Annotated in this window: 38 protein-coding genes, 4 tRNA genes and 1 CRISPR repeat array (1 of these 43 running past the window's edge); of the genes, 15 read left to right on the top strand and 27 right to left on the bottom strand. The window is 36.7% G+C overall.

Going from position 1 to position 57,671, the window contains the following annotated elements; genetic code table 11:
* A protein-coding gene (locus D0T53_RS10350) for a S41 family peptidase (protein ID WP_163267588.1) crosses the window boundary here: on the bottom strand, nucleotides 1-1,512 show its 5' portion. The gene continues 234 nt to the left of window position 1, outside the view; 1,512 of the gene's 1,746 nt are visible here — the first part of the coding sequence; its start codon is at nucleotides 1,510-1,512; the stop codon falls past the left edge of the window.
* Between the two features lie 340 nt (nucleotides 1,513-1,852).
* On the opposite strand from D0T53_RS10350, the gene D0T53_RS10345 reads away from it, so the two are divergent.
* The 5 genes from D0T53_RS10345 to D0T53_RS10325 all read left to right on the top strand — a co-directional run bounded on the left by D0T53_RS10345 (nucleotide 1,853) and on the right by D0T53_RS10325 (nucleotide 7,233).
* The gene (locus D0T53_RS10345) at nucleotides 1,853-3,700 is read left to right on the top strand and encodes a 2-oxoacid:acceptor oxidoreductase subunit alpha (RefSeq protein ID WP_163267586.1); all 1,848 of its coding nucleotides are present in this window, start codon (nucleotides 1,853-1,855) and stop codon (nucleotides 3,698-3,700) included.
* A gap of 23 nt (nucleotides 3,701-3,723) precedes the next feature.
* The gene (locus D0T53_RS10340; RefSeq protein WP_185152994.1) at nucleotides 3,724-4,743 is read left to right on the top strand and encodes a 2-oxoacid:ferredoxin oxidoreductase subunit beta; all 1,020 of its coding nucleotides are present in this window, start codon (nucleotides 3,724-3,726) and stop codon (nucleotides 4,741-4,743) included.
* A 58-nt stretch (nucleotides 4,744-4,801) separates the two neighbouring features.
* A tRNA-Gly gene (locus D0T53_RS10335) sits at nucleotides 4,802-4,874 on the top strand.
* A gap of 39 nt (nucleotides 4,875-4,913) precedes the next feature.
* A tRNA-Leu gene (locus D0T53_RS10330) sits at nucleotides 4,914-4,997 on the top strand.
* Between the two features lie 292 nt (nucleotides 4,998-5,289).
* Nucleotides 5,290-7,233 carry a glycoside hydrolase family 97 protein gene (locus D0T53_RS10325; RefSeq protein ID WP_163267582.1) on the top strand — a complete coding sequence of 648 codons (1,944 nt, stop codon included), beginning with the start codon at nucleotides 5,290-5,292 and terminating at the stop codon, nucleotides 7,231-7,233.
* Between the two features lie 76 nt (nucleotides 7,234-7,309).
* Here the strand turns inward: D0T53_RS10325 and D0T53_RS10320 are convergent, their stop codons facing one another.
* From D0T53_RS10320 to rbr, 4 genes are all read right to left on the bottom strand, one after another.
* A complete protein-coding gene (locus tag D0T53_RS10320) occupies nucleotides 7,310-8,131 on the bottom strand; it encodes a methylated-DNA--[protein]-cysteine S-methyltransferase (protein ID WP_163267580.1) in 822 nt (273 codons plus the stop codon).
* 36 nt (nucleotides 8,132-8,167) lie between these two features.
* Nucleotides 8,168-8,815 carry a methylated-DNA--[protein]-cysteine S-methyltransferase gene (locus D0T53_RS10315; RefSeq protein ID WP_163267578.1) on the bottom strand — a complete coding sequence of 216 codons (648 nt, stop codon included), beginning with the start codon at nucleotides 8,813-8,815 and terminating at the stop codon, nucleotides 8,168-8,170.
* Nucleotides 8,816-8,878: 63 nt separating this feature from the next.
* Complete coding sequence (locus tag D0T53_RS10310) at nucleotides 8,879-9,535, bottom strand: methylated-DNA--[protein]-cysteine S-methyltransferase (RefSeq protein ID WP_163267576.1); 657 nt, start codon at nucleotides 9,533-9,535, stop codon at nucleotides 8,879-8,881.
* Between the two features lie 119 nt (nucleotides 9,536-9,654).
* A complete protein-coding gene (gene rbr / locus D0T53_RS10305) occupies nucleotides 9,655-10,233 on the bottom strand; it encodes a rubrerythrin (protein WP_163267574.1) in 579 nt (192 codons plus the stop codon).
* A gap of 244 nt (nucleotides 10,234-10,477) precedes the next feature.
* Here rbr and D0T53_RS10300 point away from each other — a divergent pair, with 244 nt between their 5' ends.
* Nucleotides 10,478-12,172 (top strand): SulP family inorganic anion transporter, encoded by a 1,695-nt coding sequence (locus tag D0T53_RS10300; RefSeq protein ID WP_163267572.1) that lies wholly within the window; start codon nucleotides 10,478-10,480, stop codon nucleotides 12,170-12,172.
* 1,084 nt (nucleotides 12,173-13,256) lie between these two features.
* Complete coding sequence (locus D0T53_RS10295) at nucleotides 13,257-14,696, top strand: choice-of-anchor Q domain-containing protein (protein WP_163267570.1); 1,440 nt, start codon at nucleotides 13,257-13,259, stop codon at nucleotides 14,694-14,696.
* On the opposite strand, the gene menA is transcribed toward D0T53_RS10295, so the two are convergent.
* Both menA and D0T53_RS10285 read right to left on the bottom strand, forming a co-directional pair.
* Nucleotides 14,697-15,602 (bottom strand): 1,4-dihydroxy-2-naphthoate octaprenyltransferase, encoded by a 906-nt coding sequence (menA, locus tag D0T53_RS10290; protein WP_163267568.1) that lies wholly within the window; start codon nucleotides 15,600-15,602, stop codon nucleotides 14,697-14,699.
* 24 nt (nucleotides 15,603-15,626) lie between these two features.
* Nucleotides 15,627-16,505: a DUF3078 domain-containing protein gene (locus tag D0T53_RS10285; protein WP_163267566.1), complete on the bottom strand. Its 879-nt coding sequence runs from the start codon at nucleotides 16,503-16,505 to the stop codon at nucleotides 15,627-15,629.
* A 212-nt stretch (nucleotides 16,506-16,717) separates the two neighbouring features.
* On the opposite strand from D0T53_RS10285, the gene D0T53_RS10280 reads away from it, so the two are divergent.
* Nucleotides 16,718-16,791, top strand: a tRNA-Asn gene (locus D0T53_RS10280).
* 212 nt (nucleotides 16,792-17,003) lie between these two features.
* Here D0T53_RS10280 and D0T53_RS10275 read toward each other — a convergent pair.
* The 12 genes from D0T53_RS10275 to cas9 all read right to left on the bottom strand — a co-directional run bounded on the left by D0T53_RS10275 (nucleotide 17,004) and on the right by cas9 (nucleotide 40,220).
* Nucleotides 17,004-19,310 carry a ParB/RepB/Spo0J family partition protein gene (locus D0T53_RS10275; protein ID WP_221411527.1) on the bottom strand — a complete coding sequence of 769 codons (2,307 nt, stop codon included), beginning with the start codon at nucleotides 19,308-19,310 and terminating at the stop codon, nucleotides 17,004-17,006.
* Nucleotides 19,311-19,528: 218 nt separating this feature from the next.
* Nucleotides 19,529-20,149 carry a hypothetical protein gene (locus D0T53_RS10270; RefSeq protein ID WP_163267562.1) on the bottom strand — a complete coding sequence of 207 codons (621 nt, stop codon included), beginning with the start codon at nucleotides 20,147-20,149 and terminating at the stop codon, nucleotides 19,529-19,531.
* Nucleotides 20,150-20,175: 26 nt separating this feature from the next.
* Nucleotides 20,176-20,763 (bottom strand): hypothetical protein, encoded by a 588-nt coding sequence (locus tag D0T53_RS10265; protein WP_163267560.1) that lies wholly within the window; start codon nucleotides 20,761-20,763, stop codon nucleotides 20,176-20,178.
* 2 nt (nucleotides 20,764-20,765) lie between these two features.
* The gene (locus tag D0T53_RS10260) at nucleotides 20,766-21,743 is read right to left on the bottom strand and encodes a polymorphic toxin type 23 domain-containing protein (protein WP_163267558.1); all 978 of its coding nucleotides are present in this window, start codon (nucleotides 21,741-21,743) and stop codon (nucleotides 20,766-20,768) included.
* A gap of 198 nt (nucleotides 21,744-21,941) precedes the next feature.
* The gene (locus tag D0T53_RS10255) at nucleotides 21,942-22,592 is read right to left on the bottom strand and encodes a hypothetical protein (RefSeq protein ID WP_163267556.1); all 651 of its coding nucleotides are present in this window, start codon (nucleotides 22,590-22,592) and stop codon (nucleotides 21,942-21,944) included.
* A gap of 8 nt (nucleotides 22,593-22,600) precedes the next feature.
* Nucleotides 22,601-23,470 (bottom strand): hypothetical protein, encoded by an 870-nt coding sequence (locus tag D0T53_RS10250; protein ID WP_163267554.1) that lies wholly within the window; start codon nucleotides 23,468-23,470, stop codon nucleotides 22,601-22,603.
* Between the two features lie 12 nt (nucleotides 23,471-23,482).
* Entirely contained in the window at nucleotides 23,483-29,563 is a 6,081-nt protein-coding gene (locus D0T53_RS10245) for an FG-GAP-like repeat-containing protein (RefSeq protein WP_163267552.1), read from the bottom strand.
* A 60-nt stretch (nucleotides 29,564-29,623) separates the two neighbouring features.
* Complete coding sequence (locus D0T53_RS10240; protein ID WP_163267550.1) at nucleotides 29,624-30,412, bottom strand: T9SS type A sorting domain-containing protein; 789 nt, start codon at nucleotides 30,410-30,412, stop codon at nucleotides 29,624-29,626.
* A gap of 88 nt (nucleotides 30,413-30,500) precedes the next feature.
* Nucleotides 30,501-30,923, bottom strand: a complete 423-nt coding sequence (locus D0T53_RS10235) for a hypothetical protein (RefSeq protein ID WP_163267548.1) — start codon at nucleotides 30,921-30,923, stop codon at nucleotides 30,501-30,503.
* Nucleotides 30,924-31,485: 562 nt separating this feature from the next.
* A CRISPR array of direct repeats spans nucleotides 31,486-33,887; the repeat unit is 46 nt; unit sequence GTTGTGATTAGCTTTCAAATTAGTATATTAGCTGAGGATATACAGT.
* 260 nt (nucleotides 33,888-34,147) lie between these two features.
* On the bottom strand, nucleotides 34,148-34,486 hold the full coding sequence (cas2, locus tag D0T53_RS10230) for a CRISPR-associated endonuclease Cas2 (protein WP_163267546.1): 339 nt from the start codon (nucleotides 34,484-34,486) through the stop codon (nucleotides 34,148-34,150).
* Between the two features lie 6 nt (nucleotides 34,487-34,492).
* A complete protein-coding gene (cas1, locus tag D0T53_RS10225; protein WP_163267544.1) occupies nucleotides 34,493-35,428 on the bottom strand; it encodes a type II CRISPR-associated endonuclease Cas1 in 936 nt (311 codons plus the stop codon).
* A gap of 367 nt (nucleotides 35,429-35,795) precedes the next feature.
* Nucleotides 35,796-40,220 (bottom strand): type II CRISPR RNA-guided endonuclease Cas9, encoded by a 4,425-nt coding sequence (cas9, locus tag D0T53_RS10220; protein WP_163267542.1) that lies wholly within the window; start codon nucleotides 40,218-40,220, stop codon nucleotides 35,796-35,798.
* 343 nt (nucleotides 40,221-40,563) lie between these two features.
* Here cas9 and D0T53_RS10215 point away from each other — a divergent pair, with 343 nt between their 5' ends.
* The gene (locus D0T53_RS10215) at nucleotides 40,564-43,503 is read left to right on the top strand and encodes a beta-L-arabinofuranosidase domain-containing protein (RefSeq protein WP_185152993.1); all 2,940 of its coding nucleotides are present in this window, start codon (nucleotides 40,564-40,566) and stop codon (nucleotides 43,501-43,503) included.
* A gap of 15 nt (nucleotides 43,504-43,518) precedes the next feature.
* Nucleotides 43,519-44,418, top strand: coding sequence for a hypothetical protein (locus D0T53_RS10210; protein WP_163267540.1), 900 nt, complete (start codon nucleotides 43,519-43,521; stop codon nucleotides 44,416-44,418).
* Nucleotides 44,419-44,467: 49 nt separating this feature from the next.
* Here the strand turns inward: D0T53_RS10210 and D0T53_RS10205 are convergent, their stop codons facing one another.
* Complete coding sequence (locus D0T53_RS10205) at nucleotides 44,468-47,041, bottom strand: two-component regulator propeller domain-containing protein (protein ID WP_255489432.1); 2,574 nt, start codon at nucleotides 47,039-47,041, stop codon at nucleotides 44,468-44,470.
* A gap of 289 nt (nucleotides 47,042-47,330) precedes the next feature.
* Between D0T53_RS10205 and D0T53_RS10200 the strand changes: the two genes are divergently transcribed.
* The 4 genes from D0T53_RS10200 to D0T53_RS10185 all read left to right on the top strand — a co-directional run bounded on the left by D0T53_RS10200 (nucleotide 47,331) and on the right by D0T53_RS10185 (nucleotide 51,887).
* Nucleotides 47,331-47,417: transfer RNA gene (locus tag D0T53_RS10200), tRNA-Ser, on the top strand.
* A gap of 218 nt (nucleotides 47,418-47,635) precedes the next feature.
* Nucleotides 47,636-48,808 carry a site-specific integrase gene (locus tag D0T53_RS10195; protein WP_163267536.1) on the top strand — a complete coding sequence of 391 codons (1,173 nt, stop codon included), beginning with the start codon at nucleotides 47,636-47,638 and terminating at the stop codon, nucleotides 48,806-48,808.
* 131 nt (nucleotides 48,809-48,939) lie between these two features.
* The gene (locus tag D0T53_RS10190; RefSeq protein ID WP_163267534.1) at nucleotides 48,940-49,230 is read left to right on the top strand and encodes a hypothetical protein; all 291 of its coding nucleotides are present in this window, start codon (nucleotides 48,940-48,942) and stop codon (nucleotides 49,228-49,230) included.
* An 8-nt stretch (nucleotides 49,231-49,238) separates the two neighbouring features.
* Nucleotides 49,239-51,887, top strand: a complete 2,649-nt coding sequence (locus D0T53_RS10185; RefSeq protein WP_163267532.1) for a hypothetical protein — start codon at nucleotides 49,239-49,241, stop codon at nucleotides 51,885-51,887.
* 54 nt (nucleotides 51,888-51,941) lie between these two features.
* Here D0T53_RS10185 and D0T53_RS10180 read toward each other — a convergent pair whose 3' ends face one another.
* The gene (locus tag D0T53_RS10180; RefSeq protein ID WP_163267530.1) at nucleotides 51,942-52,457 is read right to left on the bottom strand and encodes a hypothetical protein; all 516 of its coding nucleotides are present in this window, start codon (nucleotides 52,455-52,457) and stop codon (nucleotides 51,942-51,944) included.
* 86 nt (nucleotides 52,458-52,543) lie between these two features.
* On the opposite strand from D0T53_RS10180, the gene D0T53_RS10175 reads away from it, so the two are divergent.
* A complete protein-coding gene (locus D0T53_RS10175; RefSeq protein WP_163267528.1) occupies nucleotides 52,544-52,939 on the top strand; it encodes a hypothetical protein in 396 nt (131 codons plus the stop codon).
* Between the two features lie 73 nt (nucleotides 52,940-53,012).
* On the opposite strand, the gene D0T53_RS10170 is transcribed toward D0T53_RS10175, so the two are convergent.
* The 6 genes from D0T53_RS10170 to D0T53_RS10145 all read right to left on the bottom strand — a co-directional run bounded on the left by D0T53_RS10170 (nucleotide 53,013) and on the right by D0T53_RS10145 (nucleotide 57,574).
* Entirely contained in the window at nucleotides 53,013-53,399 is a 387-nt protein-coding gene (locus D0T53_RS10170) for a hypothetical protein (RefSeq protein WP_163267526.1), read from the bottom strand.
* A gap of 86 nt (nucleotides 53,400-53,485) precedes the next feature.
* Nucleotides 53,486-55,591: a hypothetical protein gene (locus D0T53_RS10165; protein WP_221411526.1), complete on the bottom strand. Its 2,106-nt coding sequence runs from the start codon at nucleotides 55,589-55,591 to the stop codon at nucleotides 53,486-53,488.
* Nucleotides 55,592-55,594: 3 nt separating this feature from the next.
* Nucleotides 55,595-56,242 (bottom strand): hypothetical protein, encoded by a 648-nt coding sequence (locus D0T53_RS10160; protein WP_163267524.1) that lies wholly within the window; start codon nucleotides 56,240-56,242, stop codon nucleotides 55,595-55,597.
* Nucleotides 56,239-56,784 (bottom strand): glycoside hydrolase family 73 protein, encoded by a 546-nt coding sequence (locus tag D0T53_RS10155; protein WP_163267522.1) that lies wholly within the window; start codon nucleotides 56,782-56,784, stop codon nucleotides 56,239-56,241. The genes D0T53_RS10160 and D0T53_RS10155 overlap by 4 nt, the downstream gene beginning before the upstream one ends.
* Nucleotides 56,774-57,217 (bottom strand): phage holin family protein, encoded by a 444-nt coding sequence (locus D0T53_RS10150; protein ID WP_255489431.1) that lies wholly within the window; start codon nucleotides 57,215-57,217, stop codon nucleotides 56,774-56,776. The genes D0T53_RS10155 and D0T53_RS10150 overlap by 11 nt, the downstream gene beginning before the upstream one ends.
* 81 nt (nucleotides 57,218-57,298) lie before the next feature.
* Complete coding sequence (locus D0T53_RS10145; protein ID WP_163267520.1) at nucleotides 57,299-57,574, bottom strand: hypothetical protein; 276 nt, start codon at nucleotides 57,572-57,574, stop codon at nucleotides 57,299-57,301.
* Between the last annotated feature and the right edge of the window lie 97 nt (nucleotides 57,575-57,671).

Below are 57,671 nucleotides of genomic sequence, written 5' to 3'. Positions count from 1 at the left end.
ATCTGCCAATGCTTTATATTCTTCACTCGCAGAATCCATATAACCCTCAAACTCCAAAACTTCCTTCAACGATTTCAACGATTTTTCGCTCAGCATATCATATTTGAAATCTTTTTTAGCTTTCACATATTCCTTAAAGCTTTCATAGTCCTGATCGCTTATATTAAAAGTGCCTATTTGCCCTATTTCCTTATGCTTGCTAGCCCAATCGGTTGCATAATCGAATATGATATATTGGGTAGCCAAATAGAAAGCAAGGCTTGGTGTTTTCTCTTGTTTTATAACAATATCAGGATTTATACCTCCACCATCTCTCACCTCACGTCCATTTACTGTTTTATATACATGGGTCAAACTATCGGGAATACGTTGTACGCTGCCATCTTCGTTATGATGCGCATAATCAATAGCCTGTATACATCTGCCACTCGGAACATAGTATTTCGAACTGGTTATCTTCATGCTACCACCAAAAGGCAACTCACGGGGCATTTGTACCAAGCCTTTGCCAAAAGTACGCTCCCCAATTATCACAGCACGGTCTTTATCCTGTAAAGCCCCGGCTACAATTTCGGCTGCCGAAGCCGATCCTCTATCCACCAATACAGCCAATGGTATTTCTGCATCTATTGGCTCTACAGTTGTACGATATACCCGTTCGGTTTGCTTTAGCTTGCCTTTTGTCGACAAAACAACTTCACCTTTTGGCACAAAAAAGTTTACAACCTGTACAGCTTCTTCCAAAATTCCACCACCATTACCTCTTAAATCGAGAACTATTGACGCCACACCCTGCTTTTTCAGATCGAGCAAAGCCTTCTTTACATCCAATGCACTTTTATCGGTAAAACCTGTATACGAAATGTAACCAATATTATTTTCGAGTACCCCATAATAGGGCACCGAACTTACTTGTATTTTCTCGCGGGTTATTTTAAACTCACGAGACTTCTTCTCGCCCGGACGCAATGCCACAACCTTCAAACTTGTTCCCGGCTGACCTTTCAAAGTATTGCTAACCTGAGAACTTAACTTTTGCCCATAGTCGGACGATGAAGCATCCCCTCCCCCTTCGAGCTTTGTCATATCTTTTCCATCAATCGAAAGGATAATATCACCGTCTTTTAATCCCGCTTTAGCAGCAGGCATATTTTCGTATGGCCCACTAATAATAACACGGTATTCTCCATCTATTTTTCGAGCCGATATATACGAGCCTACACCGCCGTATTCGCCGGTTGTCATTATTTTAAAGTCGCCCATTTCCTCTTCGGTTATATAATTGGTATAAGGATCGAGCCCTGCCAACATACTAACGATACCCGTCTGAACAACTTTCTCTACATCAACGGTATCTACGTAAAACATATCCAACTCTTTTATCACAGAATTGAATATTTCGACATTTTTATTGATATTGAAATACTTGTCTTCACCTTTCTTTTCTTGCGAATAGCCAGCCTGAACCGCTATTGCCAATAATATTAGTAAAGTATAAAATTTGCGTTTCATTGTTATAATCCAGATTTAAATTCTTAAAACCTTTATATTGTTGTGTAGAAAACATTAAACTAAAGAACAAAGAAACGATTTTTTTTACACATACTAAAACACTGTTTTGTTATATCTTTATAAAAGACTTCGCCAAAACCTTGAATCAAAAAATAAAAAAGCAAAAAAAACAATATTCTTTTTTCTTTAAACAAAGCCAATTCCGTCACCTTTTGTCGGTTTGTTAAAAACAAACAGTTACAAAATGACACAAAAAAGCGCATACTCAGACTAAATTACTTGCGTATTCAGGCTTATTTTTGTTTCTTTGTAAATCAGAACAACCAACATCTATATAAATATGCTAGAAAATGTACGTGTAAAAGAGGTTAAGAATGTTGTGATAAGATTCTCGGGAGATTCGGGAGACGGAATGCAGCTTTCGGGCACAATCTTTTCTACTCTGTCTGCTGTTTTTGGAAACCAAATAGCAACCTTTCCCGATTTTCCTGCCGAAATTCGCGCACCACAAGGAACATTGAGCGGGGTATCGGGCTTTCAAGTACACCTTGGGTCCGAAGTTTATACTTCAGGAGATAAAGCCGACGTGTTAGTCGCCATGAATCCTGCCGCATTAAAAGTTAATGCAGCTAACTTAAAACACGATTCGGTTGTAATTATCGACATCGACTCATTCCAGAAAAAGGACTTGGAAAAAGCCCTTTACAAAACCGACGATGCCATTCAGGAATTAGGGCTTACGGGTATTCAGTTAGTGGCTGTGCCCATTACTACGCTCACCAGAGCCAGCCTTGAAGGTATGGATTTGGATATGAAGTCGAAAACCAGATGCAAAAATATGTTTGCACTAGGCTTAACATGTTGGTTACTGAACAGGCCTTTAGATGTAGCAAACCAATTACTGTCATCCAAGTTTGCTAAAAAACCAATGTTGGCCGAAGCCAACTTAAAAGTGATGGCCGATGGTTATAACTACGGACAAAACCGTGACATGACGGCTAATATATACCGTGTTGAGACTGTTAACTCGGAAAAAGGATTCTATCTCGATCTGAATGGTAATACCGCTACTGCATACGGATTGATGGCTGCCGCAGAAAAAGCAAACAAACAGCTGTTTTTAGGCTCATACCCTATAACCCCTGCAACCGAAATAATGCAGGAACTGGTTAAACGCAAAGATTTAGGCGTAAAAGCAATTCAGGCAGAAGACGAAATTGCTGGAATATGTATGGCTATAGGAGCCAGCTTTGCCGGAAAATTAGCTACAACAACTACATCGGGTCCCGGACTTGCACTAAAAAGCGAAGCCATGGGATTAGCTGTGATGGCCGAATTACCTTTAGTTATTGTTGACGTACAACGTGGCGGACCTTCAACAGGATTGCCTACAAAAAGCGAACAAACCGACCTTCGTCAGGCATTGTATGGACGTAACGGGGAAAGTCCCATTGTGGTAATGGCTGCATCGAGCCCTACAAACTGCTTCGATTCGGCTTATTGGGCTTCAAAAATAGCTTTGGAACATATAACACCCGTAGTTTTATTGACAGACGGTTACATAGCAAACGGGTCGTCGGCATGGCGAATTCCGGAACTCGACAAATATCCTTCAATTGTGCCACACGACCAGTCTCAGCTTAAATCGGGAGAATGGACTCCTGCTTTAAGAGACGATGAAACATACGCCCGATATTGGGCTGCTGCCGGAATAGAAGGCTATACGCACCGTATTGGCGGACTCGAAAAAGATTACAACACAGGAGCTATATCCACACACCCTGAAAATCACCAAAAGATGGTGAATACACGTCAGGCAAAAATAGAAAAGATAGCCGACTATATACCCCAACTTGAAGTATTGGGTGACAGCAACGCCGAATTATTGGTTGTAGGCTGGGGCGGAACTTACGGACACTTGCGTGAAGCTGTAAGAAAAATGAATAACGACGGAAAGAAAGTAGCTCTAGCACATTTCAACTTCATAAATCCGTTACCAAAGAATACCGAAGAAATTCTTCGCAGCTACAAAAAAATAATTGTAGCTGAACAAAACATGGGACAATTCGCAGGCTTTTTAACCGAAAAAATTCCGGGATTGGCTATTTCTCGCTACAATAAAGTTGATGGACAGCCATTAAATGTTGAGATTTTGATTAACGAATTTACTAAAAAACTGGAGGAATAACAGCCATGAGTATAGATACAAATATGAAACAAGCAACGCCATGCAATGCTAAAGATTATAAAAGCGACCAATACGTGCGCTGGTGTCCCGGATGTGGCGACCATGCTATATTGAACAGCCTTCATAAAGCAATGGCCGAACTAAGCCTTCAACCTCATCAGGTAGCAGTTGTTTCGGGTATCGGTTGTTCGTCGCGCCTGCCTTATTACATGAACACATACGGATTCCACACCATTCACGGACGTGGAGCAGCTATTGCAACAGGCGTAAAAACAGCCAACCCCGACCTGTCGGTATGGCTAGCCACAGGCGATGGCGACTGTCTTGCTATTGGCGGTAACCATTTTATACACTGCGTTAGGCGTAATGTAAACATAAACATACTTTTACTGAACAATAAAATATACGGACTTACAAAAGGTCAGTACTCGCCAACATCGGAACGCGGATTTGTTTCCAAATCGTCGCCATACGGCACTGTCGAAGATCCATTCAATCCGGCAGAACTGACAATGGGGGCACGTGGCACATTTTTCGCACGTTGTATCGACGTAGACCTAAAGGGTTCGGTAAATATGTTTGTTGAGGCTGCACGCCACGAAGGAACATCGGTTGTAGAAATACTTCAGAATTGTGTGATATTTAACGACGACGTACATAAATGCGTTATCGACAAATCGTGCCGTGCCGAACGCACAATCACTTTGAAGCATGGCGAAAAAATGCTTTTTGGCGAAAACAACCAATTTGGAATTGTAGCCGAAGGCTGGGCACTGAAAGCCGTAGAAATAGGAAAAGACGGATACTCGATAGATGACATATTGATACATGATGCTAAAACACAAGACAACGCCTTGCATATAAAACTTGCTGCTATGGATCCCAAAAGCGGAATGCCATTAGCGTTAGGTGTTATTCGCTCGGTAGAAGCTCCTGTTTACGATATAGAAGTAGAAAAGAGTATAGAAGATGTACAAAAGAAGATAGGAAAGAAAACCTTTACCGAATTTCTGATGAGTGGAGAAGTTTGGGAGATAAAATAAAAACTTTAACCGAAAATTTTGAAGAAATAAAAAATGGCTGTATATTTGCAGCCGTATTGCGAAAGTAGCTCAGTTGGTAGAGCACGACCTTGCCAAGGTCGGGGTCGCGGGTTCGAATCCCGTCTTTCGCTCAAATGTGACAACGGTCACATTTTTTTTTCTAAATGTTTGCGCACGTGGTGGAATTGGTAGACACGCTACTTTGAGGGGGTAGTGTCCGTAAGGACGTGTGAGTTCAAGTCTCGTCGTGCGCACTTCCGTATATTTAAACCCGTTGATTTTCAATAGAATCTCAACGGGTTTTTATTTATTCTAGCACAATAACCGTTAAGCAGATAAAGATTTTCGACAGACGCTTTTCGGATAGATTCAGTCAAATATTGAATTATTAATCTTAAATTTCACAAAACAACTGTTTAAAAGCACAATAGTATTTTAATTGAATACTACATAAATTTTGTGCCTAAACAATTTAATTGTATTTTTAACGCTTAATACATCAAGGAAAACTAAGTAGTTAATTATATATCAATCTGAACTAAAATCATGAAAAAGATTCTTATTGCACTATTATTGATTGGATTTTTGCCCTATACCCAAGCGCAAAATTCGGTAATAAAAAGTCCTGACCAAAATTTAAGTGTCGAACTTTCGTTAAAAAACGGAATACCTAATTATGCCGTAACATATAAAGGAAAACAAATATTGGAAGATTCTCCACTGGGATTAAAAACCAATGTTGGGGATTTCAGTAAAGATTTATCATTTGTTGATATTAAATTGTCGGATATTGAGAAATCGTACACTCAAAACAGAATAAAGAAATCAGACATTCATTATGTCGCAAAAGAAGCTGTTTGCACTTACGAAAACACTCAAAAACAGAAAATATTTATTACAATAAGAGTCAGTAATAACAATATAGCATTAAAATACGCTTTACCCCAGTTTGGCGAAACAGCTTGTTGCATTATCGAAAAAGAAGCCACCGGTTTTAAATTTCCTCAGTTCACAACAACTTTTCTTACACCACAAGCCACCCCTATGATTGGCTGGAAACGTACCAAACCTAGTTACGAAGAAGAATATGTAGCCGATGAACCTATCGGAACACCTTCGAAATACGGAGTGGGTTATACATTTCCCGGATTGTTCCATGTTGGAGATAACGGATGGGCATTGGTTTCGGAAACAGGCGTAAGCAGTTTATATTGCGGATCGAAACTTAGCGAAGGAACAAAAGACGGATTATATACAGTAGCCTTTCCCGAAGAAGGAGAAAATAACGGGATAGGAAATGCACAGCCGGCTATTGCGTTGCCCGGAGAAACACCTTGGAGAACAATTACAGTAGGCGACAACTTAAAACCAATTGTAGAAACAACAATCCCGTTCGATGTAGTTGAACCTTTATACGAACCTTCGACAGATTATAAATTCGGGCGTTCGACATGGAGTTGGATCATGTGGCAAGACAACAGCGTGAATTACGACGATCAGATAAAATACATAGACTTAGCTGCTGCAATGGGTTACGAATATGTTCTTATAGATGGCCTATGGGACAAGCAAATAGGCTACGACAGAATGCCATCGCTCTTTAAATACGCTCAGTCGAAAGGCGTAGACGTATTTTTATGGTATAACTCTAATGGCTATTGGAACGACGCTCCTCAAGGTGCAAAACAAAAAATGAGTAACTCGGTAGCCCGAAAAAAAGAAATGAAGTGGCTACAAAGCCTTGGTGTAAAAGGCTTGAAAGTTGATTTCTTTGGAGGAGACAAACAGGAAACCATGAAATTGTACGAAGACATTCTTTCCGATGCAAACGAATACGGATTAATGATTATATTCCACGGCTGTACTTTACCCAGAGGTTGGGAGCGTATGTATCCTAATTATGTGGGAAGCGAAGCCGTACTTGCATCCGAGAATCTTATATTCACGCAACATGCCAACGATACAGAAGCTTACAACGCATCGTTACACCCATTTATAAGGAATGCTGTGGGCGCAATGGAATTTGGGCCTGTATTGCTGAATAAGCGTCACAACAAAACAAACGATGGCGGACAAACACGTAAAACCACCGATATATTCCAGATTGCAACAGCCGTTCTGTTCCAAAGCCCCGTTCAGATGTTTGCCATTGCACCCAATAATTTAACGGATTGTGCCGACTTTGTCATTGATTTTATGAAGAAGGTGCCTACAACATGGGACGAAACAGTATTCATCGACGGTTATCCCGGTAAATATTGTGTACTGGCACGCCGACACAATAACGAATGGTATGTAGTAGGTATAAATGCCCAGAAAGAGCCTTTAAAATTAAAAGTGAATCTGCCCATGTTAACATCTTCTAAAGTGGCTATATATTCCGACACGAAAGACCGTAAACCACAACTGGAAGAAAAGTCTATAAAAAATAATAAAGAAGTTAGCCTGCTGATACAGCCCGAAGGTGGAATTATTCTGACAAACAAATAAAACACTCTATTAATACATAAAAAAATGCCCGACAGAAACCGGGCATTTTTTATCTATCTGAAAGTTCGTTTCAATATCAATCCGTAATAAGTTCCTGCTTTGCTGCCTCCCATCCAATTATAGCATTTTTTCTATCTTCGCCATAACGATAATTCCCGATAATTCCGGAAGCCTGTATAACACGGTGGCATGGTATCAGGAGAACAACAGGATTATTACCCAAGGCCGTACCCACAGCCCTTTGAGCACGTTCATGTCCTGCTTTTAAAGCCAAATCGGAATAGGTTGTAAGTCCGCCCGAAGGCACTTTCAAAAGAGTTTCCCATATTTTCAATTGAAACTCTGTTCCCTTCAGGTGCAATTTTACCTCTTGTAATTTACCCCAATCCTGAGTAAATACAAACAAGGCATTCTGCTGTTTTTCATCTAAAAAATGCTTGTATTCAGCTTTAGGATAGGTACTTTTCAAACGATCCAACGCTTCTTCCTGTCCTTTATCGGCAAAAGTCATATAACAAATACCTTTATTGGTAGATGCAATAATGATATTGCCAAAAGGAGTATCGGCAAAAGAATAATTAATTGACAAGTTTTCGCCTCCGTTTTTATATTCGCCCGGCGTCATCCCCTCTATGCTGACAAAGAGATCGTGCAAGCGGCTTGTTCCCGAAAAACCTAATTCGTGCGTTGTGTCGAATAGTGTCGCACGGGTTTCTTTCAGCATTTTTTTAGCATGTTCCACACTTAAATACCGGACAAACTGCTTGGGTGTAACTCCAACCCATTCCTGAAACATCCGCTGAAAGTGGAAAGAACTCATATTTACATGTTCTGCAATATCGCTTAGCTTGGGCTGGGTTGTGTAATTATTTACCAAGAATAAAATAGCCGATTTCATTCTCTCATCATCTATCTGGCGTTGTGTTTCATACTTTCAAGTATTTTGCATTTCATATGCCAAAAGTTGTCTTTTAAGCTCTGTACCCCAATGATAACCCTGATAACTACCATCGCTTTTAACAATGCGATGACAGGGAATTATATAACTTACAGGATTTGCACCCACTGCCGAACCAATAGCCTGCGCACCTCCTGCATTAGGCGCCAAAGAACCATAAGTAGAAAAACAACCTCTTGGAATACGACCCAGACTTTTCCAAATATTTATTTGAAACTCTGTTCCCTTCAGATGCAACGGTATTGTTAAATGGTAGTTTCCGTTACAAAATTCGACCGCCAGCTTTTGAATATCGCTAATTTGCTCTTTAAATAACGCCTTAGGAAACCGACGAATAAAATCGGCTTTAATATCTTCATCTGCGCAACAGGTAAAACCTAAAAAACATAATCCCTTCGAAGTATTTGCAATTAACAACCTCCCTATCTCTGTTTCGAAGAATGAATATTCCACAACCTCCTTTTCATCTTCTTTAGTCCAATCTGCAAATTGAAAATTGCTTGGAGCTTCGCCAAATTTTTCCACAGGAAAAGTGCGCATTTTAACCGCATCTTTTCCGAGATACCTGACTTCGAAAAACGGATCTTCCAAGAGTTCTGCTATATTTTTAAAAGCTATCTTCATTTTTATTGTTCCCTACGTATTCAAAGTTCGTATAATTTTGAGATTAAGCAAACCCGATTCTTGCTAAATTTTGCTGTTGGCAAATTCCCAGCCAAGCAATCGCTTCTTTACATCTTTACCCCAAAAGTAGCGATCGAAGCCTCCATCGGTTTTCACTACCCGATGGCAAGGAATAATCCAAAAGATAGGATTTCTGCCGTTTGCTGCTCCGGCAGCACGGGCAAACTGCGCACTTCCCTCCAATGTTGCATACGAGATTACTTTACCGTAAGGAATCCTGATAAGTTTTCGCCATATTCCGATTTGATATGGCGTCCCTCTTAAATGAAATAATAAAAGTTTGTCGGTTTTTCCATTCAAAAAATCAACTGCTTGCTTTTGTTGCAACGTTTGCGTTTCTACCCGATTGGTGTAACTAAACCGTTTTTCGAAATCGGATAAAACATCTTCCAAGTTTCCCTCTATCAATCCGAGATAGCAAATTCCTTTAGACGTATTAGCTACTAACACATTACCAAAAGGTGTGTTATAAAATGAATATTCTATTAATAACTCTTCATCTTTGGGTAGCCAATCGTTTATTTCGATATTAGCCCAAGGCTCCGATGGCAGATTATCTATCATTCTGCTGAGGACTACTTGTTTATTCAAGCACGAGTACTCTACTTCGGGGTTTAAAATATCTTCCGCGATATTTTCGTATGAACGAGCTATTTTCATTTCTATTTTTATGCAAAAATAATTTCTTCTTCAAACATGAAGGTATAAAAAATAACCCTGACTTAATAAAAAGCCAGGGTATATATCAGTTTTATTATATAGTGAGGTGTAGTGTAGGATTAGAAGTTCCACTTCATTGGTTCGAAAAATGCTTGTGGATGCAAACACGCCGGACATGTTTTCGGCGCTTTTTTACCGGTTAATACATAACCGCAATTACGGCACTGCCAGTCGATAGCCTCTTCACGAGAGAACACACTGTCTTTTTGTATTCTGTCGAGCAAAGCTTTGTAACGGTTTTCGTGCATTTCTTCAACTTTCGCAATCATGCGATACATTGTTGCAATTTCTTTAAAACCTTCTTCTTCGGCAATATCGGCAAACATAGGGTAGTCCACAGCCCACTCTTCGTGCTCGCCTGCAGCGGCAGCAATAAGGTTTTCTTCGGTTGTCCCTATTTTCCCTGCAGGATAAGAAGCGGTTATTTCAACCATTCCTCCTTCCAGAAACTTAAACATACGTTTTGCATGTTCTTTTTCCTGATCGGCAGTTTCGAGGAAATTTGCTGCAATTTGCTCATATCCCTCTTTTTTAGCTACACTCGCAAAAAATGTATAACGCATTTTTGCTTGAGACTCGCCTGCAAACGATGTTAACAGACACTTTTCGGTTCTAGTTCCTTTTACACTTTTTTCCATGTTCAAAAAAATTATAGTTTCACAGTACAATCAACACAAAAATAATAAATGTTAATGATTTTCAAGGTTTAAATAAAATGATTTCCTACCTTTGTGTATTAAAAATTTATAAGCAAAACCGCTTTTCGGGGTTGCTAATTAGATATATTCTAAATAAAGACCAAGTTATCTGCCACAACCGACTATCAAAGAAGCCTTTGTGACAAGTGTTTAATGAGTTAAAATTTGTTATTCGCTCAAAGCAATGAAAACTAACATTTTAAAAGAATTTATGCCGCAGTTTTTCATATCTGTGAAAAGCTACAGTAAAGAAAAGTTCGCGTCCGACCTTATGGCGGGCCTAATAGTAGGTATTGTTGCCTTGCCTTTAGCTATTGCTTTTGGTATTGCATCAGGAGTTACACCCGAAAAGGGGCTGTTTACTGCAATTATCGCAGGGTTTATTATCTCTTTTTTAGGTGGTAATACGGTGCAGATAGGGGGCCCGACAGGAGCTTTCATTGTTATTGTTTACGGAATTATCCAGCAATACGGCATAGGAGGGTTGGCCATAGCCACTTTTTTAGCGGGACTTATGCTCGTGCTTATGGGCGTGTTGAAACTGGGTACCGTTATTAAATTTATCCCCTACCCTATTATCGTTGGGTTTACAAGCGGAATTGCAGTTACTATATTTTCGACCCAGATTAAGGATTTACTTGGTATGGATATAGATAATATCCCTTCCGATTTTCTGGCTAAATGGGCGGTATATTTCAATCATCTCAATACCATTGATTGGTGCACCTTTGCCGTGGGCGTAGTTAGCATTCTTATAATTGTTGGTTCAGCCAAGATAACCAAAAAAATTCCGGGATCGCTGATTGCGATAATTGTTATAACGATTATTGCTTATATTTTAAAAAGCGTGTTTCAAATAGACGGCCTCGAAACCATTGGCGACCGCTTTACTATAAACGCAGAATTACCCGAAATAGAATCGCTCCCGATTACTATCGAAAGTATAAATCTGCTTTTTCCGTCAGCCTTCACAATAGCTATTTTATGTGCTATCGAATCGTTACTTTCGGCAAAAGTTGCCGATGGTATGACCGGAGCGCGCACAAATTCGAACACCGAGCTTATAGCACAGGGAGTAGCAAACCTTACCGTTCCGTTTTTTGGCGGAATTCCGGCAACGGGTGCTATTGCCCGTACTATGACAAATATAAACAACGGAGGGCGCACACCTGTTGCGGGTATGATACACGCCGTTGTTCTGCTTCTCATTTTGCTGTTTCTTGGCGATTTAACAAAACATATACCAATGGCGTGTCTGGCAGGGGTACTTGTTGTTGTTTCGTACAACATGAGCGAATGGCGTACATTTAAGGACTTGCTTAGAGGTCCTAAATCCGACGTTGCTGTTTTACTTACAACCTTCTTCCTTACCGTCATTTTCGACCTGACAATTGCCATCGAAATAGGTCTTATATTGGCAATCTTCCTGTTTTTGAAACGGATTATGGATACTACTCAGGTATCGGTTATGAAAGATAAACTTATTTTGTCGGAAGAACCTGACAGCGAAGGAAACGAAGATGGATTGACCCTAAAAAAAGGTATCGAAGTTTATGAGATAGATGGTCCTTTCTTTTTCGGGATAGCAAACAAATTTGACGAAAGTATGCGTATTGTAGGCGAAAAAGCAAAAGTAAGAATCATCCGCATGAGAAAAGTCCCTTTTATGGACTCTACCGGTTTGCACAATCTCGAAACCTTATGTATAAAATCGCAAAAAGAAAACATAAAAGTCATATTATCGGGAGTAAGGCCCGATGTAAGAATGACTCTCGAAAAAGCCGGATTCTACGAAATAATAGGAAAGGATAATATTTGCGACAATATAAATATTGCATTGGCAAAGGCTAATTCGTTTCTGGACGAAAACAATCAATAGATATTACCCGAATAAAACTTTAGTATATTATTTCATCATATTTATCTCTTTATTTTTAAGACATTCGCTCTGCTACAATTGCCCCAAATCAACAGGCAACAGTTGTTGATATGTATTACACAAAAGCTGTCAGGTGTGTCAGGTTTTACGGTTTATATGCTTTTTATCGCATTGTGAATTGCGCCTAATTCTACATTGACAGAATAAGTATTCTGTTTAATTGTACTCTTTTACTGTTACTGCGCGTGATCGAAGATCACTTGCATTCCTTTTGCCCTATGCCGCAAAAGGAATCAAAAAGGCATTTTGCGGCTATACCTTCTTGGGGACAGCATTGCAGGCTTTGTCCGTCGAAGCTAAGGCCGCTCTCAGACAATGCTTCGCAAAAAGGACCGACCTCGCCGTATGTGCGGGGTACCCGCTTAGCGAAGTGAACGCCCGGAACAAAAAGCTGTTTGAGCATAGCCTGACTTAAAAGTCTGCACAATATTCTGTGCGAGTTATTTTTTGTTCAGTGAACAAGCTAAACAGCGGGTCGCACAACAGGCGCAGTCTTGATTTTGGTTCGTTTTGCATCAAGGCAAACAACGATCGAGGAGCGGAGGCGACTCAAAATTAACGAAGGCAAGCATCGGTAAGATGCGCGGCAGTTAATTAATAAGTATAATTAAAAAAAACGATAAAGCTGTCAGATGTGTCAGGTTTTATAATTTATATGCGCTACAGCACATTATAAAAGAGAAGCTATTCTACACAAATAGAATTACAACAGATTAGGCGTAAGGTTATAAGTGTCCGAAAATTGCTGTATCTCCGAATAAGGAGAAAAAAACGAAGAATAAAATAACTCCCCGTTAATTAGTATCTTTATAATGCAAAAAACAAAAAACTGTCAGAATTGTCAGGTTTTATAAAAATAAACCAGATATTTGTTCGTTTGTTATACATAGGAATGTTCTATTGGAAACATACCTAAATGAGTAAAATGAAGATAGAAATAAATAACAACGACAGAGAAAAACCTATAACCCGACAAGCATGCTCAATTTGATGAAGTGTGCGATTAACCAGATTAACCAGAAAAATGAAAATTTATAAATACATACTGCTTTTATCAGTAACATTGTCAGCATTTATATCATGTATCAACGAAGATGAAGATTTTTCGTCCGACCCTAACCTGAAAATCGAATTTGTTGCCGATACCATAAGCTTCGATACTATATTCACTACTTTCGGGTCGGCTACAAAACGCATAAAAGTTTACAACCGAAACAGCAATAGCCTGACTTTTAGCACCATTGAACTTATGGGAGCCGGAGAATCGGGCTTTCGGATAAAAGTGCCACCTTACAGTGGCGACAAGGTTCACAATGTAGAGCTACTGAAAAAGGATAGTATGTATATACTGATCGAAGTTACTGTTGACCCCCAGAATTCTGACAGTCCCTTACTCATCAGAGACTCTATAAAATTTGAATACAACGGAAATATAAAATATATGCAGCTCGAAGCCTTCGGGCAAGATGCATTTATTATGCGTGGCAATATAATAGAACAAGATACCATCTTTACAAGCAAAAAACCCATTATAGTATTCGACTCGCTCGTTATAAACAAAAATGCGACTGCCTATTTCGAGCGCAATACACGTTTGTTTTTCCACGAAAACGCAGGTGTAAAGGTTTACGGCAGCATTAATGTGCACGGAACGCTCGAACAACCTGTGACATTCAGAGGCGACAGAACCGATTGGTTATTTTCTACTGTCCCCTACGATCGTATTCCCGGTCAGTGGCGAGGCATCGAAGTCGATTCGCTTAGCTTTAACAACCATTTCGAATACTTTCATTTAAGAAACTCGGTAAACGGAATTGTTTTTAAGCGATCGAACCTGTCGGAACAAAAAGCAATATTCATTAACTCAATTATTCATAACACTTCGTCCGATGGCATTTATGCTCAGAATTGCAAGATCGAAGGCTACAACTCGCTATTCTCTAACTCGGGTGCAACAGTAATGAAACTAATAGGAGGTGACTATTATTTCTTGCATTGCACATTAGCGAACTACATGGAGTGGCGAAGACTCGGTTCGAGCCGCGGACCTGCTTTAACAGTTGGCAATATAAACGACAATAAAGAAGCTGCCCCCCTTATCAGATGCGAATTTGTAAACTCTATTATCAGCGGAAAAGGTTTCGGACGTCATTTTAAGGAACAAAAAAGCCCCAACACGTCAATAATATTCAACCGACTGACAAGCAACTGCCTGATAAAGGTAAACGGAGAAGATGACGCAATTGACGTCAACACTGTTTGGAATGTAGATCCCGAATTTAAGGATGTGGATAAAAACAACAACTACTACTACAACTTCGAACCGGATTCGATATCTCCGGCAATCAACAAAGGAGACAGGTATAAAATAGAAACTTGGACTACCGATATGCTGGGAGTATCACGTATTTCGGACGAAGGACCGGATATAGGCTGTTATGAATGGACTCCGACGGTACCTTAATCAGAGGTTGATACTGATACAAAAAAGTATAGACAGAAAGAAAGCCGACATTGATGTGTATTTAAGATACGGATCGAGCAAACGGTTTTCTTTTGTCTTGAAAATATCGAACAATATTTTTATAAACAACAGAAAAACAACAAAGTACAAACAATTATACCAAGCATCGGTATATATTACATTGTAGAAAACAAAGCAGGCAATGCCGCCAATAGTTAAAAATGCGTGGTATTGTTTTGCTTTCTTCAACCCTAGTTTAATAGCTATTGTTATTTTGCCCGATTTGCGGTCGTTCTCCATATCGCGCATATTATTTACGTTTAACACCGCCACGGTAAAAAAGCCCAAACCAAGAGCCGGAAGCCAAGGCTGAAAAACAAATTCGTGGGTATGAAGAAAATAAGTACCAACAACCGACACCGGACCGAAAAAAACAAACGAAAAGATGTCGCCCAAGCCTCTATAACCATACGGATTTTTTCCTGCCGTATATTTAATAGCTGCTATAATACAAGCCACCCCAAGCAATAAAAACAGAAGAATCTGCTCGATGGGCATAAACTGCGATGCTATGTAAATGAGGCACAACCCCGTGATTGCGGCAATAACGATAGCAATAATTATGGCAATCTTCATTTGCTTGGGCGAAATAGCACCGCTTTGAAGCGAACGTTGAGGGCCAACCCTTTCGCCGGTAATGTCGGTTCCATGTTCAAAGTCGCCAAAATCGTTTGCCATATTCGACAACAACTGCAAAACAGTAGCCGTAAGCATTGTTAATATGCATACGGCTACACTAAATTTTCCTGACGAATAAGCTATTCCGCTTCCACACAAAGCTGTAGCAACAGCCAGAAACAATGTGCGTGGGCGAAGTGCCGAAATCCAAGATCTTATATTTGCCATTTTGAGCTGCAGACTTGTTCTTCTTTAAAAATTGTAGGCAAGTCCTATACCTAATATCTCTTTAAACTGAACACGAGGACCTTTAGGGTTACCCTCATCGTCTACATATTTAACATCGTCGTCGTATTTCAATGTAGTATTTATGCTTGCTGTTAGAAATTTATTAATCTTCATATTTATCAAAACATCCCATTCTACATCCACATTTCCGAAAGAACTATCATAAGCAGTAAAAAAATCGGCTTTCGATATAAGGGTTACGTTTTCCATCAATGTTTTTTGAGCCTTTAATTTTAAATAAGCCCCCATCTCTGCTCTAAAATGATCGCCCGGATCGACACCAAATGCACCCTTATTCGATAACGAATCGTCGGTAACAAAGGTTAATTTTCCTGCTATTGGCGAAAAATATGCCGAATAATTATCATTCGGACGATACTCGGCACCTAACGACAGGTTTGAATATCCCGGAGCCATAAACCTCGAAATATAATTATCCTTATCGGGATATTTATAACCTTTGGCAAATTGCGACTTAAAGTCTGCCATTGCAGTATAATACCATTTATTATCGGTAGAATAACCGATTTGTGTCGAAAGCTCAATTTTATCGGTAGACTTCTGAGTGCCTTGCGATTTTGTATTTGTTAAACCATATTCTAAAGCAAGATTATTTACCCAAAGCCAGTTTCCTCTTTTGTGAGTCAGCGACCCGTTAAGATAAGCGTTTCCGGCTAAAGAGTTCTCTCCTCCCGCCGACCAACTTGATAATGATGTTTGTGAGAAATTCAGCCCGGCTACCCCTTTCAGTTCCCAAGGTTTTACTTCTTTTTTATCTATATCCTGAGCAAACCCACTCACTGCAAATAAAGCTATTGCCATTAAGGTAATAATGCGTTTCATAATTAAATTAAAATATTTTGATTTTTATACTATAAGAAATATTTTTAGTCTTACAAAGTTTCGTAAAAAATTACATTCAAACCCCAAAATGCCATTGTTTTCAACCTTAATTGCATTTTTATATAAAATTCGTTCAATAATTTTACGCAAATATATTGCATATTTCGGAAATATGCTCTACTTTTGTCACGCTTTTAAAAACAAAAGCTAATTCTTCCTTAGCTCAGTCGGTTAGAGCATCTGACTGTTAATCAGAGGGTCCTTGGTTCAAGTCCAAGAGGAAGAGCAAGAAAATGAAGCAGTTACGAAGATTCGCAACTGCTTTTTTCTTTTGTTGCCAATGAAATTTGCCAGTTAAAGGATAGCTTAACTTTTTTGCCAAAATTTGCAGTGATTTTCTTCTCCTCTTTTAATGTCTCAAAAAACTAATCGCATATTTATAATTTATTAAATCGTTTGATTAAATATTTACATTTACAAACGAAAATCGACCTATTTTTAACAAAGCCGATGCTCCGGCTGTTTGGCTTTCAGTTTATTCATTTGTTCCTGTAGCTTCTGCTTTTTCTGGTTGTATATATCCAAATGTTTCCTTGTCAGGTCAGCTGTTTCCTGTGGAAAATGAAGTTTAGAAAACTCCATCAGTAACAACAAAGCATATTTTGATGCTGACGGATTCCCTATATTCCGAATGATAAAATCACGCTTAATTATAAGGATTTGTTCCGGAGTCGCTCCTTTCATAATCTTATATTTTTCTTCATCCGTTAAAGATCGTTTCTCTTTATTATCTATTCCTATTAAAGGATAATGCTTCCAGTTCAGGCTGTCGAGCATCATAAACAGCAATATTCCTTCTTCAAAAGCAGAAAATGCAGGTGTTGATATTTCAAGGGATTGCAATAACTGCATAATTTCTTTGGCTGTCCCTTTTGTAACATTCTCTTTATTCGCCTCATCTTGTCGGATAAGCTTTTCTTTCGGGTCTTCGGTCTTCTCTTTTGGGTCTACACGGGCATAACATAACTTGGGGTTATTATCGCCGATATAAACGACACGTCTGTACTCTCCCGACTGCACCTTTGCTTCAATTTCATCCATATCCGAGGCATAGCCCATATCATCAATTGTATACTCCCCCATTGCTATATTGAATTCTTCTTCTGTTGAAAAATCAGTTCTTTCCGGTTTTTGAGGCTTTTGGGGATATTCTTCGGTTTTAATAGCTACAACTTCGATCCCTTGCTCCTGAAGGCTATTGTTGACTTCATCGTTCAACTTATCATAAGGAGCTATACAAATTGCCAAGTGAGGGTATTTCTCTGATGCGGCAACACAAAAGCTTGCCGTGTATTTATTCTTTTTAGCCAGCAGGCAGTCCCCGTTTGTACAACGTCCGTTCTTAGTCGGGAATAGCTCATACAAGGCTGTATTAAACTGGCTGGATTCGCATTCGCTTTTATCAAAATTGAACTTGGTAAGGTCGTTTGTATATAAACGTTCTATCCGCCCTGTAAAATCTTTTACTCCCAGCTCCTTCCAATTCGTATTGTCATCATGGATGAAATGCTCCTTGTATATATGCTTCTGGGTACTTTTCGCATATTTAGACAATTCAAAGCCTATTCCGATAGCGATTTCTTCATTATCCAACAATACTTTGAACTCATCTATAATATTCTGTAACCTTAACCTGTTGCGTACATACGAATCGCTTTTCCCGGATTTGGTGCACACATCCTCAATAGTATAATTACCCGAATCCAGGAATTGCTGGAAAGCATCGGATTCTTCCATTACAGACAGGTCTTTGCGTATAATGTTTTCGGCCAAAACTATTTCCAACACTTGACTATCGCTGAGCTGCTTTATTATAGCGGGTATTGTTGTTTCTCCATTTAGCAGATATGCCCGATACCGCCTTTCGCCATAAACTATTTCATAGCCATTATCTTTCTCCCGCAGTGCTATGGGATGTAATAAACCGTGCTCTCTTATACTTTGAGCAAGTTCTTCCAGTTCTTCTTTATTAATTCTTTTTCGTTGATTTAAGGGGTTCGGAGTTATTTTATCCAAACCAACCAATAATACGTCATCTGCTTTCATAAGTTCATTTTTTATAATGTTATTTTCTTTGTTATCGTTGTCTATATCTGAATCGAGTCCCATGATAATGATTTCAGCGGGATATTTCAATCCTTCCACTTTCTCCCAATGCTGACAGTTAAATCTGTTCAATGCCGACATTAGCTCTTTCGAATGATTTTTATCAAGATAGCCCGAGGGAATCATAAATATGGCTTTTCCGTTTTTTGTCAATACTGTTTCTAACCACAACGCAAAGCCTTTCATGAGCTGTTTCTCAAACGGCGGATTAGCAACAATTAAGTCCCAACGTTTTTCGCTGACTTTATCCATGTAGTCGTATTGATAGAACTTTGCCTGCGGATATAAGATACTGCAAGTGTCCACGAGTTCAGAATCAATATCGAATCCTTCGACTGATAGGCCTTTATCCAACAGGTATTTCGTTATCTGTCCTATCCCACAACAAGCATTCAGCACTTTCAAGCCATCGGGTATGAAATTGTTATTTTTATATAAAAAATGTTCTTTAGTTAGAATTATTTCTTCTCTATTTTCTAAGTAGTAATACTTGATTCGAATATCCACCGTATCAATATAAATAAAATTATAAATATTTTTTTTTAAAGTATACTCTTGTGCATTTTCTACGATAGGCATAAATACAATAATTGAAGCATTACTTTGTATATTTGTTAATTCATTAGTATGTTTTCGCATCAATGAATCCTCTGAAATATTTAAAGATTTATAACTATAAGATAGTTTATATGTACTTAAACTTTTTTTTACTAATGAATCAATTATCTGGTTTTTATTTATTAATTGATAATAATCATTAATTCTGTCTATATTTTTATATTGTCCAGCTATATGAAAATGTATACAGCACATCAGACTTATAATAAATATCTTTTTCATATCATATGATTAATAGTTTATTTTATTAGAAAATAATATGTTCTTTCTCGACTATTTAAATCTTTCAACCAAAGATTTTCCTCTCTGCCTAAAATTTTTGTTTTACCACTTCGATAAAAGTCAACTCCTCTTGCATTTATAGCATGTCTTATCCCATCTCGTTCGTAAACAATAGTGATATTTTGATTATTATCAGTTACGCTTTGCACGAAAGCTACATTTCCTATATCATCTACATTTAACACTTCATTTTCAAATCCTTGTTTGGCAATAAAATTACTGTATGATTCTTTGTCTTTATTTAAAACTACGCCAACATCTTCTTTCCAGTTTGTACTTTTCTTAAAGTCTTCAAGAGTACGTGTTCCTCCTTTAGATTTTTCCAATTCAAATAAAGTTTCAGGAATACAAACATTCTTACCTGTAACAGAAACACTTTTAATAGAAAGTCGAGAAGAAAAATATGGTTTCTCAGACGTAAAAAAAGACCATTGAGTTCTACCATCCATAACCTTCTTTCCCCACCAATAATTTAGCCCATTCTTTTTTGACAACTGATATCCGGAATTTGCTCCTTGGGCAAAACCTATACCTGCGTTAACAGCCCATCCGTCAAAGAATTTATTACCCGAAATCACATTTGCTACTCCTTGTGTGGTTACATTTATTCCTGCTTTAATTTTTCTTTATATTTTTCATAAGCATCTTTCTCCCAAAACCATTTTTTCTTTAACAACCAATTGGTCGAATCTATACGGTTTTCTAATGGATGAAATGAATAATTATCATCATTCAGGTGCACTGGACAAATTTCTTTAAGTTCACTAATTGAAACTATTAAAAAATTACGATTTGTAATAGGTGCTCCGTTTTCTACAGACTCTTTAGGTATAAATTGACATTTAATAGTGTCCCCCATTATAATATAAGTGCCCCATCCTACAGGATATAGCCCATCTTTGAATGATTCATATGGTGTTCCTGTTGAAGAACAGCACACTAGGCCATCTCTATAAAACATTATGCACGAATAAAGAGGTATCTGGGTTTTATGTGAAGGATACAATTGAAGTATCGGTTCATTACTTTTATAATAGCCATCAATGTCAATTAATGTATCCAAGCTAGTATATTTTCCATCATATTTATAAATGAATCCTGATGGCCTAAAAAAAACAGATAATACAGTACAAGTCTGTAAAGTAGATACTGATAATATTAATAATATAATTTTTACAATACTTATTTTCATAACTAATACAACGAATTTGGCATATATCTGCCTGATTGATAATAAATATTACTATAATTTCCTAATTGGAAATTTCCAGAACTCATAGCATCAAAGCCCCAGACAATGAATGGTAACTTTAAATGATGGAATCCATTTTGGAAAAAGTCGCCGAATTCAGAACGATTAAGTCCTACTCGGGTCATTCCATATTTAGTCTTCTTCCCTATATAAAGAGGACTAGATAGTTGGTATCCATCTTTATATGTCCCATTTTTATTGTTAAAAATATTTGATCCATTATTATTATAATCTCTATTTTCATAATCAACAGGATCAGTTGTATATACGTTTGTACCTACTAAATAGTTTTTATATCCTAATTCCGTAGCATTACTTCTGAATCTGTCTCCATTTCGGGCAAGTACATCGTTTTCCCATCGTAAAGACCAATCACCTGCTCTTGCTCCTATTGTCCCTGTTCTTTGTGTACCTCCTTGCATATACCAATTATGATGATAGGAAAATCCTCGAGTGCCATCATCGTACGAAGCTCCGAGAAAAGCATTTCCGAAACCTTTGCCTTGAGAACTTAATCCCGCACTCAAAGTCCAGTCTCCAATTCTTTGATGGGCACTTATTCCTGCTCCGAAACGGAAGCCTCCTCCGGCCGAAGAGCTAATGCCTGCTGTCATCATAGCTACCGGATTTAATGAAATTCCAAAACCAGAATTACCAAATGGTATATTCGCAGAAGGAATTACGTGTGACAGAGCTGTATTGGCGGCAAACATAGCCCCATACTTTAAAGCTCCTGCGGTAGAAAAATGTTGAAATACATTGCCCATTGACGATGCGGGAGAAAAACCGGCTACCCCATATCCAATAGTAGCAGCTGCAGCCGAAAATGCTCCGGAATATACAGCCTTCATTCCCCAATTATTGGTGGTCATTCCATGCCCTACATACCCCGATGCAAAACCTATTGCCGCAGGTATCAACCAAAACCATTCACCAGTATACTTGAGAGGATTGTTAAGAATACCTGTTTATACAATTTAAAGATCGCAATTCTATCTAGCTATAATTACATCATCCTTTGAGTAGCTTAAAGCGCCTGTTCACTTGCAAAACCTGACATTTCTGACAGAAATAATTTTATTTTAATTCACATTTACTTTAAAACACAAGGACTTTTATCACCATTCAATGACACCATTTAGATAACGATAGCGGTAATTATCCTTATTATTTTTATCCATTATAATTTTCATATACTCATCTAATTCATATGTTTTTTCTTCCCAAATTTGATATAAATATATCTTTTCATCCATATCATTTTGAATATATAATATTGTATATGGTAAACGAAAGCTCCTTAATATATACTTAGGATTGATTTTTATTACTTTTTTATATCCAGATACAAATTTTTTTACATATCTATCTCCTATAAATTCATTCAAAAACGGATAAATCTTATTATTAGCAAAGCTTATATGATATTTTATTTGCCATTGTTCATCAAAAAAAATAAGTGAAAAATTATATTCATTTGTGTCCAATTTTATATAATCTTCTGTATATATTGATGTTGAATCAATATCTATATTTAAAGTGAATACAACTTCTGTTTTAGGTATCTTGTCATTTTTCCATTTGTTATAGCACCAAATTATATCATCATCCGAATCAAATTTACAACATTCTTTTAAGCATGCTTTTTTTATATATGTAATAGAATCAAGCATTTGATAAGATGCTTTTATCTGCTGAAATATATTTTGGGTATTGCCATTAAAAACGCATATCCAACTAATAATTATAACATATAATAGCTCTTTCATATGACGATTTAGTATTTATTTTCTTTATTATCCAAATTATTTAGCATATAATAAAACAAAGCTTTTTCTTTTTCAGTTAATTCATTTTTCGAAATTCGCTCAAATTTCATTTCTTTTTTTCTATATTTTTTCTTTGACTTATTTAGTGGATAAACCGGTTCTAAGAATTCGTCAGGATATTCTATTATTAAATTCTCATTCTTCAATTTATATTTCACTTTTTTAGTTTTCATAAATCTTGTTAAGGGATAAAAATAGATTTCTGCTCTTATTGTATAATTATTTTTCACAAAAACAGACTCAGTATAATTCTTTTCGTCAGCAAAAGAAAAACTTATATAATCATATCTTAGCGTATCTGGTATTTGATTCTTTTCTAGATATTTTGAATTTTTATGAATCCAATTAATATGTTTATCTTGAATAAATTTGATAGGTAATGAAAATATTCTCTTTTGATTTTGCAAAACGCCATCACCTATCGTTTTTGAAAACTTAATATTATTAATTGAATCATAAAATACGACAAACGGATTTCTAACACCCAATAATAAACTATCTTTTTTATAATAGGGAGGCATATAAGCTGTATTTTCTATAATGAGTTTTGTCTCTCTATCTTTATTTTCTAAAGATGATTTAATTGTCCCATAGTTTATATCAAGTATAGGAATATGACATATATAGTTATCTGCAAATTTACCTGCATATAAATAATACCATCCTCTATCCATAATTAAAAATAATGTACCTTCTTGTATTACTACCAGATCATTCTGCTTATGACTATTACATCTATATACTTCAGGTTTGATTATTTGGGAATATAACCCACAATTAAAAACCAATATCAATAAAATAATATTTATAATTCTCATACTAACAGTGATTTATTTAAATATAGAAAATGTATTAAATTCAAAAGGTAAATTATCATTTAATAGATTATACTTCATATTAATATCTGCATTTCCTGGATCTCCTACATGAATTTTGAAATATTTCCCAGGTACATATTCTACTTTTTTCAGATACATCCTGTGTGGTAAATATTTGCCATCTCTCTCGGAATAATATTCTTTTACTCTTACATGCCCTTTATTATAACCCTCTTTGTGATATTTTGCTAACTTTTCATAATCTATACCTATTTCAGAGTGTTTTATTCCGAAATCACGATAAACTTGGTTATAGTCAAGATATTCTTTACCATCTTCTCCTATTACTATATATGATTTCAATTTTTTCTGCCAATCTTCTGAAGACATTATTTTCGAATGAGTTGCGCCAAATGACATACCATCACAATCTATTGTTTCAAGAAGTTCCATATCTACATATTCATATTTTAAAACAAGAGGATTGTTAATATTAAAAAAGGATTTTTGAGTTCTCCTGTATTTCACTTCATTTCCCCACCAATAATTTAGTCCATTCTTTTTTGACAACTGATATCCGGCATTTGCTCCTTGGGCAAAGCCTATACCTGCGTTAATAGCCCATCCGTCAAAGAATTTATTACCCGAAATCACATTTGCCACTCCTTGTGTGGTTACATTTATCCCCGCATGCAATGCTCCATTTGGCATTATGCCTGAAACATTCAGACCGCCAAAATATTGCGATACACCAATGGTTGCTGCCGTTGTTACTGCACTAATAGCAAAACTCTTAAAAAAGTTACCTCCTTCAAATTTAGCAGAGAATCCGGCATTCAAACTATTAAAGATTATAGGGCCTGCAATTGCCATCCAAAATAATTCCCCACTCGGATCCGTATACTTTAACGGATTGTTCAAACAATACGAATAGCGATTGAAATTCTGGCTCAAATCGGGCATTTGTACATAAGGGTCGGGCGACAGGAAGCGAGAGAGCATAGGGTCGTATACCCGTCCGTTCATGTCAATCAGGTTAAACTCCGGTAGATGCTCATGACCCGTGTAACCCCGATGAAAAGCAAATGTATTGTTACTTATAGTCTGTTTGCCCCATGCATCGTACGAAGCCTTGAACACTTCCGTTCCGTTACCTTCGGTCAGTTTAACTATACTCCCCAAATGGTCTTTATGTACATAGTAGATTTTTCCACTAGCAGCAGTTCCTACATATACAGCCGCCAAGCCATCGCCTGCGTAAATATAATGCAATCGGGCAGACATGCTGGGAGATCGTGTATCTTGCACCAATTCGGTATTTCCTGCATAATGTACAGTTCTGGTAGTTCCGTTTTGTCGTTTTAATATACTTCTGCGTCTTTGCTCTGTTGCCCCATAATCTATATTTAAAGAATGGGACTTTTTAATTGAACTGCCGGGCGTCTCTTTTATTTGCGAAACCTTATTAAAACCGTTATACAAAACCTCTTGCTGCGTATCGGGTATCATACTGTCATCTTCAACCGACTGTAATGCATGGGGTTTGGATGACAAGTAGCTGTATTGTCCCAGTCCCGTTTTAAAATCGATATTCCCATTGGCTTTATAATCCATCTGCATAACAACAGAATTGTTGTGCTTAACTGTAGTAAGCCTGTCCAGATTATCATAGGTAAAAGATTCGGTTTGCCCTATCATACCCGTGCGTGAGGTTAAATTACCCGTCGTCCCATCAAACGTATAAGTCATATTATGAAGAGTGGAAGAACCTATAACTGATTTCTGACTGGTTAAAAATCCCTTCGTATTCAGTGTTCGTGTGGAAGTGATTATTCCTCCCATCTTCGATTCTTTAATTAAACCTGTGTTATTTGTCAACTCCCATATATCCTGCGTTCCGACTGATACCTTCGCCAGATTCCCGTAAGCATCGTATTGCCTGTCAACCGATGGACCACCCGAGTAACCGATATTACTTAATTGTCCCAAATCGTTATATGTATAAGTAGAGGTAAAAGATGATGCTCCCCCGTTTGATTTATCATAAAGATAATCGATTTTTCTTAACATACGTCCATATTGGTCGTAGCTATAACCAAAATAACTATACTTATCGCCACTACCAACTTGTACCTTACTCAAGCGTAACAAGCTATTGCCCGATGTACCATAGGTATAGGTTGTTGTAAGCCCGTCTGTGACCGACGAAGTTAGCCTACCTAGCGCGTCATACACATTGGTGGTTGTTTTACCGGCTCTGCTCTGTTGGGTAACCCGCCCGGCAGCATCATATATATAGGATGTAGTTCCGGCGTTGGGGTCGGTTAATGTCTTTTGGTTTCCTGTATCGTAATATGTCATCGAAAGAGTAGCTCCTCCTGTTGTTATAGTCTTTGGTTTTCCTAACGATGCATAAGTGTAACTGACGGTAGATACAGGATCGGTAGATGTTTTTATATTCCCCCATGCATCGTATGTTTTAGTATATGACCGTCCATTGGATGTAACCGTATTTGTGCGGTTTCCATAACCGTATGTTTCTATCTTTCCGGTACTGCTTGTAGTACGCTGCAAACGCCCTCGTGTGTCGTATGCATATGACATCGAAGTTGTAAGATTCCCTCGCTGGGAAGTTTCATTTACAAGTTGATTTTTAGTGTTATATATCTTCGATTGTTTTATGCTTATATTTTTAGCCCCTATAGTCTCAATTTCCACTTCGCGTCCATAACTATCATACCATGTTTTCACCCAGGGCTTACCGTCGCCTTGAACTACTGAGAAATAACTTTTACTACTATAACTACCACTGTTAATACCCCATCCCGAATGAAAAGTTTCTCTTCTTCCATCCGCATAAACGGTAGATACAGGGTTTCCCCAATTATCGTAGGTATGGGTAGTTGTCAGTATATTAGTACTGCTGGTCTCGTCTTTTTCAGTCAGCACATTCCCCCATGTGTCGTAAGTGAATGTAGCTACCTCCGATGCCGGAACAGTATAGGTTTTAGTTACAAATCGCTTTGTAGCATCATATTCGGTATACTCGATCAACGGTTCATTTGTCCGTGTTGTTAAAACATTACCAAAGATATCGTATGTATAATAGGTCGAAAATGGCAAAGACGAACCATAATTTTCAGTGACCTGTATCGGGTAACCGTAGGTGCCATTGTACAATATATATTGTTTTTGAGTAAAAACACTGTTTTCGTCATCATGTTTCTGTGTCGTGGTTATCAGTCGTGGTTTATATGTGCCTCCTGCCAATACATGGTTGCCGTATTCTACCTTCTTATACATGTCTTGATTATGGATATAGGAACTTTCGGATGCCAGATAGCCATAATCTGTATTATAAGCATACGAATTAAATACAGTATTGTTATACTCATCTATCTTGGTTACTTCACGAGGATAATAAAAGTATTTTTTATTTCCCTTATCTACTGCTGTAAAATATGTTTCGGTTTCCCCTGTTTTAATTCTTGATTCTGTAGTTTCGGTGTATACTGTCTCAGGCAGATAAAAGTTATTGTCAAAATAAGTTTTCGATTCAGTTGCTACATCATGAGTTGTATTATATATTTTGCTATAGAACATACCGAGCATACCCTTTCCCTGCAAATGAACTTTGAGGCCTCCGTATTGATAGGTTGTGGTTACCCCTTTATCTTTTACCATATAAACAGTATGGATAGGTAATTGATAGTTTGCTACAGGGTATTGAGCATTAGAATCACCATCTTTCTGTTTTGTGTATACAATGTCATTGGCAAGTGTAGTATATGTAATTTCGGATGTGGCCCCATAGCCATCTGTAATCCGCACCACTTTACCCTGATTTGCGTCATAGTTATTGTTATACAACCTCCATTTATTAGTAGTTGGAGAATCTCCTACGGAAGAGGCACAATCGTATCCATAATTCATTAGTTGCAATTGCCCCGTTCCTCTGAAATCTCCTAATACATAACGAGATGCTTTCGCATGATATTCTTTGTTAGAAGTTCTTGCCACTATTTCCGTAAGTGTATTTCCTGTCGAACGCATCCAATGAGTATTTGTAGTAACAATAGTAATAGGAACATTTGTAGTACCCATTGTAGTGTTGTACATAGCTTTGCTTATAACAACATCCGATTTTCCATCAAAATCAAAATCATAAACTAAGCAAGTGAATTTATCATTATCTGCACTTGTTCCCTGATCGAAAATTTCCAAAGTACAGGCTAATGTTTTAGTAAATGTACCGTCCCCGTTGTTTAAAGCGAAATACCATTTATTTTCGTACGAGGCATTCATTATAAAATCAGACAAGCCATCTCCATTAAAATCCCCATCACGTATCATCCAAACGTTGCCGATGTTTGTTCCTGCGGTTTTATTATTGTCGGAAAGAGTCGTAGGCGATATCCCGTTTCCCTGATTCCAGAAAATAGTATACCCACCATTGTAGAAAACCAACATATCGTTTAATCCGTCTCCGTTGTAATCGGATATAAACATCTTTTCAGGTGTAGATGGTATCGTCAAATTAATTTGATGGCTACTGAAATTAGCTCCCGAAAAAGTTGTTATTTTACAAATATATTTATCGGTATTTTTTTCCTTTTCAATAAAAATAACATCAGTCTTTCCATCGTTATTCATATCTCCGGTTGCATAAACAGGCATCTGGCGGCCTTTACTTATTGCGTGGCTAAAACTTGATGGTATAGTGCGTTGGGAATTAAATAATACGAATTCAACAACTTCTGCATTCAAATCTGTATATAATGTAGGAACCAGAATTTCATTTATTCCATCACCGTCAATATCAATTGGCGAGAATCCCTGAAAATTACAATAAATACTTGTGCCTAGAAGCCATGACCTATCATATGTAAATCGGATCTCTCCGTTTTCATCCAATGAAGCACAATATGCACTGGCACTAAATATACCTTCATATTGATATATACCAACCAAATCAGTCAGTCCATCGCCGTTCACATCCATTGCCGTAAAAGTCTGGTCATCAAAAGGTTTATTATGAAAAGGGTTGTTCTGTACGCTGGGTATAGTTGTAGAGGTTGAAGAAAAAGCGGGCAAATATTCCCAATTCAGTTTTGTTGGCTTGAGTGCCTGTCCCTCGCTGTTCTTTATTACAATATCTGTTAACCGGGAGAATTTTGTACCTCCGGCATCTCCCGTAGTGTTATAAACAAATTCATAAATGCGATATGTTTCATTTCCTGTTTTTGATGTTATGCTTTTTAACCGTCGTGATACAGAACCTTTAATTCCTTCCATAACAAAAGGCATTACATCATTACGGGATTCATAATTAAAGGTAACAGTATTTTGAAGGCTATTTGTTCCGTTTTTATTCTTTCCGTAAGTTATTGTATTAGGGTATACAAAGTAGTTATTTTTTGTATATGTGTAATCTATATAATTCCCCAAAGGGTCTTCTGCATAGCTTAAATACCAAGCATTAATCCTCGGAGAGCCATCTATGCTATAAGTTTGCCTAGATGAAGAAGATGTGCCTAAACGATATTTCATTCCATTTGACGATTTTACTTCAAACCAAGTGCTGGCAGTAGAACTGTTATATGCTCCATACACGGTTACGGTTGTAAACGGGTCGGCTTCGGGTGAATATACCGCTCCCTCCTGTCCGGCAGTTCCCGAAACCAGGATTAACCGTTGTCCATCTAACATATAAGCATCATCAGCATGGTATGTTATTCCTTTAGCCTCACCATCATGATAAATGGTTTTCGGGGTACGGCTAATAACCGAAAGCCCTGATAAATTACAGCCCCATCCTACCAGACCGTTACCACCCTGGCTATTATATGCGATTGCTAAAGACGGTTGCATACCGCCAACACCTAATGAAACATCGATAGGCATCGAATATGTTGCGGCTCCTATATTCGAAACATTTAATTCTCCGTTTAAAGAACCGACAGCCTCTGTTGCTGTACTGGATAAATCCGGATTAACGGGGTAATTAAAATCCTGTCCTTGTAGAACACTTAAGGAGTTAACGATATTAAATACCAAGTAAAAGAATACAAGTAATATATATTTGTGTTTCATAGCTATTTTAATTTAGAAGAAGGATAATCTGTCTTTATTTATTGAAAACAATGCTTTATACTAATGCTTAATGATTTTCCAAGTGGAAATACTATTGCCTATTTTGATATTTAACAGGTAAACTCCCGGATTTTGCGTAGTTAAGTCAAATTCTGTTTTCTGATCTGCTCTTATAGTTTTTTTACTTATTAATTGATTATTGCCTTTTATTAAATAAACTTCACCTACCATTTCTTGTGGTACATTGTTTATTTCGACAGCAAGTTGTCCATGGGTCGGATTTGGATAAATCAATATGTTGGCATCTTGTAGTTCATTATCGATTTGGTATTCAAATGTTTCTTCATAAACAGTTTCTTCTTGCGATTCTCTATCAAATGCAGCGGATCGTAAACCGGGTGATGTTTCAAGAACTATGCTACGACCTATCCGGTTGCCTGAGGCATCATAAGAATAAGAAATCTTCTTATTTTCATAAACCCCTATTTCTATAAGCCCCCAGAAGTTCTCATCCCTATACTCGGGATATTCGGGCAGGAATACTATCCGCATTTTTCCGTTTGGGTACAATGAGCGGATTATACCTGTATCGTTACCGGTTAGGGTTGTTTGCAGGACAGCATTTCCCAAATTGTCGATGCTGTATACATATATACCGTCCCAATACTCCTGTATATCTACATAAAGCATCAGAAAAAGATGTCCTGTAGTAACTACATCTATATCCCACACTATTTCAGAGTCGGAACACTCATATTCGAATAAACCAAAATTTCTTATAACCGACTGTGCCTGTATTGATATTTGAATACAGAAAGTAAAAAAGCAAAGAATTATTATTTTTTTCATAATCAGATCATTTTAGGTAAACTAGTAGAATTGGGAAATTAATAAAGATAAAAATCAACCGTATTTATGAGAAGTATTCCAATTCATATTACTTTGGACTACTTTTTTCTGCAATTTTATTTACAGTAGCTTTCTTTACTTCCCTGTTATATTCCAGTTTGGCTTTTTGTTCTTCGGTCAAAAGCGTATCAATACCCTCCCGATAGGAACGCCCAACTTCACTTAAAGATTTTTTTTGATCTTCGGTTAACTTTTTTTTGCTATCGTTCTTTACGTCTCCCAGTATCTTTTTTCTTTTAGCCAAATACTCTATTGTATTTTGTCGCATCAGAATTTCCTGCTCTGCAGTCAAGGTTATATTTTGTTTCCATATTTCGATAACCTTATCTGTTGATTGAATTAGAGTTATAGAGTCATTATTTTGTATCTTTTCAAAGTTAGAGGCCCCGAAATTTTTTCCTGTGATCAGGAACAATATTCCTATCAATAAAAAGTAAAACTTGATTTTCATAATATTCTATTCATGGATTAATTAACTTAATTATTGCAAAATATAAATATTATTTAATATACAGAACTAATTGCTTAAATATTTTCCTTATTTTACATTTTCCTCTGATGATTACAGCCAAAACAGAGTTAGTTAGAGTTGAAGGATAATGATATTTTTAGAAAAGGAGGAAAATCGTAATAAAGGAAAAAACTTTTGAGCAGATGATACAATGATTTGCTTGTTTTACAAAGGAAGTAAAATAATACAATGTGGATCAATAATCGGGATTAATCAGCTATCTAAAGAGTCCCAAAATTGAGAAATAGAAAATACAAATAACTCATCGGTCGGGAATCACCCAGCGGAGAGGCCACTCCTCCCGACGAACGAAAAATTACAATGAATTATTAATGTTATTTGTTGTTTGACTATCGTTATTTTCTTTGAGTTTTTGAAGCCCAAGGTTTATGATTTTTGGTGCTCCCGATCTCATCCATGTATCGAGTTCCTCCAGATCGAAACGAAGGGAATTCCTGACGCGGATTACAGTAACCAAAACGGAAGGACAACCAAATGCAGCGTTGTGATTAGCTTTCAAATTAGTATATTAGCTGAGGATATACAGTATGAAAATATACTTGACCCATTATTGGATGGTTGTGATTAGCTTTCAAATTAGTATATTAGCTGAGGATATACAGTGATGAAAGTAAAAGTGATGAATGGATTGAAGTTGTGATTAGCTTTCAAATTAGTATATTAGCTGAGGATATACAGTAAGAAGAACAAAGGTTAAATGATGAAAAGTGTTGTGATTAGCTTTCAAATTAGTATATTAGCTGAGGATATACAGTATTGCTGCAGCTTTGGCCTGTTCGGCAACGGTTGTGATTAGCTTTCAAATTAGTATATTAGCTGAGGATATACAGTCGAAGCAGAAAGAGAGGCAGTAGAAACAAAGTTGTGATTAGCTTTCAAATTAGTATATTAGCTGAGGATATACAGTTCAAGTAGTATAGTGCTAAATTAACTAACGGTTGTGATTAGCTTTCAAATTAGTATATTAGCTGAGGATATACAGTATAAAAAAATCAATACATTTACAATATAATGTTGTGATTAGCTTTCAAATTAGTATATTAGCTGAGGATATACAGTATTATCAAGTAAGGTGTGTATAGCTTTTTAGTTGTGATTAGCTTTCAAATTAGTATATTAGCTGAGGATATACAGTAGGGGTATTTTTAGGAATGGACGACACACCGTTGTGATTAGCTTTCAAATTAGTATATTAGCTGAGGATATACAGTATTTTATTGGAATGGAAGAAAATAAAAAACGTTGTGATTAGCTTTCAAATTAGTATATTAGCTGAGGATATACAGTACAAACCCTCATGTCAATGTGTGAAAACTGGTTGTGATTAGCTTTCAAATTAGTATATTAGCTGAGGATATACAGTGTAAGTGGAAAAAGTCTCAAAAATCGACTAGTTGTGATTAGCTTTCAAATTAGTATATTAGCTGAGGATATACAGTATAAATCTACTAGAGTAATAACTACTCTAGGTTGTGATTAGCTTTCAAATTAGTATATTAGCTGAGGATATACAGTTTATCAAGTAAGGTGTGTATAGCTTTTAAGTTGTGATTAGCTTTCAAATTAGTATATTAGCTGAGGATATACAGTCTACAAGAGAGAAGCGAGAGAGTAGGTTATGTTGTGATTAGCTTTCAAATTAGTATATTAGCTGAGGATATACAGTCGAAAAAAGAATGTGAAAAAGCCATAAGAGGTTGTGATTAGCTTTCAAATTAGTATATTAGCTGAGGATATACAGTGGACTGTATTTAGAATAGTATCACAGATCAGTTGTGATTAGCTTTCAAATTAGTATATTAGCTGAGGATATACAGTAGGAGCAAATGCAACAGCATCAAGCGAAGCGTTGTGATTAGCTTTCAAATTAGTATATTAGCTGAGGATATACAGTTAATATACAATTTTACGCCGAAAAATCTAAGTTGTGATTAGCTTTCAAATTAGTATATTAGCTGAGGATATACAGTGTGCAATAAGAGACGGTTTAAGCGGTGCGGGGTTGTGATTAGCTTTCAAATTAGTATATTAGCTGAGGATATACAGTATGTGAACCCCCGGCATAAAAACGAACGCAGTTGTGATTAGCTTTCAAATTAGTATATTAGCTGAGGATATACAGTTATTAAAATTTTGAATCATGTATAATAGAGGTTGTGATTAGCTTTCAAATTAGTATATTAGCTGAGGATATACAGTTGCGTGACGCACAAGCAGCAGAAGCCATGTGTTGTGATTAGCTTTCAAATTAGTATATTAGCTGAGGATATACAGTTAAATAAATAATGTGAATCTGTACGGGATTGTTGTGATTAGCTTTCAAATTAGTATATTAGCTGAGGATATACAGTATTCGGTCATAAATGCTTCGTAACCGCTCAGTTGTGATTAGCTTTCAAATTAGTATATTAGCTGAGGATATACAGTTTCCAACCATTTTTTTTACGTTCTTTCTCAGTTGTGATTAGCTTTCAAATTAGTATATTAGCTGAGGATATACAGTATAAATAATGTGAATCTGTACGGGATTTCAGTTGTGATTAGCTTTCAAATTAGTATATTAGCTGAGGATATACAGTATAGGGGATAACAAGCGCTTACCACAGAGAGTTGTGATTAGCTTTCAAATTAGTATATTAGCTGAGGATATACAGTCGACTTTTACAATGACAGGTTTAAGGCATGGTTGTGATTAGCTTTCAAATTAGTATATTAGCTGAGGATATACAGTTCAAATCCTCCAAATCCTGTTTGGCTTGACGTTGTGATTAGCTTTCAAATTAGTATATTAGCTGAGGATATACAGTTTGGCGACCACTCAAAGGTTCGTTCAACAAGTTGTGATTAGCTTTCAAATTAGTATATTAGCTGAGGATATACAGTCTTTTGCTTTCGCAGCTTTGCCACCCGGCGGTTGTGATTAGCTTTCAAATTAGTATATTAGCTGAGGATATACAGTTGATAATATACGAAGACCCTACAACCGGCGGTTGTGATTAGCTTTCAAATTAGTATATTAGCTGAGGATATACAGTATACCCTCAATATAAGTGCTATATATCAAAAGATTACAACAAAATTTAGATTTAAAAAAATGTGTATATCCAAACAAAGAATCAGGAAAATTCCTGATTCTTTGTTTTCTAAAATAATTCCAATTGTTGGTATGGGGTAGATATATTCTTTTCCTTTTTTTCATAAAAGAGTTCCATTGCTTCAAATTGTTTATCTGTAACACATAAAATTCCGACATAGCCTTTTGGTGGTAAGCTTTTTTTCACTCTAGCAATGTGTACAGCTGCATTTTCTCTACTAACACAATGTCGTAAGTAAATTGAAAATTGAAACATAGTAAAACCATCTTGTATTAGTTTTTTTCGAAAATCCGCATACATTTTTCGCTCTTTCTTCGTCTCAGTCGGCAAATCAAAAAATACCATTACCCACATAATTCTGTATTCGTTTAATCTGGATAAGCTCATTTGCAATCAAACAATTATATCAGGATATACAATTTTGCGGAATTCTCCCGAAAAACATTTGTATAAACTTGCCGCAGTTTGCGATGCCGCAACTAATAGAGGACGTCGTTTCCCATTCATCATTACATCCTGAGCAGGAATAGATAAAAGTATTTGTTTCAATTCGATATTCAGCTCTGATATATCAGAACGAGTGTCGACTATATCAATTACAACCTTATCGACCACTGGACGATAAGGCTCCATAATGTCATCAGCCAGGCAATAAGCATTGTATTTATTTCTATGAAAAATGCCTAACGATGGCAGCATCCCCGATGAAACCAGAGCACGGGCAATGACCGCTCGCAAAATAGCGTAACCATAATTTAACAAGTTATTAGGAGGGACTCCTTCCCTATGGCGGCGAAAATCAGGAATATCAGAAAAAATATTCATCCAGAAATAGGCTGCGGCTTGCGCTTCATAGTTATCCGAATCTCCGCTTTTTACATTGTCAGCCCATTTGAACATTGGGGTTGAATCAATATTTCTTGTTGATTCTAGAAGAATAGCCTGATTCTTAATTTTTGCTTTAATTGTTTGTTGCCAAAGTTGCTTCTTAAGAGGTAGTGTAGCTTCCATTTGTTCGCGAAAATGTTCGGTCTGCGTAGAATGCCCGCACAAAGGAAGCATTAATCCTACAGGCATTCGTGAAGAATCGCAAGTAACAAGAGCTACATTATTTTCCAGAAGCTCTTCTATCAGTCCATGTGTAATAGTGATCCGTTTATTATCTAGAATAACCACTCCGACATCTTCTATAGGCACACTTCTTTTAGATTGTTCTTTGAATAAATCTGGAACATTCGCATTTTCGACTTCGGGCAACTTTATTATCATTTGTTTGTTCGCCAAACTCAAATATGCAGGATTACCAAAGTATAGTGTTTTCTTTATCATAAACTAAGGTTTTAGATTAAATAAAAAACATCAAAAAACTATTAAGCTAATAATCAGATTGTATTTCGTTAAAAATAAAGAAAAATACGTTTTTAGTATATTACACATTACTATATCATGTTTATAAGATGCTGTTAAATATTACATATAAATAAATTTAACTTTTATAACTCTACATATATAAATTTATATATCTTTACGAAACTTAAATAAAAGAGTCGGATGGATGATGCGTTCATTTACAATTCATTTATAACATCTTCTCTTCCCATTAGAGAGACAGTTTGTTAACGTATTTAGTAAATAAAAAGCTCGAACTCACTATACACATGTAGAGTTAGTTGTGATTAGCTTTCAAGGTTATTTACTAAATACGTTCCGTTATCTTACCTAATCTATCTATTTCTATTTTTAAACACATTTCTTTTATCATTTCACCAGTCCAAGATCTTTGAGCTTTATTATTTGCCCCCAGTTCTGTTGTTGGAACGATAGCCGATGCAATGTAATAAGGGATAAAATGTCCCTCGTTTCCTGTGCAACTCACAAATTTGTATATCCTATCTTTATTCTTTTCAACATCCTCTATGCTGACCTTATTTTCCAATTGATCTTCGGAGGGAACATATACCAAATCATTAGGCGAAAGAGTAAATAACAATCTCTCACCTTTCTCATTTGTCGGAGAAGCGGCATTTTCTCCCCGCTTAAGATTTTCAATAACAACATTTAGAGGAATGGTTTCGAAGCTGCGTTTACCTTCGTCAGTCTGATAAACAGCGAAAAACAAATTTGTTCCTTGTGCTGCTTCTACATATTTCACCTTTCTATTCCCTCGATTGCCGACATTGAATTTATTACCTAAAGTTTCTGATACGCGAACTTTGTAAATAGGTTTATGAGCTTTGCCATTATTCAGAATTCGAATATTTTTATTCATTTCATCAATACCTTCTGGCGAAAAAGCATCTTCTGCTTTTCCTTGATATTGTTCGAGATGACGCAACAATATTTGACGGATACCTGTATCTGTTACAGCATTTATATTTTTAACAGTAAAGCTACTGTCCAGCGCCTTACGCGTTGCAACTAAAGGTTCTTTTTCATCACTAAAATAGTATACCTCAAGCTTTGATATATCTCTCTGATTGTATCTATTTCCAACTTTTTTGAAATAGACTAGAATCTGTTTTTTATCAAACTTTTCATCAAACAACAATTTTATTTTATCACGTATATCCTTATCTACGATCATTTTCCAATTGTCTAAAGCGACAGACAAACTAACCATTTTCTTTAACTGCAGATTCACTCTTCCATAAACAGTTTCTTTATGCAATGGTTTACGGATGGCCCAATTATCGCCACTTGCTTGTGGATCCAATTTCTTGATACCATCTTCGAATTTTTGATATTTATTCGTCGATTTATTAATTATACGCTGATTTTGTTTAAAGCTGATAATAATATTGTTCAGAGCCGATTGCGTATCTTGCGTAAAAGTATTCCATGGCTTATCGAACAACCACTTTCCCTGCTTGTTTTTTGAACATAACTTCATTTTCAGATCGTAACGGGTTTCCTTAAAAGACGATTTGGCTGACTGATTATTCAGATAATTAACATGAGAGCGAGTCGCACATGCTACAACAAGCGCATCCATAGCATGATGCCGATGATCTATACGTTTTTTGCTGAATCCTCTCTGATTCTCTTCCGGCACTTGAACTCTGAATATCTGTTTATCAACCCAATACCCATAACTATCGGAGTTAGTCAGCTTGTTTAGCCTCTCGAAACGAGGAGTAACAATTTTATTCCACACATCATTAAGCCCCCAATCTTCTTTTAGTTTCGATGTTACGGCTCCTGTAATTGAAATTATATTTTTTGATGTGGCTTCCTGTTCGTTTTCTTCCCTGACAACATTCGACAACAATCCTTTTATATATCGGCTGATATAGCGTGTGTCATTCATTTGCCGCTCAATAAAATCGTCTGGAATCTCGTCCATCAGCAGTTTTTTCTTTTTTAGAGGAGAGTTTCTGAAATTACGTTTAACAAAGTCCTCATACTCATTGGAAGAAAGAACAAGTACCTGTTTCCCATTGCCAAGTTCAATATTCTTCCCTCCCTGCAATCTGATATATTCACAGGCCAGCATGCTGCCTTTATCTTTATTGACAGCACTTTCGCAAATTATTTTATTACTGAACGAATCATCATAATAACGGGCTTGCGGAATAATATGTTCTATATCATATTCATTAGTGAATAATCGCCCCAAAGGGATAGGCTTTCCCGTGTATGGAGAGCAATATCCTTGTTCCAACCAACACTTATACCTCACAATCTCGGATTGTGAGGGTTGTTTCTGACGGGTAATTTTGATAATATCTTCCGGTATTTCGATATCTGAACCTAATACTCCTTCTTCATATATCTTGAGGCGTTCCTGTTGAGATAATGACTCTGGCCGCACATCGTTTCCCTCGTTCTTTAATTCAGATAATAATGCTTTTATACGTAGGTTCGTATTTTCATTTTCTAGATTCCTGCGGGTTATTTCCTGCCGTTTATTTGCAGGGTTCTTCATCTCACGCCCTAATTCTATGTGTATTTCTGATAAACTACCATGTTTTACCCAAATATCGCGTACTACTCGTAGGGTTTCTGTAATAATTTGCTCTACTACCGGATTGCGAAGGGAGTGTTGTTTGAAGGCTTTCAAGAACTTATCTATATCTTCCGGCGATTTCCATCTTGTTGTTTCGCTTGCTTCGGAATGACGATTGTATACTACATAACAAGCCAGCCAGAGTGGTAATCCTTTAAAGTAAGTGATATTTAATTCTTCACCCAGTTCTTTTTTCACCTTTTCGCGGGTTATCTCATTTATTGTTTCACAATGCTCTCCATCTATAATTTTATCGATTCGTTCTTTTGTCTTTTTATCAATGGCATTTTCATTCCAATACTTTCCTATCCTCATCAACGGAAGCAGTTTTTTAATCGCTTTTGACGAATATGAAGCATAGTCTTTATCAAATGGTTTAACTTTTTTAAATTCTGCAACAAATTCGTCCAGATGCCCTATTTCATATTTTATAGCAAAAGATTCTAGAGCCTGCTCTAGCTCCTGTTTATCGCTTACAGAATACAGTATATGCCACAAATGTTCTTCTATTTGCGGTGTAAGAAAATTTTCATCCAACTTAACATGCTTAAGCCGAGTTACAATTTCGGCATGTGTAGGACACATTGGCAATGAGCGATCGCCATAATTCCAAGCATATTCAGTATCTTTAAGTTTAGCACTTTTCACTAATGATAATAAAGACTTCTCTGCTACTTCTTTCTTTTCCTTCAATCTATCAAACAATGCAACATAGCTGTCGTCATCAGGCAAATACAGAGCAGTAACATCCACACGATCTTCCTTTCTGATAATTCTCACGTTTTTCAGAAATTGCCATAGTCTGAATTCTTCAAATAACGGATGCGATTTGGAAATACATTTCAGACATTCTTTTTCGACTTCTTCTGTTTTTGGGTTTTTATACGTTCTGTATTCATATTGGCAATTTTCGATCAATGATTTTTTACTCTTGAGCGGGCGTTGATAGAAGATAATATCATCAATAAAGAGATACTCAAAGTTTTTGTTTCGGATACTGTTACAATAAGCCTTATTACTTTTATATAAATCCTCAATACAAAGACTATATAATTGGGGATTATTTAGCTCAGAATGAAATTCTTTCTGCTTATTTAGTATCTGATTAAGTTCTTTTCGATAGAATGTACGCTCTATAGTTTGAATGAGTTTCCCTTTTATTTTCTGATCAGGATCTATTAATAATGTGTCATAAATATAAGAACCAACCGTTTTGTACGATTCGTCTATTTCTTTCTCGGTTCGTTTTTTCACCAGTGTCCAGTCTCCTTCGGTCGGGATACTATAAGTGCGTCTTTCGTTATTATTCTTATCTATCTTGGATGTAACAATAAACTCTTTTGTTTTACCTATCCAATCGAGAGGCATTCTGCTCAACCTCTTGTAAGTATCTCCGTTTTCCAGAAGCACATTATACCATATAGCATCTCCTTTTTTATCTCCTGAATCCTCTACATTAACAACTCGTAGTTTTTGGTATTCTTTAGCCTCGTTTATATCTTCTTCTTCTCCTCTTTGCTGATAGTAGCCTCGCTTCTGGTTGAAATGCAGAATCAGCCAAGCTAATTCCTCTTTCGATATTTGTTCCGACAAGGCTTTTTTTCTCAAATAATAGATAGTCCAATCGTAAGGTACTTTTTTGCCATCTTTTACTAATTCGGGCTGACACTTGATAAAATCCTGTATCATTTCTGCAAATGATTCTTTAAAATAGAATTCATATTTCCCGGTTTCATCGTTTAGAAAATAGGCTATCTTAGGCTCAGTATTGGGTAAGAACTGACCTTGTTTTTTTTGAAAATCAATACATTTAGCATAATGTTCGGGCAGAAAGCCTAAAATATGTAACACTCTATGCAAGCGCTCGCGTCGCAATAAATACCTTTCAAGAAGACGACGAGCGCTCCGATATCTTGTTCGCTCGGCAGCCTGCGTTTTCAGATTACCATTGTCAAAATCACTTAATGTGGCAGCGTCCATAGGTATGATACGACTGCCAATATCAATAATATCAGAGGGTTGAAATTTATTTTCCTGAATACTTTCTATGTAGTTTACTAAAGCCCAGCCTATTGAATTTGTACCGAGATCTAGACCTAAAACTTTTTTGCTCATATAATCTAAGTTCTTTGTTTTTTCGACCAATTTAATGAAAATAATTTGATTTTAACATAAAAAGAACTATTTTTGTCAAATTGAAAGCTAATCACAATAAGGATTATTCCGTTGTGAAAACAAATAAGGCGGCGGAAAGTAATTTCCGTCTTCTTTTTTTCTAAATGTCCCGTCCTGAAATCCGAAGCAGAACATCTCCCCCTTGAACTTGATCCAAAAATCCTCTGATTAACAACAGAGCGTAAAACCTTTTTGGGCTGTTGCGCTCGAATTATGAAATTTGCTCGATTTGACTTATTTTTATACACAATTATAAACAGCCACCAAATAAATAAGATCGAACATGTCCTTTTTGAAAAATACATTAATATCATTCCTGTTATTGATCTCATTTTGTCCTGTTTTCTCAACTGAGATAAGTGTTCGGACAATCGCTCAAATTGAACCGATCAGTATCGAATGTCCGAAAGGAACAGTACCACGACTTCCTTATCAGGTCTGGACAACCTATTCAGACGGCAAATCGGAATATCGTCAGGTTAAATGGTCTAATTCGGCGCTGACCACCGAACTAAGCCAAGCCGATCCGGCTCTGCATCCGGTCGGAAATGAATACACCATAACAGGTTTTATTACCGGCGACAATAAAACACCCAACGGCTATCCCATTACAGCCAAAGTCAGAGTAGTTGGCGAACCATACCATATTCCATCCAAAACTGTGATTGCCGAGCCGATTCCTTTGAACAAAGTAACCATTACAGGAGACAATAGACTTACTTCTAACCGTGAACTTGCTATCCGTGAGATTATGAGCTGGGATGTTTCTCAACAACTTTATAACTACCGTGATGCTTACGGTTTGAGTACCGACGGCTATACCCAAGCCGATGGCTGGGATTCTCCAACAACGAAACTGAAAGGACATGGTTCGGGGCATTACATGTCAGCGTTGGCTTTTGCTTTTGCAAGCACAACCAACCCTGAACAAAAAAATCTTTTACGCAACAATATTACCCGAATGGTAAACGAATTACGTGAATGTCAGGAGCGAACCTTTATTTGGGATGAAGAGTTAGGACGATACTGGGAAGCCCGCGATTTTGCTCCGGAAGAAGAGCTTCGGCAAATGAAAGGAACATGGGAAGATTTCGATACTTACAAGACACAATACAAAAAATACGGCTACGGCTACCTTAACGCTATTCCGGCACAACATCCTGTTTTGATAGAAATGTACCGTGCCTACAACAATTCAGACTGGGTGTGGGCACCTTATTACTCCATACATAAACAATTGGCCGGACTAATTGATATTGCTACTTACATTGATGATAAAAAGATTGCAGATAAAGCCCTTCTTATAGCCAAAGATATGGGTTTATGGATTTGGAACCGGTTACACTATCGGACTTATGTAAAAACCGATGGAAGTCAAGATGAACGTAGGACACGCCCCGGTAACCGTTACGAAATGTGGAACATCTACATTGCCGGCGAAGATGGAGGAACCGGCGAATCTTTAGCGCGCCTATCTGAGATGGTTAGCAACCCTACCGAAAAAAAGCGTTTACTCGAAGCCTCTACTTATTTCGACAGTCCAGCGTTTTACGATCCACTATCTAAAAACATCGATGACATTCGTACACGTCATGCCAATCAACACATTCCGAAAATCACAAGTGCACTCCGTAGTTTCAGAGGAAATCAAGATCCTTATTATTATAATTTGGCCGAAAATTTCTGGGAAATGATACAAGGCCGTTACCGCTACTCTTCAGGAGGTGTGGGTAATGGCGAAATGTTCCGCCAACCCTATACGCAAATTCTTAGTATGGCTACGAATGTCACTTCCGACAGTCAGCGCAACCTGCATCCGTCACCACATATCAACGAGACTTGTTGCGCTTACAATTTGGCAAAACTAACAAAAGACCTCAACTGCTTTAACCCCGATGATGCCAGATATATGGACTATTACGAACGTATTCTTTACAACCAATTAGTTGGTTCGTTAAATCATACTCATTATCAAACAACTTATCACTACGCAGTAGGATTAAATGCTTCAAAAGCATGGGGCAATCATACTCCGCAATCGACTTGCTGTGGCGGTACCGGTTCCGAGAATCATGTTAAATATCAGGAATCGGCCTATTTTGTTTCCGAGAATAACAATACACTTTGGGTAGCTTTGTATATGCCGACAATATTAACATGGGACGCCCAAAAGATTACAATACAACAAGAATGCCTGTGGCCTGCTGAACAATCGTCTATTAAAGTAACCAAAGGCAAGGGTAAATTCAACATGAAATTGCGTGTTCCTTACTGGGCAACCGAAGGCTTCGACATAAAGCTCAACGGAGTTTCGATAGCTTCTTACTATAAACCAGGAACCTATGCTACTATTCCTTTGCGCAATTGGACAAACAAAGATGTTGTGGAAATTACCATGCCTTTTACAAAACACATCGACTACGGACCCGATAAGATGGAAATTGCCGCAACAGCACAGAACGAAACAAACACCCTGTTTACACCGATGTGGGCAGGAACCCTTATGTATGGTCCATTAGCAATGACTGCAACCGATGTAGACAGTTGGCATAAAGCAATTATCAATATCGATTCTCATTTGAACAATGTTGTAGCCAACAAACCTGATAAAAATTCACAAGGCGCTGAAGGCAATGTTTATTCCCTCACTCTCGATGGGAAAACATTCCTCCCCGACTATTATCGCCACAAGAACTCGACCCACTATTTCAGGATCAATGTTACCGACGGCTCGAATGTCGCAGCTGATAATCAACTTTCGTCGGTAGATATAGCTACATTGAAAGAGCTTTTACTGGTAGCCGAAGAAAGAAAAACGGCTCAGGAAGTATGGAATACACTTGTTGTAAAAGTACCGGAGCACTCACCTTGGGCACCTTATGGCTATCGGCGCCTTATCAAGCAGCTTACCTCTGCCGCAAAAGTGCTCGAAAATGAAACTCATAGCCAACCCGAAGTTAATGCAGCCGCTGTTGCCCTCAATGCGGCTATCAATACAATGAGGCCGGGTAACCTTCCTGAGCTTGAGGATTTGGACGAACTGCTAATTTTACTCGAACGCGCAAAGAAGACCGACTCATCGGACAAAACATTTATAGAAGCGATAGAATACACCGAAATGGTTGTGAAATATGTAGGAGACGGCAGCGGCACACATGACATGATAGCAAATGCTTCAAAAAAACTAAAAATAGCATTTGAAAGAATGGAAACATATGAATGAAACAGAACCAACCCTATGGCAAATACCAAAGAAATCAAACAAATCATCGAATCGAACAGGGAAAATTTAGCCTTCATAATAGGCAACGGAATTAACCGCTACCCCGATAATCCGAAAGCCCTGTCGTGGGACGATCTGTTAATGGAACTGTGGAAAAAAGTATCCTCTCAAACACTTAAGCAAAAGCCACAAGGAATATCCATCACTGAATTCTATGATATTCTGGAGCTCGAAAAAAGAAACAACTATAATCTGCAAAAAGAAGTTGTCAAGCTTCTACAAGATTGGGAGCCATTACCCCATCACAAACAAATAACCGATTATATAAAGAATATAAATGCACCACTGTTAACCACCAACTTCGAAGAAACATTCGCTAAAACGGGGAACTACAATATGTACAAAACTGAGGACAAGGGATTTACAGACTTTTACCCTTGGACTAGTTACCATGGAGACAAACAATTGGAATTCCCTACAGATGGTTTTGGAATATGGTACATTAACGGAATGATGAACTATCATCGCAGCATTCGTCTTGGTTTAAGCCATTATATGGGCAGTGTAGAACGCACACGTGGATTATTACACAAAGGGAACGAAGACAGTCTGTTTTTCAGCAAAAGCGCAAATTGTTGGCGAGGCAATAAAAGTTGGTTACACATAATATTCAATAAATCTTTATTCATTTTCGGCATTGGGCTCGAAGAAAATGAAGTATTCCTGCGCTGGCTATTAATTGAGCGCACAAAGTATTTCAGAAAGTTCGATGACAGAAAACAGAATGGCTGGTATCTTACTCCCAAGTGCTGTAACGATACAGATTTAGGCAAGAAATTCTTCTTAGAAAAAGTTGGCATTGAAGTATTGGAAGTAGACTGTTTTTCTGACATATATGAAAACATGTGGACTTAAACACAGCCCTAAAACTCTTAACCGTTAAATTAAATATCGCCACTATGTTTCATTCCGATTGTTTATACTGTGTTCCATATTCCGAAGGTTTACAACCGTACATTTCCTGAAAACATTTGCTTAAATAACTAGCGCTACTAAAGCCTACCCGTTCAGATACTTCTGTAATACTGAGCTTGTTTTCCAAAATTAGCTGAGCTGCTTTTTGCAAGCGAATATTACGGATAAAAAGGCTAGGCGACTGATCTAACAACGTAATAAGTTTCCTATAAAGTCCTGTGCGCTCCATACATAAATCGCGACTGAGTTGTTCGACCGAATAATTAGAATTATTCAGGTTTCTCTCAACCAAATCCATTGCTTTAGAAATGAACACAGAATCAGCCGAGTTCTCCTGTTTTTTGTCTGAATCGGATGACGATTCTTCGTTTACAAGTAGAGTACAATCCTCCGTATAAGAACGATGCTTCCCTTCTTTTTCGTATTGATTACATTGCTCAATCAGACTACGAATACGCAATAACAGAATATCTTCTTTATGCTGCCGCTCTATTTTTTTCTTTGTAATAGAAATATAAATCCTTACTCCTGCAATAACAATAAATAAGAAAAGAACGCTATAAATTATATATGCTATAGTTGTTTTCCACCAAGGAGCATATATTGTAATACTTATTTCCGTAACCCGATCATCCCATTGGGTAGCATTATCAGAAGCCTTCACTTTTAATTGGTATTTACCGGGAGGCAAATTTGTATAAACCAAGTGCAAAATACCATTTGCTCCAATTTCACGACCTTGTTTACCAACTGATATTTCCTGCCAATTAGCATCAACGCCTTCCAACTGATAACTATAAAATGTTTGCGCTTGATTTCTGTAATTAAGTGCCGAAAAATCGAAGCTTAAAAAATTCTGATTATATGCCAATTCTATATTGGTTGTATAAGGTGTTGTTTTTGTTAATAATATACGATTTCCATATTTTTTTCCTTGTTCTATCTTTTCTCCAAACAGGCTAAATTCGGTAAGTACCGGTTTAAACGGTAAATAGGAAGAGGCTAATTGATCCGGATTTAACACATTAAATCCATCTACTCCTCCAAAATACAGTTTTCCATCCGTTGCTTCAAAGGCTGAACCTATAGCATACTCACCTTCTAATGTGCCATCTAATAAATTATAATTAATAAACCGAAGCTTATTACTTACGCTATCGACCTGAATATGAGATATTCCATGACTTGTTGTTACCCAGATATTATTGTTTTTATCTTCTAAAAGCGCCTGTACAAAATTATTGGATAATCCGTCTTCGACATAAAAGGTTTGCTTTTTCTGCTTTTCCGAAATAAAAAGCTCCAATCCATCCGAAGTTCCAGCCCAAACCCAACCTCGTGTATCAAAACAAAGCGCATTATATAAATTTCCCTGATATATTCGCTCCTTTTGTCGATACAAAGCCCGATGTACATCTCCCGATAAAGAAAACGGGGAAACTGATACTACTTTTTTTTCATTTATAGTATTGTTATCGTACTGATAAATATTTGACTGCGATTTAAAAAAAATATTACCATTATTATCCTCGGCAAACGCCTCTATAATTAAATCGCCTCCCTGCTGCTCAGGAAAAGAAGAACGGCCAATATCTATAAATTTATATCGGGATGGATGATAATACAATAGTCCTTTATTAAAAGTCCCAACCCAAAGCCCTCCTTGACGATCGTAAAACAATGTACTTATTTCTGTAGAAATATTATCCCCGGTTGTTGTTCTCAATACCGGAATATATTGTTTTTGTTCCTCCTCAATACGCCAAATGCCATTAACTGTACTAATATAGACAGTTTCCTGAGGCGTAATTATAAGAGTATTCAGTACATAATCTACATCAAGTATTTTCTCCCACACTCGATTCTGAGGATCGAAAAAGAAAAAACCGCCTCGCGTGCCGTTGCGTAGTTGATAAAATCCTTTTTCTCCTTTAACAACAAGGGAAGTTTTTTCAAAGTACACTTGTTCCGTTTCGGGATATGCTGCAATATTATATAAACGTTCCCTTGTTTTCAGATCGTAGCACACAACCTCTCCGGTATTATAGAAAAGATAAAGATGATTATCTGTCGTCTGTAAATCTTGTAACTTCCCTCTACTAAAAGATAAATCAAAAGAATCAGAATTATAAGTTTGCAATAGTCCGTCAACTGTAAGCAACCACATCCGCGACTGATTGTCTAAAAACATATCTACTACCGTTTTTTCAACTCCTACTTTTCGAAAACGAATTTCCAGTTTTTCCTCATATTTCTCTTCATAAAGATTGATACACATTAATTTATACTGGTCTTTAATCCATAAAAGAGAATCTCCATCCTGATAAATGCGGTAATGTCCTTCGTACCCATTCAAATGATAAATATGCTCGGTACTCCGATGAATATATGAGAAATGCGAACCATCGTAAATATTAACGTTTCCACTCGTTGTAAATACCATCCGTCCATCAGAAAGCTGTAATATATATCGAATCTGATTATCGCTTAAACCACTCGATGTATTTACCGGAGTAAAGATAAAGTTATTCCCTAATGCTAACACTTCGGTATAAATTAACATTAAAAGAAGCAATATGCTCCCTGCCCTTTTTATTATATCACAAAAAAACGATGACTTTATAAACATATTTTGTTTCTCTCTATATCAAATTAACAAGGCTTCCCTTCTACAAAAATATAAAAATATATATGCATTAATCAATTGCGACTTACGTCGTTTATCTTTTTCTCAACCCTCTTCAGCTTAGTCTAATTTCTTATAATCGATTTTAAACAACACTTATTAATATCTATTCTTTAAGTCTTTTGCTCTAACCAAAAATCCTGTTATCTTTGCACCCACATGTTTTGGAGAGGTGCTCGAGTGGTTGAAGAGGCATGCCTGGAAAGCATGTATACGGGTAACTGTATCGAGAGTTCGAATCTCTTCCTCTCCGCTGAGTAATATAAGGGAAAACGGTTTAAAACGCTGTTTTCCCTTTTTTAATACCTTCAAAACAGGTTTTTCAATCTATTTTTACTTTCCCACGATTTCCCACAAATTCCCACGTTTTTTCATTAAAGTTCTACCAAAATCGTAGTTGGTAGAAAAAGCGGTAGAACAAGTATCATATTTTTTAATACCTTTGTCTGAAACGCTAATCATTAATTAGTTATGGATGGACTGTCTATAAGGTTTGTTTTTGACCGCAAAGGGGAGACAAAGAATGATGCTAAGAAAAAAGCATTGGTACAAGTGGAAGTTTTCGATAAGGTAAGCCGTAAGAAAGTTTATATATCTACCGGTGTAAAAATTATTCGGGAACAATATTCTTCAGATTCCGGATTTTCAGTAAAGAAACATCCCAATGCTGCCGTAGTGAAATCAAAAGCGCATAATATCTACAATAAGGTAGAAGCATTCATATATTCTGATGAATGCCAAAGTATCGATGATGTAAAGAATTGGGATAAGACAGAAGAGAATATGACAACCAATGTTGTAGATTTCATCCGGGCTGACCTGAAAAGACGTGATGTGTCCTATACTACATTAGAATATAACAATTCCTTCATTAAGCGTTTGAATGAGTTTGGGAAAATAAAAACATTCAGAGATCTAACTTTTGCCAATATCGAAGACTTTGATCTTCACTTAAAGAAAACAATCAAGTCTCAACCTACCTTATACAAACGTCACTCTCTGTTTAAAGGATATATAGAAAAAGCAAGAAGGCGTGGACTCATAGAGCGTAATCCATACGATGATTTTGTATTCAAGAAAGGAAAGTCCGAAGATCCGGTTTATCTTGTCGAATCAGAAGTAAAACAAATAATTGATTATGAGCCAAAAGGAGTTTCTAAAGAAAGACTACAAAGAGTAAAAGATTTATTTATATTTCAATGCTTCACTGGATTATCCTATAAGGATACTCAATGCTTCAAAAAAGAGGATATTAATATAGTCAATGGCGAAGAACAAATACATGGTAATAGAGAAAAGACAGGAGTGCCATATGTTATCTTCGTTCTTCCTAAAGCAAAGGAAATACTGGATAAATACAATTATAAACTACCAGTTATTAGTAATCAAAAATACAATGACTATCTAAAACTACTTATTAGTTATATAGGAATTGAAAAAGATGTTACCACACATACCGGAAGACATACATTCGGAACATATCTCATAAATAATGGAGTAAGTATTGAGGCTATACCTAAGATTATGGGACATACTAATATGAAGCAATCACTTCTTTATGCTCGTATGTTAGGAGTTACTGCTATCAATGAAATGAAAGCAAAGTTGCTTAAAAACGAGGAAGAAAATGATGAAGATGATTAGTTAATAATCCGTAAATAATCATATATTCCTTTTCCCACATTTTCCCACATTGTTCCATCTTGAAATCAGCCTGTTGACATGGGCTGATTTTTGTTTTATCATTGTCTTACTAATCAAAACACAAGGCAGTTATGGAGCAAATGTCATTAGCTGAATTTTCACAAAAGGTAGGTATTCCCGAAGATGAAATAAAAGGAAGGTCAAGAAAAGAGAGTATTGCCATTGCTAGAGAACTATATTGGTTATATCTCTATAAAAATGGAAAAGGTTATCGAAAAATATCACAACTGGATGGGCGTAAACCCGAAACTATACTAAGCGGGATCAGGACAATCAGAAACCTCATAGAAACAAATCATCCGCTAGTTGAGCAGTACAAAGAACTTATTAAATCATTTTATAATCAAAAACAAACCAACTAATTTACAGTATGGCTAGAATCCAAACACCCATTAATGGAATAACAACAACATCAACATACAGCGATGGAGATTGTTATTCACTCGTAAACCTACGCTCCAAAAACGGAGCATTACATCCGGTAGCACCACGTAAAATTGTGCAGGAACTATCACAGAAGTATAGCATTGTTTTCGTACATCAAAACAATGACTATAAGAACTGGATAGGAGTTGTAAATAACGAAGAAACCTCTTCGGTATATTGGGATATACGCAGTGATAAACCTAAACTTATACAAGAAAACATTCAGGATAAAATACACAGTATACAACAGACAGGTAATACTATTTCTCTTGTTACCGAAGATAATGTATTCTACCTATTCTATCATAACTCCGAATATAGGTTTTTAGGAGAAATTCCCGAATTACCTCCAATTATGATAGGATCGATGCCTGTCACAAGCAGAGGACAGACTCATTGGTTTAGATTCGATGATGAGTATGGAAGTGGAACAATAACAAAAGACTCATTTATTGATGCGACTAAAGGATTGGTTAACATTGGAATGAATAAATTAGTCAATGGATGGACTGGTTCAAGTGGTATTGAACATAAAGGTTATGGATGGATGTTTTTTGATGCATGTCTTATAAGATATGCATTCAGGTTATTCGATGGTACATTGGTTAAACATTCTGCACCAATTTTATTTATGCCTACTAATTACATAATAAGGGCGAAAAATATAATTTATAAATTTTCGGGAGGAAGATTAACCGGTGATTCAGAAATTTTTGTAGGAGGATATCGTGCAACATTAAATTACAATTTTGCGTTCCCCGATTGGGAAAAATGGAAAGACATTATAACTTCTGTAGATATGTTTGTATCTGCGCCTTTAGGAGTATCAAACATTGAGAATATACGAAAAGATATGCCAACCAATGATACTGTCTCAACTTTAGCCTTCAATTTAATAAAAGAAATATCATCCGATGCCTTTAGGAGTATAGAAGAAAGCTCAACATTTTATTATGCTAAAAGCTTTGATTTAGGAGTTGCTAATGTTGATTTATCAAATCCTGACATATTCCCTTCTAAAGATAAAGAACTAACTAAAATGGATAATCTTATTTATCAGGAAGTAATGTCCGATGATAATCTATCCAATCACAAATACGGATCAAAAGTTAGTTATGCATACAACAACAGGTTACATATAGCTGACATAAAAACAACCTTTTTTAATGGATTTGATCCACGACAATTTCAATGGTATAACACAAAAGATAGCAGGAGCGGAGACTATAACGGATATAAATATATCGATGCCCCGTTTCAAAAGTGGAAGCGTTTAATTATTGAGGTTGAAATAGCAACAGGATACTCAACAGAGAGGGTATATAAATCGTATACTGAAGATGATAGCACAGGCTTCTATAAATTGTTCATGTCCGCATTTATATCCTATCCCGATCCCCGTGCAAAAAGGTTAATAATATACATGCTAGCCGAAGATGATAATTACTATCAGGTTGCTAAATTTAATCTTACTGCACACAAGTTCATGAACTTAGCTTACTTTATTAATGATGGATTAAAACCTATTATATCAGATAACGTATCCGTTCAAGTTACAGAACCCGATATTAGTAAAGTAGCGACAATTCAAGAACCCAATAAAATAAAAGTATCAGAGCTTTCTAATCCTTTACGATTCCCTAATGCTAATACCTATTTGGTAAGTAACGGGACTGTCTTGGCAATGGCTACCAATACAATGAATGTGTCTGATCGTAATTACGGACAATTCCCATTATATGTATTCACATCTCAAGGAATATGGAATCTGAACGTTGGCAGTAACGAGGTAGTATATTCTTCTATTTCTGCACCAACACACCCCGAAGCCCCTACAACATCGGTTGTGTGTTCCACTCCATTCGGTGTTGTGTTTACATCCCAACGTGGCTTACAAATTATAAACGGGCAGTCTGTTGAGTTTATATCACCACAATTAGAGTCGGACTATCTGCATATAAACATGGAGTTACCTGACGCCCAATGTAAAGATGTGATATATCTATTCAATGATAAATCTTTTAAGGAGTACTTAAAAGGAATAGAGAACATAATTTACAACCCTTATGAATCTGAAATTATAATTTCCGACAGGGATTCACCATATAATTATGTATTAAATTTAGCCAGTAAATCGTTCTACAAATCAACGGAACAAATAGATATTACAGTCGAAAATGTATTTCCTAAATTATTGGTTATAGGTAACAATATATTAAAAGACTATGAAGTGTCTAATAATAAATATGTTCATATAAGTATAGTGTTGCGTCCACTTATATTTGGTTCTTTAGATATAAAAAATCTTGAACGCATTATACTCAGGGCTTTATTGGTAGATATTCAGAATATAACCGAAAATAAAAAATCAGTAATAATGGCTCATCATTCTAACGATGGCGTTAATTTTCCTGCATTAAGGGGGCTAACTACCAATCCATGTAACAGAAGCGATTACGATATGGGATTGTTCGCTTCAAGTAAGTTCCGGCAGTTTATTTTTTCGTTTGCAGGCATGGTAGACGAAAGCAGCAGAATCAATTTTTTGGACACACAAATAAAACAAGAATACGATAATTCAAAAATGAGGTAATAATAAATTAAGGTCTTGTTAAAATATAAAGGAGCGAAATCTTCGCTCCTTTATTCATTCTTCTATTTTTGAGTATCTTGATATAGTATATCTGCCTCCTAGCCGTCCGGTCAACATTACTTCTATAACAAGTTGTTCCTCTTCAAAATAATATCGGTATACATTTATAGGTTCTCGGTTAACTATATGGGTAATAAAACCATCCTTTATACTATAAAAGGAGCGAGTTATGGGATTGCCAACTTGATGAATAATTATCGTATTGCTTGTTTGTATTTCAATTTTAAATTCTTTATTTCCAAACATACTAGATTCAATAGGTATATTAGGTGCAGTCCCCCAATTCCCTAAATATTCTGTAATAGCAGCGTTCGTGTCATAATCTAATACCCCGTCTCTCCAATAGGCAGGCATTATTGTTTTTGAATACTCTACTTTCCAATTACCTACAAGTAAAGGATCTGTTTTTACGCCATATCTGTTACCATTGCCGCCTCTGCTATCACTATCATCATCTGAGCAAGCTGCAAACAGCACAGCAAACAAAAGCATGTATAATATTTTTTTCATAAAACTCTAAGTTTAATCACGCTCAAATGTAAACAATATTTATTTTATTAAGTATATCTTTGATTCCGAACTTTAACAATATACTAATGAAAGATAAAATTAAATCTATTTCGATTGCTATTATAATAATTATAGCTCTACTCGCATTTACAATTTATACAATGTACGAAATACTGACTTCTCCAAAAATACTTACTCTTGTTTTCATATTCATTATTGCTGTTATGTTATTCTTTGTCAAACATAAAAGAAAAATAACATTTGGGGTATTCGAGTTGTTACTTGGTATTATTTGTGCTATAAATCCATATATAAGCAAGCATTTCGATATAAACTTATTGGTTGATACAGATAATTTATTGCTTACAATAGCAGGCATATTTATGATGATTCAAGCCTTTGAGAATATAATAAAAGGGATGAATGCGAAGAAAATTATGCTATCCAAATATTTAAGAAAATGGGGATTCGATAAATGGTAAAAAAATAGAGCTTGTCATCCCGACAAACCCTATCCATACAAACCTTAAAATCTAATACTATAAAAAACACTAATCAAAATTGTTTCATATATTTCTTCGCATACTTCATATACTTTTCCTTAGCAGCTTTACGATCCTTCATACTCACCTTATTGTTCCGGCTCAATGGAGTAGAGTAAAAAGCGGATGATCTCAAGAAGTCAGTCCATTTAAGATGCTTTGGTAGCCATTTCTTTCTCTGAAATCTGAAAAAATCCTCCCGGTTTATCGTTACCAGTTTATCTTCTGACGGTAGTTCCAATAAAACCACATGATACTGTTTGTTCCAAGCCTTTTGTTTTATATCAGCCATTTTCATAGCTAGGCTCATCTTGAACGATTGTCTACGATAGGCAAACCAGTTATATAGAAATACTTTTAAATCTCTGAGGTCGGAACGTACTATGCTAATTACGGACATATTGCTATTTATTTTTGTAATACTCTGCGAATATAGGCATTGGCATATTCAATTATCGGTTTATTGGCTTAGTTGTTTTCTATACATTAAAAACTACTTTCCCCAACCATTGCTCTACTGCTGCGATTCGATGTATTTTCAGTAATAATCATCGGTATTGGCAACTCATAACAGATATAACACCCGATCATGCGAGTCATAAGAATATCATCGTGCTTACCATCTTTAGCACCGAACGATCCATTTTGCTTCTGTTCATATACACGAGCCTCATCCAATGCAGCACCATTGCGTTCCACATATCCTTTCTCCCGCAACATCACTACATAGTTGGCAATAACCATCGGTTTCGTGCTTCTGTTTGTATTGAAACCATATTTGGCAGGAATGCCCTCTTTTATCTGATCGGCAGGAGTACGGCTGTACAGGTTATCATAATACTCGGCAATAGTATCGAAGATAAATTCGTTATCATCCTCTTTGATGTCTGTGTCGTATGTATTACTTTCCACTACCAGTAAAGCATTGTTATAGAACTTGGCTATCTGAGCTGCTATCCAAATGGTAATATCCTTATCTATCTGTCCTCTCCATTCAGCCACTATCTCAGGTTTGCCTCCATACATCATCCAGTATCGGTCAATAACGGTTATCACACCAAAGTCCGCTTTATCCGATATACCTTTCTGTGGATCAAATATAACCACGTACCTGTTAGATACCTTTATTTCCGTTTCAGGAAATGCCCATATCCTGAGCCTGTTCTTTTCTTTACGCTGTATTGTTTTCGGATCACTACCCGATAAAGCTGCCAATGCCTCCCTGTCCTCCACGAAACGGATATTGGATAGAATATCCTTTCGCTTACTGTTTTGCATTTTGGCTATCATCGGAGAATAATCACCCTCAAGGTCACCGATAGCAATAGGAGTCATACAATCGGCTCTCATAGCCTCGATATGTGCTGATCGGAATGCCGGAAGCCCTGAATCTTGGAATGCTTCAATATCATCCGAAGGATATTCCTGCATCATCAGTTCATCGGTAGCCATTTCAGCTTTCTTACGCCTGTACCAATGGATATTCTCTAACGTACAATCAGGATGGTTGGCAAACAGGTTACGCTCATATTCATCCATCGACAGGATAAAGTCTATCACATCACCTTTTTCTCGCTTACCACTATGGTTATAATAGAATCCTTTCTCTATTGGTGTAGAATATCTTTCATCATAATACCATGCTAGGAATACTGGTCTGAAAACAGTCTCACCTTTCTTGGCTTTTTCCCATTGCGTATGAAAATAATCACCGACTCCATTTGCCGTACTTTCATATATTTGTACGGTTAATGGTATCAGCTTCATTGATCCTACAATACTACCTATCAGTTGGGCTGTAGTTTTCTTGGGAGTATCCGGGTAGAATGCAACCTCCGAAAAGTGTGCCAGTTTAGGGTTTTGTCCACGAACAGACTCAGGCTTTTCGGCAGATCCGATAGTGATACGGCATTTTCTCTCAGGAATATATTTAATATTTTGCGTATTCTTAAATGGAGTAATGGTATGTTTTATTCCATTAACAGGAGGCTTACATTCAATAACCTTGTCATACATTGCACGAATGTTGGTAGCACTATCTTTTACATGGGCACAGATAACACTATGCCAACTCATCATGTGTTCCGATTGTATCCACTCCATGTACAACTGAGCTTCTGTAGATAATCCCATTTGTCGGGCTTTAAGAACTATTGCCCTGATCGGTTCACCTGCCAGTCGCATTTCTTCCAACACCTCAAGGAACTTACGCTGACCTCGCTTTTGTTTAAATGGTATATCCTCTGCTGTATCACCATCCTCTATTGTTTGGTACATATAAGCATAGAACTCAAAATCATATTTTTTGCGGAGTTCACAAAAGTTTATCCAAAAGAAAATATACTCTTCCTCTGTAAGTTCTTGTTTTTGAGATTGATAAAGTTTTGCTATCGATCCATGTTTATTCAGCAGCTTACATACCTCTTCATTCATCATTGGTTCAGGAAGATACATTAAAGGTAAGGGTGCGTCCTTTATCTTCAGACACACCCTTTCGCCCACGCTACCTTCCCCTGTCAATGGATCATAAGGCTTATTTATTCGTTTATGTTTTTGGGCGTTCTCTTGTATTATGTACTGAGCATCAATCAAACCTTAAAATTTGTACTTACCGCTAAACCAATGGTAGTTTCCTCTCTTGAAATAATCATCCACAACAGGTATTACTATCGGTTTATTCCTTATGTCAATATTATATTGGTATTCGAATCCCAAATTGTGATAGAATACACCTCCACCTAATCCGACATAATCCAAAGTAGAATAAGATCCTGATATAAAAGGCTGCCACACTTTTTGCAGGTAAGTATTCTTTTGTTTCTGCATAGGAGTGAATGAATAATCCATGCCTGTTAACTTGTTATACTGAACTGTTGGATATAATAGCAATTTACCATGTTCCTTGTTATCGAATGCAGTAAGAATATAAGAGCGTTTTAGTATGTAGTCCTCAATGATAGCTGCAGTATCTACAACCTGATATACATATTTTATATCGGTTATTGTCCTTATGCTTCCCGTATCCCTGTATTGTACCTCTATTTCTTTTGTTGGTAACAGAGGTTTGTCAGGTTTTTCTTCCTTTACGGGTTCAAACTGATTATTACTTACTGATCCTGATATAGTCTCACCCTGAACATAATGAACTTCTGTTCCGATTTTTATACTAGATCTTCCCACCAAGAAGAAAATAATACTTCCGGCTGTAAAAGAAAGTAATGCAGTCAATATATACTTTCTCATAGTCCATTATCTTTTACAATTTTATCTACCATTTTTATAACAGATGCCATTGTCTTAGCATAGTTCGGATCAGTTGCATATTTAGCACCGGTATCATCCACCAGTCGCTTTGCATATTCTATAGGATCATCCTTATAAGCCCATGCGTCCGCATACATCGGTTTCTTCAATAGAGAAAGATGATCAGACAAACAATCCTCCAAGCTGTCATAAACTCGGAAGAAACGTTTTACTGAGTACCTGTACTTACCATTGCCAATAGGAACAACTGATAATACCTCTTCAGGTGCTTTGAATGTTACATTTGGTCTTGAAAATATTTCAGTAGTCTGAACCAGTTTTCGATCTCCTTTCCACGAACTTCCGACTGTGATTCCGAATATATTATTATCAATACCTCTTATTTTCCATCCTGTTTCAAGTGCAGCCTGAGCCGTTACAAAAAGAGGATTAAGAGTATTTTCAGAATCATTATCATGTAGTCTTTTAGCTGCCGGATAAATCTGCTTTACAAAATTTATTTGCTCTTGTTTAGTTACCATCCTTTTCTTCAATTTCTATTATATCTGTTTTTTTACTGAACAGCTTAAATATGTTTATCTTTACTTTCATTCCTTTAGCTTCGAAATAGTTCGAGAATATACTTTCTAATTCCACGCCGTAAATCACAAGAAGCAGGATTAATGGCAATAATTCTATGCCGAATGGTTTTCCAAAAGCGTTACCGAAAATGTAAGCAAGAATTATCCAAAGAACATAGCTGCTTATTTTATTAAGGGTTCGCTTCAATGCCCTCGATTTTCGTATAACTTCGCCTCGGTGTTTGGCTGCCCTAACACCAAAAACAAGGTCGGCTACTGTAAGTATTGCAGCTAACAGTAGTAACCATTTTGCCCATACAAAAAACTCATTCAATCCAAGCAGGAAATAATCAGTATATGTCATTACGTAAACATTATTATGTATCTCAATCATTTTATTTTAACTTTGCCTATTGGCTTGGATGCTAAAGCTGAATTCGAATGTTGGTAGCATCTTGAGAGAGTCGGGAGGTTTTTATATTGATATCATGATCAGATAAACCCCTAACATCTTCATTTCCCCTGCATACGTTGCCAATAAATCAGGAATTGAAAAGCCTGTACCATTCTTTTTGTATTTATCTCGCAGCTCGTTCGCAAAAGGCAATACAATAGCAATCGTAAGCCACATCCACCACCAAAGGCTAAATAAGTCACAAGTAAATATCGGGGCGATCAGCCACGCCCCAACATCCTTATGCACAACTTTATCAGCGTATTTCTGATAGAATGCAACAACTTTATTTTTCATTCAGTCAGATTGTTTTTGATGATGTACGCCTCTAATTCATCCTGTGTATCAAATTCGGCACAATTTGTACCATCGGGTACAAAACTTTCGGTGTTAC

The organism is Dysgonomonas sp. 216 (assembly GCF_010501065.1).
Lineage (GTDB): Bacteria > Bacteroidota > Bacteroidia > Bacteroidales > Dysgonomonadaceae > QVMM01.
The sequence above is the reverse complement of the archived record's forward strand: the minus strand, read 5'-3'. Positions and strand labels throughout refer to the sequence as shown.

Bases quoted from the DNA above. Each gene is read 5' to 3' on its own strand.
- D0T53_RS10295 (WP_163267570.1), top strand. From the start codon at position 13,257: ATGAAAATTTATAAATACATACTGCTTTTATCAGTAACATTGTCAGCA.
- menA (WP_163267568.1), bottom strand. From the start codon at position 15,602: ATGGCAAATATAAGATCTTGGATTTCGGCACTTCGCCCACGCACATTG.
- D0T53_RS10160 (WP_163267524.1), bottom strand. From the start codon at position 56,242: ATGAGAAAGTATATATTGACTGCATTACTTTCTTTTACAGCCGGAAGT.
- D0T53_RS10195 (WP_163267536.1), top strand. From the start codon at position 47,636: ATGGATGGACTGTCTATAAGGTTTGTTTTTGACCGCAAAGGGGAGACA.
- D0T53_RS10210 (WP_163267540.1), top strand. From the start codon at position 43,519: ATGGCAAATACCAAAGAAATCAAACAAATCATCGAATCGAACAGGGAA.
- D0T53_RS10340 (WP_185152994.1), top strand. From the start codon at position 3,724: ATGAAACAAGCAACGCCATGCAATGCTAAAGATTATAAAAGCGACCAA.
- D0T53_RS10150 (WP_255489431.1), bottom strand. From the start codon at position 57,217: ATGATTGAGATACATAATAATGTTTACGTAATGACATATACTGATTAT.
- D0T53_RS10315 (WP_163267578.1), bottom strand. From the start codon at position 8,815: ATGAAGATAGCTTTTAAAAATATAGCAGAACTCTTGGAAGATCCGTTT.
- D0T53_RS10310 (WP_163267576.1), bottom strand. From the start codon at position 9,535: ATGAAAATAGCTCGTTCATACGAAAATATCGCGGAAGATATTTTAAAC.
- D0T53_RS10245 (WP_163267552.1), bottom strand. From the start codon at position 29,563: ATGAAACACAAATATATATTACTTGTATTCTTTTACTTGGTATTTAAT.
- D0T53_RS10175 (WP_163267528.1), top strand. From the start codon at position 52,544: ATGAAAGATAAAATTAAATCTATTTCGATTGCTATTATAATAATTATA.
- D0T53_RS10265 (WP_163267560.1), bottom strand. From the start codon at position 20,763: ATGAAAATAAGTATTGTAAAAATTATATTATTAATATTATCAGTATCT.
- cas2 (WP_163267546.1), bottom strand. From the start codon at position 34,486: ATGAGCTTATCCAGATTAAACGAATACAGAATTATGTGGGTAATGGTA.
- D0T53_RS10205 (WP_255489432.1), bottom strand. From the start codon at position 47,041: ATGTTAATTTATACCGAAGTGTTAGCATTAGGGAATAACTTTATCTTT.
- D0T53_RS10155 (WP_163267522.1), bottom strand. From the start codon at position 56,784: ATGGTAACTAAACAAGAGCAAATAAATTTTGTAAAGCAGATTTATCCG.
- D0T53_RS10285 (WP_163267566.1), bottom strand. From the start codon at position 16,505: ATGAAACGCATTATTACCTTAATGGCAATAGCTTTATTTGCAGTGAGT.
- D0T53_RS10215 (WP_185152993.1), top strand. From the start codon at position 40,564: ATGTCCTTTTTGAAAAATACATTAATATCATTCCTGTTATTGATCTCA.
- D0T53_RS10300 (WP_163267572.1), top strand. From the start codon at position 10,478: ATGAAAACTAACATTTTAAAAGAATTTATGCCGCAGTTTTTCATATCT.
- D0T53_RS10250 (WP_163267554.1), bottom strand. From the start codon at position 23,470: ATGAGAATTATAAATATTATTTTATTGATATTGGTTTTTAATTGTGGG.
- D0T53_RS10235 (WP_163267548.1), bottom strand. From the start codon at position 30,923: ATGAAAATCAAGTTTTACTTTTTATTGATAGGAATATTGTTCCTGATC.
- cas1 (WP_163267544.1), bottom strand. From the start codon at position 35,428: ATGATAAAGAAAACACTATACTTTGGTAATCCTGCATATTTGAGTTTG.
- D0T53_RS10345 (WP_163267586.1), top strand. From the start codon at position 1,853: ATGCTAGAAAATGTACGTGTAAAAGAGGTTAAGAATGTTGTGATAAGA.
- D0T53_RS10255 (WP_163267556.1), bottom strand. From the start codon at position 22,592: ATGAAAGAGCTATTATATGTTATAATTATTAGTTGGATATGCGTTTTT.
- D0T53_RS10170 (WP_163267526.1), bottom strand. From the start codon at position 53,399: ATGTCCGTAATTAGCATAGTACGTTCCGACCTCAGAGATTTAAAAGTA.
- rbr (WP_163267574.1), bottom strand. From the start codon at position 10,233: ATGGAAAAAAGTGTAAAAGGAACTAGAACCGAAAAGTGTCTGTTAACA.
- cas9 (WP_163267542.1), bottom strand. From the start codon at position 40,220: ATGAGCAAAAAAGTTTTAGGTCTAGATCTCGGTACAAATTCAATAGGC.
- D0T53_RS10180 (WP_163267530.1), bottom strand. From the start codon at position 52,457: ATGAAAAAAATATTATACATGCTTTTGTTTGCTGTGCTGTTTGCAGCT.
- D0T53_RS10185 (WP_163267532.1), top strand. From the start codon at position 49,239: ATGGCTAGAATCCAAACACCCATTAATGGAATAACAACAACATCAACA.
- D0T53_RS10190 (WP_163267534.1), top strand. From the start codon at position 48,940: ATGGAGCAAATGTCATTAGCTGAATTTTCACAAAAGGTAGGTATTCCC.
- D0T53_RS10145 (WP_163267520.1), bottom strand. From the start codon at position 57,574: ATGAAAAATAAAGTTGTTGCATTCTATCAGAAATACGCTGATAAAGTT.
- D0T53_RS10240 (WP_163267550.1), bottom strand. From the start codon at position 30,412: ATGAAAAAAATAATAATTCTTTGCTTTTTTACTTTCTGTATTCAAATA.
- D0T53_RS10325 (WP_163267582.1), top strand. From the start codon at position 5,290: ATGAAAAAGATTCTTATTGCACTATTATTGATTGGATTTTTGCCCTAT.
- D0T53_RS10320 (WP_163267580.1), bottom strand. From the start codon at position 8,131: ATGAAATCGGCTATTTTATTCTTGGTAAATAATTACACAACCCAGCCC.
- D0T53_RS10275 (WP_221411527.1), bottom strand. From the start codon at position 19,310: ATGCGAAAACATACTAATGAATTAACAAATATACAAAGTAATGCTTCA.